Genomic DNA, 56058 nt, shown 5'->3' on the forward strand with positions numbered 1-56058 from the left:
TCGATTAGCTCCTGCTCGCGCCAGTTGTAGATCGTCTGGTCGCTGATCTGTAGATCGAAGGCCACCTGCCGCACGGTCCGGCCGGCCTGCAACAGATCCAGGACTTTCCGGCGGAACTCAGGGGGATATCTCCTTGCCATGCCGACCTCTCCTGAAGGGGGTGGAGGCATGTAAGTCAACCAAAGCGACTCCACGAAAGCCGGGGTACATCAGAGTCTCCACGAAACCCGGCGCGGTTCACGTGACCTGCCTTGGAGGTGGCGCGACCGTTCCGTATATGCTCCGGATCTTGGTCTGTCTCGGGCTGTGAGTGAAAGACCGCATCGGGTGGTTAGGCCCCTGCACCCGGTAAGCCTGCGGTTCGATGCTGCCGCTCCTATGGGGCGCATTCCCCGATCCCATGGTCGCGATGGCAGCGGGGATCCCAGTGAGGACCGTAGTGCATCAGTGAGGCGGCCAGATCGGGGTGGGCGGCGGCCCAGATGTCATCGAAGATGAACCACTGGCGGTAGCCGGAGTGGTAATCGATGTGGATGGCCATCTGAGTCATGTGCTCGCTCTGCCGGATGATCGTGCGGTGCGGATCGCGACCCCGGAAAGTCTCGACCCCCTCCAGCAGGCGTAGCGCGATCTCGTGGGCCTGCTGGTAAGCGCCGTACGTCTCCGGGATGTTCCGCTCGAAGTCGGGCCAAAGGTTGCAGCGCTCCAGGGCCGGCCCGATCTCGTCCTCATCGGGTGCGACGAGGGCGCGCAGGACGGCCAGTTCCCCGGACCACTCATCGATCGGGGCGTCTGTCTCCCGCAGGGTCGCCGCGAGCTGGGGTAACCGGATGCCGGGAAAGCAGGTCGGTGTGTTCCAGCCGATGCTGTCGAGGGTGCTGTAGAAGGTCAGCACGACCGCGTAGGTCGCCCCTTCGCTTCCGGGTTGCGCGGGCGTCGGGGCCCAGGTCGCCACCGGAGGGGTGAACGGCCGGTCGGCGGAGAAGCCGGGAGGGACGCCGGGGAGTTCCCATCCGTCATGCAGCAGGTAGGCCCAGCGCTCCGGTTCGGCGGCCACGAGAGCGTCCTCGACGAAGAAGTAGGCCAGCATGACGTCGTCGTCATCGGTGAGCACCCGCACGCTGTGCTCGTCGACCCGTAGCTCCTGCTCGACGTAGAGGTGTTCCTCCAGGAGGCGGTGCAGCTCCGCCGTGCTCTGGGGCGCGGGCAGCCCCGTCTCGAAGATGGTGGACAGGCCGTAGACGCTCGCCCCGAGTTCGCGGGTGACCCACTCATAAGCGTCATCGCTTCCCGCCTCGTCCCAGACCCTACGGAACCAGTCGAGCACCGTCGCGTCGGGGAAATGCCGCACCAGCTTGCCGGAGGGGCCCTCGTAGACGCTGCGGTAGATGAAAAAGACCATGCCGCAGACCATCTCAGACGGTACTGACAGAACATGATCCGTCAGCTTGCCATGCTTCGCGGTCTCCCGGATGAGACGCCACTGGCGGCACCGGTTTTCCAGAGGGCTGCGTTCCGGGCAGCAGCAGCGCCTTCTACCGGGGTGAAATTACCTCCATCGCACTCATGCAATGAAGATCATCTTTCATGTATCCCGCACTGGTCGGCCGTTGGCACAATGGCTTGGAGATCGAGAAGGTGACGCCGTGGGGGACCACAAACGCGCTCTCATCAACCAAATGGCTGCGCGGATTGACCTGTACGACTCGGGCGAGATTTCCTTACCCAAGCTGGCCGAAGACCTTCGCGGCCTGTTCGAGGCCGCCGATCCGCGCGAGCTGAGCATCAGGGACTCGTTCGAGGAAACCTGGGCCGAACTCGATGCCGAGAGCGAGCTCAGGACGGAGGCATGGGCACCTCCAGGCCTTGCCGATGACGCCCACCTGCGCGAGATCCTCCAGCGGTTGCGCTCCTGGATCGAGTGGTGCGGCTTCGCCTTCTGATCTGTAGGTCCCCAAACGAGGCCCGAAGGCGTTCAGACGCGTTCACCACGCAGGTCGCACACGAGCCGCCTGTCCGTATCAGGCCAGCTCGGTGCGAGGTCGTCCGGCTGGTTGGCTCCCAACTTGGCTCCCAGGACCAAACTGACCGGAGCCCACGTCCTGGCTGAGGTCGGCGACGATCGCACCCGCTTCGCTGACGCCCTCGCGCTCAAGGCGTATGCCGGATCGTGCCCATCACCCGCGCCTCTGGCAAGAGCCTGGTGGTCCACGGAACCGTTCTCCCCTCGACGGGGAGATCCCACGATCTTCAGCGACAAGCCCCGATCCGATTGGGGAAGGGTGTGGGAGTCTGGACATGTGGCGATTGAGTGGTCCCGGCAGGAGGTCCTCAGAGCGGTCAGGACGTGCTTGCTACGTGCGGGCGCTGTGACGGACGGATACTCCGCCGTCGATGTCGTGGCGGAGCCCGACAGCATGTTAGTGATCTTCCGCTGGCGACGAGATCCGAACATATACGCCATCAAGGTTAAGTTTCCGACTGCAGCAGAGAGTTCATGGACTGGCCTGCCGGTGACCTCAGCGGATGAATGGGCCGCAGAAGTCGCATCTCGCCTCGCGGAGGAACTCGGGACCGGGCTGGTTCGTCGAAGCCGCCGGATGATCCAAGGTGGGTACGTCGTGTTGGACACTCACGATGCTCCAGATGTCTGCCCCGCCGGGTTCTTCATCAGTTCGATTCCACTCGACGACGTCGTGCTCTCCCTCTCGCCGTTGCAGAGGGATGCCCGGGAGAGGGCTTATGGATCGCCTTCGGCATCGGTTTTTCCGCTTGCATCCGAGGCCGGCTACTGGTTGGCCGAGGCAGGGATGGATGTCACCATTCCCAGACAGCTGATCGTCGAGGCAAAGCTTGCCTGCTGGCTTCAGGCCTACGTCGACAACGCCCGCGGGAAACCTTATGTCGGTCATGCAGCCGCATCTTGGGAGGATAAGCAGCACACCACCGCCCGTCTCAACCTGGTGCACATCCAGCCTGACGTCCCATCAGAGGTACGCGATGCGCTGGTGCGTCTCACGATCTGCCAGGTAGCCGAGGCCGGCGCCCTGCGCGTGGTCACTGCGATCGACGATCCCGAACTCCATGAACTAGGATTCCGGCCCGCGCATGGTGGCGGCCTTACGCTTTACACCAGCAGCGCTGAACCGCCATCGGACCCCACGGCCGGAGCCTGACCCGAAGCGCCTCCCGTCCAAGGCTGGACCTCAACATCTGAAACCTCCAAGGCCGCTTCGGCGACCACCGACCGGAGAGTACCCGGTGCTCTTCCCATGACCTCGGACAACCGCTTAGGCATCCCCCGCCCACGGCGGCCAGCCCAAGCGGCGTGCGAAGCTCAAAGAGACTCGGAGAGGGAAACCTCTCCCGACCTGGTCCTTCGTACGTGGAATCGGCGACGGGAATCGAACCCGTGCTGCCAGCCTGGGAAGTCTCTAACTGGCTTGGGGGCTGAGCTGGCGGAACGCTGACCTGCGGGGTAGGGGTCCGAGTGCCCGCGGTTCCCCGTGAGTCCCCCTTGATCACCCTTCTAACGGGCACAGGCGGTTCTACGTGTAGACCCCTCTGCCGTAGTCCTCGGGACCCACGGTGAAGTCATCTGAGCGGACCTCCCGTAGGTGCAGATATCGGCCATTAAGAAGGTCGATGGCTTCTCTAAGATCGCCCCCGAACTGTTCTCGGATCAGCTTGAGAGCAGGAAGAATACGAGCTTGAATAATTCGTTCGTCGATGTCGGTCCAGTCGTCCGCCATGACAGCCATCATGCCGCCTGCGTATCAGCGACGGCCTTACTGAGCGCGTCTGCTGTACTGCTCTGCCGTCGACCCGCCCGAAGGGGAAGCGGGCCAGGGCCACGGGGACAAGGTGGAGTCCCCAGCTGGAGGAACGACCTTGGCCCCGTGGCCCTGGTCTGCTCGGCTTGTCCCGGGTCGACGATGGGCGGGATGATCAGGCTTACACCTCAGCCGCCTACGGTCCTGCGCTCAGCACGGTGATTGTCCCAGAGCCGGAGGCACTGTTTTAGTTGGGGGTGGAATGGGAGGGTTGGTGGCATGAATGTGCGGCGATCTTTTTGGTATCAGCTTGGGTCTGCGTGCACTTTCGTCTTTTGCGGGTGGACCGGGGCTGGTGCGGTGTTCGGGCTCTCTGGGTTTCACGGCCCCATGCCGGACGCATGGCTGACGGGAATGTGGGTGTTTCTCTCGCTGGGGATCCTGCTCAAACTGGTGGCCGGAGTCGTGTATTTAGTGCGGAAGCGACGTGGCCAGGATGTGAAGAATGGCGAAGTCGCTGGGTGACGGGTCGTGTGGATGCCTGGACCGGGTTAGTGGTTAAAGGCCGTGTCCCTGCGGCTCGACTGGCCAGTAGTGGCGCCAGATCGGGTCGGTCGTGGGTAGCGGCGGCGTGCCGGTGGTCGGTGCGTTGGCTGGCCGCGGCGCGGCGGTCGTGCGGCGATGCCCCGCGTGACGCCCGCGCCGTGACCGGCCCCCAGGCCGCAGCGCGGCGCGGGGACGTCGACGCGGGGCGTACGGCGGCGCGGCGCGCCGCCGCTTGATCCATACAAGGTTAATTCGGCAATGTTCCGTGGCAGCGTGTGTCCTGTCTCGCTTGATGGTTGACACCTTGATCGTCTTCTGTGCCTGCTCGTGGCGTTGTCTGCGCTTCAGGGAGGCCGGGATGGCATTGGTGGAGTTGAGTGTCGTGGAGCAGCGCTATCACGCGGTGATCGAGGTGTTGTCTGGTGTGGCGGTGGCCGATGTCGTAGGCCGGTACGGGGTGTCGCGGCAGACGGTGCATACCTGAGTGTGTCGCTGTCGAGAGGGCGGATTGAGCGCGCCGGCCGATCGCTTCCATCGGGTGAAGGTGCGTCCGATGCGGACGCCGGCCAGGTTGAGGCAGCGATCTGTGAGCTGCGCCGATCCCATCCGCGACGGGGCAACGCACGCTGGTGTGCTCCGTGGGAAGGCATTGGGAAGGATCAACCGCAATCCGCCAGTGTTAGCCGTACACCACCGGACACGGCAAGGGGGCCCATGACCGGCATCACCGCTGGTCACGGGCCCTCTTGGCTGCTCGCGCGTTGCGCACCCTGCAGGATTCGAACCTGCGACCGTCGGATTAGAAGTCCGGTGCTCTATCCAGCTGAGCTAAGGGTGCTCCCGCTCAATTGTGCATGATCCGGGGAGTGCTCATGTATCGGTTTCGGGGCTGTGTCGCGAGGATCACTCTGCGGCGTCTCGCGCCCTCGGAGGGAACGGCCGTCAGGGCGCCTCGGCCCGGGTGGGCGGTGGCCGGATTCTGGCTGTTCGGGACGGGGAAACCGGGCTGGACGGGGCGGGTACCTCCCCGGTGACCTGCCGCTCTCCTGGCGGGCGGGGCAGCGGATGTCCGATGGGCGGACGACTTCCGGATGTTCCATCCGACAGGGAGATGTCTGCCCGAATCGTCCCCGCGGGGAGGCCGAGCGGTCTACGCTCGGGTGGCATGTTCGCCGTCACGACCCAACAGGAGATCCCCCTTCTGGGCGGTGATGTCACCGACGGGGTGGTGCGGGTCGGGGACACCGTCCGCCGGCCCAGCCGGGCCTCCACCGCTTCGGTGCACGCACTCCTGCGGCACCTGGAGCGTTCCGGCTTCGAGGGGGCGCCCCGGGCGTTGGGTATGGACGAGCGGGGCCGGGAGGTGCTGAGCTACGTCGAGGGCGGTTCCGCGGCCAGGCCGTTGCCCGGCTACGCGCTCAGCGGGGAGTCGCTGGCCGCGCTGGCGCGGCTGCTGCGCCGCTTCCACGACGCGGCCGAGAGGTTCGTCCCGCCGCAGGGAGCCGTCTGGGAGGGCGGGTCCAACGACGACGCGGCCCCGAGGCTGATCGGGCACTGCGACGTCAACCTGGACAACGTGATCTTCCGCGACGGGCTGCCGGTCGCGCTGATCGACTTCGACATGGCCCGGCCGACGACCCGGCTCTTCGACGTGGTGACCACGCTGCGGCACTGGGCGCCGATCGCCGATCCCATCGATCTGGAGCCGCTCCAGCGCCGCCTTGAGGTCGGGCCCCGGCTCCGCCTGTTCTGTGACGCGTACGGCCTGGCGCCTCGCGACCGCAGACGCCTGCTGGATCTGGCCCGGCTCCGCTTCGACCGCTCGTACCAGGTGATGCGTGCCAGGGCCGAGGCCGGGGGCGGCGGATGGACCCGGATGTGGGCCGGTGGGGCGGGGGTGCGCATCCGGCGGGCCCGGGTCTGGCTGGAGACCCACCAAGATGAACTCCATGAACATCTCATTTAGTCGACTAATCACCAAAGTGGGACTAAGGGGACCTAGGGTAGCCGAAGGGGTGGGGATGCTCGCCGGGGTCGTGATCGACGCCGTGCTCGCCGATCCCCGGCGCGGGCATCCGGTCGCGCTGTTCGGCACCGCCGCCGCCGAGGTGGAGAAGCGGGTGTACGGCGACGGCCGGGCAAGGGGCGTGTTCCACGTCGCGCTGTGCGTGGTTCCGGTGGCGTTGCTCGGCCACGCCGCGACCCGGCCGCGCGATCCCATGGTGCGGGCCGCGCTGAGCGCGGCGGCGACCTGGGCCGTCCTCGGCGGCACCACGCTGGGCCGCGAGGGGGCGGCGATGGCCGGGCTCCTGGAGGACGGCGACCTGGCCGGGGCCCGGGAGAGGCTGCCTCATCTGTGTGGGCGGGATCCTTCCGGGTTGGCAGCGCCTGGGCTGGCGAGGGCCACCGTGGAGTCGATCGCGGAGAACACCTCCGACGCGGTGGTGGCGCCACTGTTCTGGGGGGCGGTCGCCGGGGTGCCCGGCCTGCTCGCCTACCGGGCGGTCAACACGCTGGACGCGATGGTCGGCCACCGCAACGAGCGCTACGAGCGCTTCGGCTGGGCCGCGGCCCGCCTCGACGACGTGGCCAACTTCGTACCCGCCAGGATCACCGGGCTGCTCGCCGTGCTCGGCGCCCCCCTGGTGGGCGGTTCGACGCGGCGGGCGGCGGCGGTGCTGCGCGGGGACGGCCACCGCCACCCCAGTCCCAACGCGGGCCGTTGCGAGGCGGCCTTCGCGGGCGCGCTGGACCGTACGCTCGGCGGGGTGAACGTGTACGGCACCCGGGTGGAGCACCGGCCGAAGATGGGCGAAGGGCCCGAGCCCTCGGTCGCCGACATCCGCAGGTCCGTACGGCTGGCGCGGGCGGTCGGCCTGGCCGCGGCGGGGCTCGCCGTCCTGGCCGCCGTACGCGGATCGCGCGGGAGGAGGGGGTGAAGGGGGCGCTGCTGGTCGCCGGGACCACCTCCGACGCGGGCAAGAGCGTCGTCACCGCCGGGATCTGCCGCTGGCTGGCCCGCCAGGGGGTGCGGGTCGCGCCGTACAAGGCGCAGAACATGTCGTTGAACTCCTTCGTCACCGCCGACGGCGCCGAGATCGGCCGGGCCCAGGCGGTGCAGGCAGCCGCGTGCGGGCTGGAGCCCGGCGCGGACATGAACCCGATCCTGCTCAAGCCGGGCAGTGACCGGCGCAGCCAGGTCGTGGTGATGGGCAGGCCGATGGCCGAGGTCGACGCGATGGAGTACTGGGACGTCAAGGAGCGGCTCCGCCAGGTCGCGGTGGACGCGCTGGAGCGGCTGCGGGCCGCCTACGACGTGGTGGTCTGCGAGGGGGCGGGCAGCCCGGCGGAGATCAACCTGCGTGCGGGCGACATCGCCAACATGGGCCTGGCCCGTGCCGCGAACCTGCCGGTCGTCGTGGTCGGCGACATCGACAGGGGCGGGGTCTTCGCCTCGCTGTACGGGACCGTGGCGCTGCTGGAGCCCGCCGACCAGGCACTGATCGCCGGGTTCGTGATCAACAAGTTCCGGGGGGCGCCCGAGCTCCTCGAACCGGGCCTGGAGATGATCAGGGAGCTGACCGGCCGCGAGGTGTACGGGGTGCTGCCCTGGCTGGACGGCCTCTGGATGGACGTCGAGGACTCCCTGGCCCTGGACAACCGGCCCGCGCTCGGGGCGCGCGCCCCGTACGGCAGGCAGAGTCTGCGGGTGGCGGTGGTACGGCTGCCGAGGATCTCCAACTTCACGGACGTGGACGCGCTGGCCTCCGAGCCCGGAGTGACGGTCCGCTACGTGACCTCGCCGGGCGAGCTGGACGATGCCGATCTGGTGGTGCTGCCCGGCTCCCGGGCCACGGTCTCCGACCTGGCCTGGCTCCGCGCCACCGGCCTGGCCGAGGCCCTTGGGGGACGGGCCGTGCTGGGCATCTGCGGCGGCTACCAGATGCTCGCCAGGACCATCCGTGACGACGTCGAGTCGGGGGCCGGCCTCGTCGAGGGGCTGGGGCTGCTGCCCGCCTCGGTGGAGTTCGCCGAGGACAAGACGCTGGGCCGCCCGGTGGGCGCCGCCTACGGCTGCCGGGTCGAGGCGTACGAGATCCACCACGGCGTCGTGACGGCCGACGGCGGCGAGCCCTTCCTGGACGGCTGCCGGTACGGCTCGGTGTGGGGCACCACCTGGCACGGTGCCCTGGAGAACGACGATTTCCGCCGGGCGTTCCTGGCCGACGTGGCCGCCGTCTCCGGCCGCGACTTCACCCCGGCCCCTGACGTGTCGTTCGCCGCCCTGCGCGAGGAGCGGCTGGACGCGCTCGGCGACCTGGTCGAGCGGAACGTCGACACCGGGGCACTGCTCCGGCTGATGGAGGGCGGGGCACCTTCGGGCCTGCCGTCGCTTCCGCCCGGCGCCACCCGGCGCGAGGCCCCGTACCTCTCCCGAGGTGGATCCTCCGCCGGCTGACCGGTGGCGGGGACGATCCGGCGAGGGGGCGTCCCCATTCTTTTCCAGCGCGACAGGGAAGAAGGTGCCATAGCCTAGTAAAATTGGTATTTCCCCTGCCAGATCCGATGGGGGAAGTCTGGGAGGTCGATGATGGTCCGCATCATCGTGTTGCTTTTCGTCATCGCCGTGATCGCCATGATGGTTCTCGGCATGGCCCGGATGATCCGCTCCTTCTCGGCTCCCAAACCCGCCGTCGACAGCCCCCGCGAGATCCTCAGACGTCGTTACGCGGCCGGTGAGATCGACGAGGACGAGTACCTCCGCCGGATGTCGGGTCTCTCCCAGGAGTGGTAGGCCCGTTTCCGCGGCCTGTCAGGCGGCGGGGGCGGAGGTGGGCTGGTTCGCGGTGATCCAGGCGTCGATCGCCTCCCACTGGTCGAAGAGCCACCGGATCTGGCTCTCGCGGTCGCGCGGCACGTCGGCGGCCTGGACCCGCCACCATTTGGCCTTGATCTCGGCGCTCATCGGCAGGCGGCGCCAGATGTCTCCGAGGGTGACCAGGTCGTCGAGGCCGGTGTGCGCAACGAAGATCACATCCGCCTCGGGGCAGGCCTCGATGGCGGTGATGGCCCCGTTGGGGCGGGGCGCCATCAGGTGTTCCAGCCCGCGGGCCCGCGCGGCCTCCTCGGACAGGCCCTTGCGCTCCAGCCGGAGGATGGCCCGCCAGCGACGCCTGGGGGTGAAGTTGCCGCCCTCCGGGAAGATCACCAGGGCGTCGTCGGCGTCCATGCCCGAGGCCAGGCGGCGGATCTCGCCGAGAACGCCGTTCTCGGAGGTCTTGCGCGGGACGAAGGCGTTGGGGAGGCGGTTGATCACCACGTCCAGTGAGGGGTCGAGTTGCAGGGCGGCCTTCATCACGATCCTCGGGCGCCTGCCGTACCGGGTGAGAAGGTGGTGGACGAGCAGGAACGAGTCGCCGGGACCCGCGTGGCGGGACAGCACGATGACGGGGCGGGTGAGGCGCCGGGAGAGTTCGTCGGAGGTGAGGGTCGGCTCGTCGATCTCGACGCTCAGCTGGAAGATCCGCACGGCCACTCCGTACACCTTGGACAGGAGCCACCGGATCAGCGCGTAGTGCCGCTCCTGGTGCTCGTCGCGGTGGAGCCATCCGCCGAACCCGCTCGCCACCCAGAGGCCCAGGCAGGCGACCAGCGCCATCGACTCCAACGCCAGCCACGCCACCGCGAACCAGACCAGCCGGGTGCCGCGCCGCTGCGGGGGCGGCAGGCGCAGCGAGGCCGCGGCCACCACCAGCAGCCAGATCGGGAGCGTGATCACCGCGACCACGGTGAGCACGATGACGAGCGGGGCCAGGATCAGACGGCGGATGATGCGAGGAGGCAGCATGAGCGGCTCCTGCCTGGGGGTGATATGCGGTGCGGGTGTCTGGCTCTGACGGGTTGATGGTCGGTATGGAGGGGAGTGCCGGTTCCCCCGGGGGAGCCGGTGTGTGCGGCCGCTGGGGGCCTCGGGGTGGGGAACTCAGGTGGATGAGTTACGGGCCAGGTAGTCGGACGAGGCCTGGTACGCCCGTTCTATGTATCCAGATATATTCGATATATCCCGATAACGCAGCTGGGCCAGATCCATTCCCGGGCGTGTTTCGCCGCCCGACGGCATGACGTGGACCTCGATGTCGCCCGGCAGGGTGGCCATCTCCTCGGCGAAGCGGTGCCGCCTGGCGATCTCGAAGGCGGTCATCCCGACCTCCCACGGGCGCCGCGGCACCAGCAGGGGACGCTCGATCCTGCCCACGTGCAGCACGTAGACCCGGCGGGCGCCCAGCGCGACCGCGCGGCCGACCGGGATGCTGTGCACCAGCCCGCCGTCGAGGAAGTGCTCGCCGCCGATGCGGACCGGGGGTAGCAGCCCGGGGACGGCGCAGGAGGCCAGCACCGCCTCGACCAGGGGGCCCTCGGTGAACCAGTGCGCGGTGGCGCGCTCGACCGAGGCGGCCACGCACTGGAACGGCACCGCGAGATCCTCGATCCGGGAGACGGAGAGCGTCCGGGTCAGCAGGTCGCGCAGCGGCTGGCCGGAGTGCAGGTGGGTGCCGGTCCTGGCGAGGGTGGACAGCCGGGTCACCCACGACCCCGCGAACGCGGTACGGACCACGTTCGAGCCCCACAGCGTGGTCAGGCGCGCGACCGCGTCACCGGGGGAGGCGGCGAGCACGACGCCGTTCAGCGCGCCCACGGACGTGCCGACGATCACATCGGGCTTGATGCCCGCCTCGTCGAGTGCCCGCAGCATGCCCACCTCGTAAGCGCCGAGGACCCCTCCGCCGCCGAGGACGAAGGCGGTGTCCACGCTCATCGCTCCTCCGTAGGTTGCCAGGCGGCCCGGTGCCGCGCGATTCGTCAACGACCTCACGATAGACCGCGCCGGGGATCGGTACGGCCCCCCGGTGTCACGACGGGGCGGTGGGGCGGGGTCCGGATTCGGGCAAGGAAAGGGCGGCCAACTGTCGGGATCCGGCCATGGCCCCCGCACCGGCGGGCGGGCACGATCGGGTGCATGACAGCGGTGGTGGAAACCGAGGGGCTCACCAAGTTCTACGGCGGGCGCCGGGGACTTGAGGATCTCGACCTGGAGATCCGGCCCGGGGAGGTGTTCGGGTACCTCGGCCCGAACGGCGCGGGAAAGACGACCACGATCCGGCTGCTCCTGGACGTGATCCGCCCCACCAGGGGCCGGATGACGGTCCTCGGCAGCGATCCCCGCGAGGCGGACGTGCGGAGCCGGATCGGCTACCTGCCCGGCGAACTGGCCCTGGAGGGCAGGGAACGGGCGGGAGACTACCTCGCCTTTCTCGGCGCGGTACGCGGCGGCGTGCCCAAGGGCCGGATCGCGGAGCTGGCCGAGCGGCTGGAGGCCGACCTGGCGGTGCCGATGGGCAAGCTCTCCAAGGGCAACAAGCAGAAGGTCGGGCTCATTCAGGCGTTCATGCACGAGCCGGAGTTCCTGATCCTCGACGAGCCGACCAGCGGCCTGGACCCGCTGGTGCAGCAGGAGTTCCTGGCGATGATCCGCGAGGTCCGCGCCTCCGGCCGTACCGTGCTGATGTCCTCGCACGTGCTGGCCGAGGTCGAGCACGTCTCCGACCGGGTCGGCATCGTACGTGCCGGCAGGCTGGTCGCGGTGGAGGACGTCGCCGCGCTCCGCGAGAAGGCGGTGCGCCAGGTGGAGTTCCACTTCGACGCGCCGGTGCCCCGCGAGGCGTTCGAGAACCTGCCCGGCGTGCGGGACCTGCGGGTGGAGGGCGCCGGGGTGCGCTGCACCATCGACGGCCGCCCGGACGCACTGGTCAAGGTGGCGGCGCGGTTCACCGTGGTGCACATGGTCAGCGCCGAGCCCGACCTCGAAGAGATCTTCCTGACCTACTACAGCGATGAGGAGGCGCGTCATGCCCGCGCTGGTGTCGAAGAGCCTGCGTGACTACCGGCGGGCGTTGCTCGGCTGGACGATCGGGATCAGCGCGTTCTTCGGGCTGTACCTGGCGTACTACCCGACCATCGTGAGCAACCCCGAGCTCTACGGGCAGGTGGCGCTGACCAAGTTCCCCGGGGCGATGCGCGACCTCATGGGCGGTCTGGAGGACGGCTTCACCAGCGGCCCCGGCTACCTGCAGACGCTGGTCTACCAGCTGTTCGGGCCGATGCTGTTCATCATGTGCGCCGCGGTGATCGGTAACCGGGCGATCGCCCAGCCCGAGGAGACGGGCACCCTGGAGCTGACCCTCACCCTCCCGATCACCCGCAGGCGGCTGGTCCTGGAGCGCTTCGCCGCCCTCGCCCTCGCCCTGCTCGGCGTGACGGCGGTCACCTTCCTCGTCGTGTTCGGCCTGACCTCGGCCGTCGGCATGGACGTTCCGGCCGACCGGATCCTGGCCGGTCACACCGGCGTCTTCCTGCTCGCCCTCTTCTTCGGCACGCTCTGTCTGACCGTCGGCGCGTTGACGGGACGCAGGGGGGTCGCCCTGGCGGTGGTCGGGGTGGTCGCGGTGGCCGGCTACGTGGTCGAGACGATGGGCAGGGACGTGGACGGGGTGTCCTGGCTGCGCTGGATCTCGCCGTTCCACTACTACCTCGACGGACGGCCGATCCAGCAGGGATTTCCCGCGTGGGAGTATCTCGTGCTGGCAGGGGCGATCGTCGCGCTGGTGCTGACCGCGATACCGGCCTTCGACAGGCGTGACGTGGGAGTCTGATGGACGAGCTGCTCGGCGGCCATCTCCGGACGTTGAGGGAGGCGGCCGCCACCGGCAGGCCGCCGGGCAGAGCCGAGCTCGACGACTGCCGCGCCGCCGGTGCGCTGGCCGCGGAGCGGGGCGTGTCCGTCCGTGCCCTGGTCGAGGCGGCACTGGCCATGGCCGAGTCGGTGAGCCCCGTCCCGCTTCCGGCCCTGCGGCGTACGGTCTCCGCGCTGATGGAGGGGTACGAGGACGCCCAGCGGTCCGCGCTGCGCCAGGAGGAGCTCGCGCGCCGGGAGTTCGTCGACGACCTGCTCCAGGGGCGCGTCCACCGGCTCGCCGAGCGGGCCGAGCACTTCGGCCTCCGCCTGGCCGAGAGCTACGCGGTCGCCGTCGCCCGCCCCGCCGCCGATGCGGACGGCGGGCTCGCCGAGGAGACGGCCCGGCGGATCGAGGACGCGCTGATCGCCCGGTTCGGCTCGCACAACGTGCTGGTCGCGGTCCGGGACGGGATGCTCGTCTGCGTGGCGCCGGGCGGCCTCGCCGCCGCGACCGGCGAGTTCACCCACCACGTCCGCCGGCTGTTCGCGCCCGGCTGGCGGGTCGGTCTCGGCAGGGCACACCGAGGCCCCGGCGGGGTGGTCGCCTCCTATCGCGAGGGTGCCAACGCCATCGAGCTCGGCGACCGGCTGGGGTTGCGCGCCCCCGTGCTGAAAGCCGCCGACCTGCTGGTCTTCCCGGTGCTGCTGCGGGACCGGGCGGCCATCGAGGACCTGGTGACGACGGTGCTCAGCCCGCTGCTCGAGGCGCGGGGCGGTCCCGAGCCGCTGCTCGCCACGCTGGAGGCGGTCTTCGCCTCCCAGGGCAACCAGACCGCCGCCGCGCGCAGACTCGGCGTCAGCACCCGGGCGGTGACCTACCGGCTGGAGCGGATCCGCCGCCTCACCGGGTTCTCACCGGACGATTCCACCCAGCGTTTCACCCTGGAGACGGCGGTCCTGGGCGCCCGGCTGCTGGACTGGCCCGCCCAGCCGCTGCGCTGACCGCCCCCGCCGTACGCGGAGCCCCGGTGGCCCGTCACCGAAGAGCAGGGCGACGGGCCCGGGGCGACGCCGGACGCGGCGCCCTTTGACGCGCCTTCGCGCGTTCCCGCACGCCCGGCATCGGGCAAAGGGCGCTCAGGGGATCAGCAGCACCTTGCCGGTCGTACGGCGGGATTCGAGATCTGAGTGGGCGCGGGCGGCCTCCGCCAGCGGGTAGCGGTTGGAGATGTGCACCCGGATCCGCCCGTCGGCCACCCAGCCGTAGATCTCGGAGGCCCGCCAGACGAGCTCGTCGCGGGTGGCGATGTAGGCGTTCAGGCTGGGGCGGGTCAGGAACAGGGAGCCGTTCCTGGCGAGGATCTGCGGGTCGACGGGTGGGACCGGGCCGCTGGCCTGGCCGTACAGCGCCATCATGCCGCGCGGGCGCAGCGAGGCGATGCTCTCGTCGAAGGTGGCCGCGCCCACGCCGTCGTAGACGACGTGCACGCCGGAGCCGGTCAGCTTGCGGACCGCGTCGGGGAAGTGCCGGTAGCGGAGCACCTCGTCGGCGCCCGCCTGGCGGGCCAGGGCCTCCTTCTCCTCGGTGGAGACCGTGCCGATCACCCGGGCGCCGCGCAGCTTGGCGATCTGGGTGAGCAACAGGCCCATGCCACCGGCGGCGGCGTGCACCAGCACGTCGTCACCGGCCTTCACCGCGTAGGTGGAGTGGGTCAGGTAGTGCGCGGTCAGTCCCTGGAGCGTGATGGCCGCCGCGGCCTCGGGCGAGACCCCCTCGGGCACCGAGAGCAGCTTGGAAGCGGGCACCGCGACCCTGGAGGCGTAACTGCGCGGCACGGACGCCCAGGCGACGGTGTCGCCGACGGCGACGTCGTGGACGTCCTCGCCGACCGCGACGACGGTGCCCGCGCCCTCCTCACCGGGGATGAAAGGCAGGGAGAGCGGGTAACGGCCCATCCGGTGGTAGATGTCGATGAAGTTCACGCCGGAGGCGGCGACGTCGACCAGGACCTCCCCGGGGTTCACCTCGGGGTCCGGATGGTCGTCGACGTAGGTGAGAACCTCGGGGCCGCCGGTGGCGGAGACGGCTATGGCGTGCATCGTGCTGAACTCCTTCGATCTGTCAGTGTCCCGATCGTCCCCGACACCGGGCGGATCACTCAGGGCTGCCCGGTGACGGCGGGGCCGTGCAGGGTGAAATTGTCGAACGCGGTCCTGAGCACGGCGTCGCTGTTCTCGCCGACCCGGGCGATCACGCCCACCAGGCCGTTGGGCAGCGGGTTGGTGTCGAGGAAGGACTGCGTCCGATCGCCGTTGACCCACATGTTGAGCTGCACGCCCCCGTCGACCCCGGTGCACTCGGCTTGAAGGCGGGCGGTCTTCCCCTTGGGCAGGTCGACCTTGACGGGTTTGGTGAGCTCGCCCCCGGCGCTCTTGACGGTCTTGCGGATGCGGGCGTTCCCCGCGGTGTCGAGCAGGAACTCGTACCGGGTCGCCTTGTTGTCGTCCTCGCCCCGGCAGAACAGTCCGTACTCGCCCATGCCGACGCTGCCGGAGCGGATCGTGATGTCGGTGCCGAGCAGGATCCGGCTCGGCGTGACCGGTGTGGGGCTCGCTGTGGGGTCGGGGGTGGCGGGGGGTGTGGGCACGAAGGGGATCGGGGCCTGTTCCCGCTTGATGGGGGAGTAGCCGCTGACGTCGATGGCGTAGTAGCCGTCAGGGGCGTAGCCGTAGCCGTAGGTGTCAGCGAGCGGATTGTAGGTGCCGCCGCTCCAGCCGGTGCCGCTCTGGGTGAAGTCGTCCTGGTAGAGCAGGGTGAGATTCTCCGGGGGGCCACCGGGGGAGAGGGCCAGACTCAGGCCGAACGCGCCGGCCACCACCAGGGCCGCCGCGGCCGCTCCGATGACCAGCTTGCGGCGCTTGGCCGACTGTTCACGCGGAAAGATCCCGAGATCGCTCTGCGGACTCAGGAGCGTGTGGCCGGGGCCCGTCTGCGGGTTGCCGGAGAACGTGTAGCCGGGCTGGGAGGACATCGAGGTGGGGGTCCACCGGAGGTCGTCGGTTCCCGGGGCGTTCGCGGGCCCGGCCGGCTGCCCCTGCCAGGAGGCCTGAACCGAGTGGGCGGTCTGCTCGGGCGCGGCGGAGCGGCCCACCAGATGGTCGAGGAGCTGCTGGGAGGTGGGCCGGTGCCGCGGGTCCTTGGCCAGGGCGTAGCCGACCAGCTCGCGCAGCGCGGGCTCCATGCCCTCCAGGGTGGGCTCGGTGTTGAGCACCTGGTAAAGCACCGCGGGCAGCGCCTCGCCGCCGAACGGAGCTCGCCCGCTCGCGGCGAAGGCCATCAGGCAGCCCCACGAGAACACGTCGCAGGCGGCCGAGACCGGCTCGCCGCGGAGCACCTCGGGCGCCATGTAGCGGGGGGTGCCGAGGATCTCACCGGTCCCGGTCATCCCGCTGAGCGTGTCCAGCGCGCGGGCGATGCCGAAGTCGATCACGCGGGGGCCGACCGGGGAGAGCAGCACGTTGGAGGGCTTGAGGTCGCGGTGCACCACCCCGGCGGCGTGGATGGCGGTCAGCGCGGTCGCCACCCCGACGGCCAGCGCGTCCAGGCTGGAGCCGTGCAGCGGCCCGCCGGACTCCACCGCCTCCTCCAGGTTGGGGCCGGTGACGTACTCGGTGACGACGTAGAGCTGGTCGCCGTCGAGCGCCGCCTCGATGACCGCGGCCGTGCAGAACCTGCGGACCCGCTGCGCGGCGTCGGCCTCCCTGCGGAACCGCATCCGGAACCGCTCGTGCTGGCTGTACTCCGAGTTGATGACCTTGATGGCGACCTGTTGCCCGTCGGGGGACTCGCCGAGATAGACCGTGCCCATCCCGCCGCGGCCCAGCCTGCTGAGCAAGCGGTATCGGCCTATCTGTAGTGGTTCGTCGGGACTGAGGTTGTTCACCTTTGTACCTAACCGCGTACGCCATCACATGAGTGGTTCAGCCTATCGATCTCTGGCCGCTCGCCAGCTGTCGCAACAGCGGAAGGTCCACTTTTTCCAGGCCGTCCACGGCCAGCACGCCCTCCCGCGCCATGCCGCCGGTGACCGACACCACCCGGCATCCGGCCGCGCGGGCCGCCGCGAGCCCGGTCGGGCTGTCCTCCACCGCCACGCACTCGCCGGGGTCGACGCCCAGCTCGGCGGCCGCCCGCAGGTAGGGGTCCGGCAGCGGTTTGCCGCGCGCGGTGTCCTCGGCGGCCACGACCAGGGTGAACCGCTCGGCCCCGACGGTCTGAAGCACCATGTCCACGATGCGCCGGGGGGAGGCGCTGACCAGCGCCGCGGGTACGCCACCCGCGCCCAGGTCGTCCAGCAGCCGGATCGCACCGGGCAGCGGCGTCACCCCGCCCGCGATCCGCTCGGCGAAGGCGTCGGTGAGCCGCGCCCCCACCCGTTCGACGGTGTCCGCTCCACCGGGGAGCGCGGACGCGCCGGAAGCGGTGGACGACGCGCGCCTTACCAGGTGGGCGGCCACGTACTCGACCGGGCGGCCGAGCACGTGGCCGGCGTCGGCCTCGGCCAGTTCCAGACCCGACTCCGCGGCGACCGCCGCGCACGCCTGCCACCACATTCCCTCGGTGTCCACGAGTGTGCCGTCCATGTCGAACAGGACGGCGCGGAGTTCACCCGACACCCGCGGGATCCTCCGACGCCTCGGACGCATCCGGCCCCGAGGGCTCCGGGAGAGCGGGAACGGTGCGCGCCGCGACGAGGACGGGCCGCTGCACGAGGGCGACGTCCACCCGCGTGCCCGGCGCCAGCCGCACCGCGTCGTGTCCCGGTACGTCGCTGAGGATCTCCAGCTCACCCAGCCGCACCCGCAGCCGTGCGACCGAACCGCGGAAGGAGGAGGCCACGATCGTGGCACTTCCCTCGGGGGAGGGCGTGACCAGCACCGCCTCGGGGCGGACCAGCACGTCGACGTCGGAGGCGGAGGGCAGCGGGCCGTCCACCGGCATGAGCCGGCCCAGGACCGTGACCTCCTGACCGGACAGGTGGCCGGGGACGTGGTTCATCGTGCCGACGAACTCCGCGACGAACGGGGTGGCGGGCCGGTCGTAGACCTCGGCCGGGGGGCCGCACTGCTCCAGCCGCCCGGCGCGCAGCACCGCGACCCGGTCGGCGACCGACAGGGCCTCCTCCTGGTCGTGGGTGACGAAGATGGTGGTGATGCCCAGTTCGAGCTGGAGCCGGCGGATCTCCTCGCGGAGCGTGACACGGACCTTGGCGTCCAGCGCGGACAGCGGCTCGTCGAGCAGCAGCACGCGCGGCTCCAGCGCCAGCGCCCTGGCCAGGGCGACGCGCTGCTGCTGGCCGCCGGAGAGCTCATGCGGGTAGCGCTGGGCGTGCGTCGGCAGGCCGACCAGCTCCAGCAACTCGGCCGCCCGCGCGTGCCGTCTGGCGGTGGGTACCTTGCGGACCCGGAGCCCGAAGGCCACGTTGTCCCTGGCGTTGAGGTTGGGGAACAGGCTGTAGGACTGGAAGACCATGCCCGCGTCCCGCCGGTTGGCGGGGACCCGGGTGATGTCCTTGCCGTCCACCAGCACCGCCCCGGCGTCGGGGTGCTCGAACCCGGCGACGCAGCGCAGCGCCGTGGTCTTCCCGCAGCCCGACGGGCCGAGCAGGGCCATCAGCTCGCCCTGCTCCACGGTGAGGTCCAGGCCGTCCAGCGCGACCGTACGGCCGAACGCGCGGCGCAGTCCTCGGAACTCGACGGTCACGAACGCTTCCTTCCCGCACCCGAGAGGGTGAGCAGCAGCAGCCAGATGAGGAGCAGGCTGATGATCGACAGTGCCACGGAGAGCTGCCCGTCGTTCCCGGAGATGGTGACGATCCAGACCGGGAAGGTCTGGTAACCGAGCAGGGCGGCGACCGTGTACTCGCCGAGCACCAGCGCGAGGGTGAGGAACGAGGCGCTGGCGATGGCGGAGCGGATGTTGGGGATGATCACCCGGAACAGCACGTACGGCCACGAGGCGCCCAGGTTGCGGGCCGCCTCCACCAGGGTCCGCACGTCGATCGCACGCAGCCCGGCGTCCAGCGACCGGTAGGCGAACGGCAGCGTCAGCACCACGTACGCCAGCACCAGGACGACCGGGAACCGCTCGTCCTGGATGGCGATCAGCGTCGCCCAGAGCGGTGTGGCGGCCAGCGCGTCGATGCCGCCGCGCAGCGCCGTGCTGATGCCGACCACGTAGGTGATCGGCGGCACGACCAGCGGGAGCGTGGCGATCAGCTCCAGCACCGGCCCCAGCCTCGACGCGCCGAGCCGTACGGCCAGCATCGCCGGAAGGGTCAGCAGCAGCACCGCGACGATGGTGGCGGCGGCCAGCCCGAGGGAGAGCAGCAGGCTGGACAGGAAGCCGGGCGCCGACAGGATCCGGCCGTAGGCGGCGAGCGAGAAGCCCTGCCCCTCGGAGTAGACGGTGAACCAGAACGACACGGCCATCGGCACGACGAAGTAGAGCGCCGCGACGACCAGCACGCCCCCCCGCCAGGCCCGTCGCTGCCCGGGGCGGGCGGCGGGGCCCGGACCGCCGGGAGTGACGTCGGGCAGGGTGGCTACCGCAACCATCGGGAACTCCTCCTCTGCAGCGGCAGGTAGACCGCCATCACCAGCAGCGCGATGACGATCATGTCGAGGCTCAGGGCGAGCGCGATGTTCTCGTAGCCGATGAGGACGTCACCGGTGAGCGCGTCGGCGATCTGCAGGGTGACCAGCGGGACCGTGCTGCCGACCATGGCGGCGGCGGTGGCGTAGGCGGCGAACGCGCCGCCGAACAGCAGGACGACGCCGCCGAGCAGCGCGGGGGTCAGCACCGGGATGCCGACGTGGCGCCAGAACTGCCAGGTGGTGGCGCCGCTGTTCTGCGCCGCCTCCCGCCACTGCGGGCGCAGGCCGTCCAGCGCCGGGGTCACCACGAGCACCATCAGCGGCACCGAGAAGTACAGGTAGACCAGGGCCAGGCCCCAGAAGTTGTACAGCGTGCCGGGGCCGATGCCCAGCGCGGTGGTGAGCACCCCCGAGTTGCCCAGGGTGGCGATCCAGATGAAGGCCAGCGGCACGCCGCCGAAGTTGGCCAGCACGCCGGAGAAGGTCAGCACCGCCTCGCGCAGCGCCGTGAAGCGAGAGGTGATCACGGCCTGGGCCAGGAACGTCCCGAGGACCGCGGCGACCACCGCCACCACCGCCGACAGTTGCACGCTGCTGAGCAGCGCGTTGAGGTAGGCGCCCTGCAGGCTCCTGGACAGGTTGGCGGTGCCGATGGACGACACCCTGGTCGCCGGGTCCCTGACGGTGAACGCCCCGACGAGCAGGGTGACCGCCGGGATGCCGAACGCCACGGTCACCACGACCAGCAGCGGCAGGGCGCCCAGCCAGTTCTTGGATCGACCGTGGCCGCCGCGCGGGGCGGCGGCCGTGACCGTGCGGGCCGTCATCCCGAGACCGCGGCGCCCCAGCCGTTCGCCAGGACCTCCTTGGCCTTGTTGACCTGTGCCTCCGACGGGAAGGTGGGCTCGCCGTCGACCGGCGGGAGGTTGGCCTCGGCGGCCTTGTCGACCGAACCGTCGGCCTGCATGGCGGGCAGCAGGACCGGGCGGGCGAAGCCCCCGAGGTAGAGGTTCTGGCCTTCAGTGCTGTAGAGGAACTCCTGCCACAGGCGCGCGGCGGCCGGGTGCGGGGCGTCCTTGTTGATGGCCTGGGCGTACAGCTGGAAGTACTTGCCGTCGCTGGGGATGACGGTCTTCCAGTCGATGCCCTTCTCGGCCATCTTGGGGGCGTAGGCGGCGTTGTTGTAGTCCCAGTCGATGCTGATCTGGGTCTCGCCCTTCTCGATGGTGGCCGGGGTGGTCTCCACCGGGTTGAAGTTCCCGCTCTCCTTGAGCTTCTTGAAGAAGTCCAGGCCGGGCTGGATGTCGTCGAAGGAGCCGCCGTTCGCGAGGGCCGCCGCGTACACGCCCGCGAACGCCGAGCCGGACTTGGTCGGGTTGCCGTTCAGGGCGATCTTGCCCTTGTACTCGGGCTTGAGCAGGTCGGCGTAGGTCTCCGGGCACTTGTCGATCTTCTTGGCGTCGCAGCCGATGGAGATGTAGCCGCCGTAGTCGTTGAACCAGAGGCCGGAGGGCTCCTTCTGGTTCTCGGGGATCTTGTCCCACGTCTGGACCTTGTACGGCGCGAACAGGCCCTCGGCGGCGCCGCTGATCGCGAAGGACTGGCCGATGTCGAGAACGTCGGGGGCGCGGTCCTGGCCCTTGCGGGTCTTCACCGCGTTGATCTCGTCGGCGCTGGCGGCGTCGGGCGTCTCGCTCTCGATCTCGATGCCGTACTTCGCCTTGAACGCCTCGATGATCTTTCCGTAGTTGGCCCAGTCCGGCGGCAGGGCGATGACGTGGAGCTTGCCCTCCTTCTTGGCGGCCTCGACGAGCTTGTCCAGCCCGCCGAAGTCGGCCGCGGAGGTGGCGGTTCTGGCGTCCACGCCGGCCGCGGAGCCTCCGTCGGAGGCGGCTCCCGACGGGGTCGACGTGCCGGGGGCGGCCCCGCACGCGGTGGCTCCCACCAGGAGGAAAGCGGCCAGACCTGCAAGGCGAACTCGGGATGCGATCACTGTGTCTCCCAAGGGGGTGTCGCGCAATATTTCACGAAAGTAGACGAACTTGTACAAACAAGCTAGACCTCGTATGCCGTGAATAAGTTGCTGTTTGGTGAACGCATGGAGTACGTGGGTGAAATGCGAAAATCGCAGCTATGTGGGTGATTCAGGGGTGTTTAGGGTGGAGGTCGGTCTCGTCGGTCGGTGCGCGCAGCCAAGCATCGCACCCACCATCGGGGACAGGCGTGGGAACAGGAGCGGGAACCGCGGTGGGAACAGAGTCGGATGTCGGGCCGAATACGAGGGCGGTTCTGAGAGGCGAGGCGGGATTGCGTGGTAACCGGACGTTCGCGGGTGTCCTGAAGGGGGCGCGGGTGTTGGAAGGCGCACGGGAAGGAATCCCGTCGTTCGGGGGCTCGGGAGAAAGGAGCCGGGTGTGACCCCCCGTTACCTGGGCATCGCGGAGAGGCTGCGCGACGCGATCATGCGAGGCGAGTACGCCGTGGGGGCACAGTTGCCCTCGGAGGCCGATCTGGCCACCCGCTTCGCGGCCTCCCGGGGCACGATCCGCCAGGCCGTCGCGGTGCTCGCCACCGAGGGCCTGGTCGGCTCCCGGCAGGGGGCCAGGCGCATCGTGCTCGGCCGCGAGCGCAGCCAGAGCTTCGCCGAGCTGCACAGCTTCGCCCAGTGGGCGCGGGCGATGGGCTACCGGGTCAGCGGGCAGGTGCTGCAACAGCGTCGCAGGGGCGCCGACGCCACCGAGGCGGCCCGGCTGGCGCTCCAGCCGGGCGAACCGGTGCTGTCGGTGCTGCGGCTTCGTTCCCTGGAAGGCGAGCCGGTGATGCTGGAGCGCACGACCTACGCCGGGTGGATCGCCCCAGCCGTCGAGCGGATCGAACCCGGCTGCGAGTCGATCACCCGGGCCCTCTACGACAGCGTCGGCCTCGTCTTCGCCTACGGCGAGCACCTCATCGACGCGGTGGCCGCCGGCGTGCAGGACTCCAGGCTGCTGGCGGTGCGCAGGGGCAGCCCGCTGCTGCGTCAGCGCCGGGTCACCACCACCCACGAGGGCCGGCCCGTCGAGTGGTCCGACGACCGCTACCGCGCGGGCAGCGTGACCTTCAGCATCCGCAACTCGGTGGACGCCAACCCGCTGGTACGGCAGATGGGGGACTTGCGCCCGACTCGATGAGAACGTATGTTCGATACGACAGGCCCGCCTTCCCCCGGGCACTCATCCGAAGCCGCGGGGAGAAGAGGCGTCTTGAACCGACTCTACGGCGACCCTGTCGAGGTGTGGACCCGTGAGGGACGGCCCGTCCAGTTCGTCTGGCGAGACCAGCTCTACACGGTCCACCGGATTCTCGACCACTGGGTTGTCGCGCGCGAGTGGTGGAAGGTCTCCGACAGTGATCCGGGCGAGCGCCGGTTCTGGCGAGCCGAGGCCGCCACCGGTGGCCAGGTCGGCACCTACGAGCTCCGGTTCGACACCGCGGGCGAGGGCTGGCTGCTGATCAGGGCCTGGGACTGACTCCCCGCCCCAGGCCGCGGCCACGCTCCAGGACCCCACCCCGCCCCGGCGTCCGGCAGGCCCCGGACGGCGCGCCGGGATCCGGCGCCGGTGCTTGGCGCCCGCGGTCTGGATCCCGGTGATCTGCCGAACCGTCGCCGCGCAGAGCAGTGCGGCGACCGTGACGGCGGTCAGCTCGGGCGGGCCGAAACCGGTCAGGCCGGTGCCCGCCTGGGACACGCCCGGCCAGAGCCGTACCAGCACCAGCGTGAGCGCGACCAGCCAGCTCAGCCACCAGGCGGCGAGCAGCACCCGCCAGCGCGGGCGGCGGTCGGCCGGCGGACGGGAGGCCCGCCACAACCGGTCGACCAGCACGACGGGGGCGACGAGGTTGACCACCGGCACGAACCAGCTCGCCAGGACGGTGGCCACCGCGGGCCGGTCGGCGCACCGCCGGGCACGGAGCAGCCAGTTCAGGTAGGCGACGACGGCGGCGATCACGGCCGTGGCGAAGAAAATGATCAGGATGGCGAAGACCGTCACCGCGCCGAAGATCGCGTCGGCACCGGGGGCGTGGGGGTCGCCGCCGAGTTTCGAGATCTCCAGGACGAGGCGCCGGCCACGGGCCTGTTCGAACACCGCCAGGGCGGCGGTCGCGACCACCAGGGTGGTAAGGGTGAAGTAGACGGCCGAAGCCGACCTTTTCTGTAGAGATGGGATAGAGCGCATGTATATCTCCCCCCGCCATGCGCTGAGGACCTGCCCTTTTTCTATCCCGTCAGCCCTTTCGCTAATCAGCCCACTCGGACCACTCTGTCCACTTGGCCAACTCGGCTCGCTCAGCTCACGGTGCCCGACTCCCAGGCCCACGCGGCGATCTCCACCCGGTTCCTGGCGCCGAGCTTCGTCTGGATGCTTCCCAGGTGCGTCTTCACCGTCGACAGCGACACGAACAGCTCGGCGGCGACCTCCTGGTTGGTCCGTCCCCTGGCCACCAGGCGTACGACGTCCAGCTCGCGCTCGGTGAGGGGCTCGCGGGGCGGCCGGCGGGCACCGGCCCGCGGGTGGGCCAGGTGTTCGAGCAGGCGTACGGTCACCGAGGGCGACACCAGCGCGTCCCCCGCCGCCGCGGCCCGGATCGCCTCGATGAGCAGGGTCGGCCCGCTGTCCTTGAGCAGGAAGCCGGTCGCTCCGGCGCGCAGCGCTCCGTAGACGTACTCGTCCAGGTCGAAGGTCGTGACGATGACCACCTTCATCGGGTTGGGCACCCCCGGTCCCGCCAGGAGGCGGGTGGCCTCCAGGCCGTCCAGCTTGGGCATCCGGATGTCCAGCAGGCAGACGTCGGGCCGCAGCCTCCGCGCCAGCTCGACGGCCTCGGCTCCGTTGGCGGCCGTCGCCAGGACCTCCATGTCCTCCTGGGCGTCCAGAATCATCTGGAACCCGGTCCGCACCAGTTCCTGGTCGTCAGCGATGAGCACTCGAATCGTCACCTGACGGATTTTGCCAGTTCCAGACCGGGGTGAAATCGGCAGTCCGGTCAATGCGTCCCGGCCGACCACGGCCGGGGTAGGGCACCGGCGGGTCCGCGCGGCACCATGGAAGCGGGCGCATCGGACAATTTTTCGGCCGGCCGGTGATCGGAGCCCCGGGAAAGGCATTACTGGGTGTGGATGATCCAGAAGCGCGATTCACCGCGCTGTACGACCGGCACTATCGCAGCGTGCTCGGCTACGCGCTGCTGCGGGCCGAACGACAGGCGGCCGAGGACATCGCGAGCGAGACGTTCCTGATCGCCTGGCAGCAGCTGGAGCGGCTGCCGGAGGCGCCGCTGCCGTGGCTGCTCGGCATCGCCCGCAACCTGCTGCGCAAGCAGTGGCGTTCCGGGCTGCGACGGCAGGCGCTGGCGGACCGGCTGGCCGACCTCTCCCCCGAGGGAGACGTGGCCGAGCAGGTCACCGAGCGCGAGGCGGCGCTCGCGGCGCTCGCCGGGCTGTCCGAGCTGGACGCCGAGGCCGTGGTCCTGGCCAGTTGGTACGGCCTCGCCCCGGCCGAGGCCGCCAAGCTCGTGGGCTGCTCGGCCCGCGCGTTCACGGTCCGTCTGCACCGCGCTCGCCGCCGCCTGTCCCAGGCATTCGATTTCACCCCCATCACCCTGCAGGAGCAGTCATGAACGACGTTGACGAGCGCATCCGCGCGCTGCGCCCCGACGCCCTCACCGACGACGCCTACCGGCGTCGCCGCGAGGCCGACCTCGCCCGCGCCTTCGCGACGGCCAAGCCTCGCCTCCGCCCCGTGTCCCGCCTGCGTCTCAGGCCGCGGCTCGTGCTGACCGGCGCCCTCATCGGGCTGGCCGCCGCAGTGGCGGTACCGGCGGTCATGACGGGCACGATCGGGCTGCGGGGACCGGGGGGCGGCCGGAGCGAGGGGGCCGCTTCCTCCGTCGCAGCCCCAGACAGGTCCCCGGCGGAGAAATCCTCCGTGACGCTTGACGCCCGGTCGTTCCTGCTGGCGAGCGCGAAGACGGTGGCGAGCGAGAGCACCCCCGAGGGCCGGTACTGGTTCGACCGCACCCGGACCTTCGAGCCCGTCGGGGCCGGCGCGGTCGTCGCCCACACCGACGAGATCTGGTCCGACGGCCGAAAGGGGCGGAGCTCGTCCAATCAGGACGTCAAGATCACCTTCGAGACCTCCTCCGACGAGGCGGCGTGGAAGGCCAAGGGATCCCCGTCCCTGTGGCCCGGCCCGAAGACCGAGGACTTCGCCATGATCCTGCAAATAGGGCTCGGTGCCAAGACACTGACCGTGGGGAAGGAGCAGAAGCTGCCCGGCGACGTCGAGGGGCTTGAGCGCTGGCTCCGCTCGGCGCACCGTGAGGGGCCGTTCGCGGACTTCGCCTTCGATGCGGCGCGTCACCTGCTCTCCATGCCGACGAGCGCGGCCACGCGCGCCTCGATGCTGCGCATCCTGGCCGCTCAGCCGGGACTCGTCCTGAAGCAGGGCGTCCTCGACCCGCTCGGCCGCACGGGCACCGCGGTCACCACGGCCAACGGCCACCACACCCTGATCATCGACGAGTCGGGGGCGCGCCTGCTGGCCTTCCGCTACGACGGTCCGGACGAGAAGTCCCGCGCCACCGACTCCCGCACCGTGTTCATCCCCGCCCGTAAGGGGTTCAAGGTCGCGTACGAGAGCTCCGGCTGGGTCAACGAACTCGGCGCCCGGAAGTGATCTCCCGCCCCGCCGCCCGGAGGGGGCGGCGGGGCACCCGGCGGGTCCGCCACCCCGGCGGGGGCGGGGTGGCTCAGCCGAGGACCAGGTCCCGGATCGTCTTCAGGGAGGTCTCGTCGCGGGGGCCCATCACCAGGAGGTTGCTCACCGGGCTCTTGCGCCACAGCTCCAGGCGTTCGCGGATGCGGCCCACCGGGCCGACCAGGGAGATGCCGTCGGCCAGCTCGTCGGGGATCGCGTTGAACGCCTCGTCCCTGCGCCCGGCCAGGTAGAGCGCCTGGATCTCCTCGGCGGCCTCGGCGTAGCCCATCCTGCCGATGATGTCGGCGTGGAAGTTGCGGCTCTTGGCGCCCATGCCGCCGATGTAGAGGGTCAGCATCATCTTCACCCCGTCCAGCGCCGCCCTGACGTCGTCGGTGATCAGTGTCATGACCATGGCGGCGATGTCGAAGTCAGGCCCGGCGCCGGCGAGCGAGGGGCCGTACATCCGCTCGATCTTCTCGGGGAACACGAAGAGCGGCAGCCAGCCGTCGGCGATCTCGGTGGCGAGCGCGACGTTTTTCGGGCCCTCCGCGCCGAGATAGAGGGGGATCTCGCCGCGGAGCGGGTGGGTGATCAGCTTCAGCGGCTTGCCGAGGTTCGCGCCGCCCGGGTAGGGCAGGGGGTAGTGCTCGCCGTCGCTGGTCACCGGCTCCTCGCGGCGCCAGACCTTGCGCATGATCTCGACGTACTCGCGGGTGCGGGCGAGCGGCTTGGGGAACGGACGACCGTACCAGCCCTCGACCACCTGGGGGCCGGACGCGCCGATACCGAGCAGCAGCCGCCCGCCGGTGAGATGATCGAGGGTCATCGCGGTCATCGCGGTCGCCACCGGGGTCCTGGCGGAGATCTGCACCACCGATGTGCCCAGTTTGATGCGGGACGTCCGCGCGCCGTACCAGGCCAGCGGGGTGAAGGCGTCGCTACCGTAGGCTTCCGCGGTCCAGACGGACTCGTACCCCAGCCGTTCCGCGGCCTGGACGAGTTCGGTGGCGTCGTCGGCGTCGCGCTGCCAGTAGCCGAGGTTCAGGCCGAGTTTCAGGTCGGTACTCACCGGGTCTCCTCGCAACGTAAGGCCGGACACGCTCCGCAATTAGAACACGTTCTACATTGGTCGGTCGAGTGTGAGGTGTCGAAATTCGGTCTCCCGGGAAGCGTTCATCTGTGCTCTATGCAGCTCGCAAGCTCCTCTCCCTGATCTTTCTCCTTGCCCTCGCCGTCGCGGGAGCGATCCCGGCGGTGGCGCACGCGGCGGGGCGGCCCAACATCGTGCTGGTTCTCGTTGACGACCTGGATGCGGGGGATCTCCAGAAATTTCCCAACATCTCAAACCTCCTTGCCAGGGGTGGCACCAGCTTTGACCGGTTCTTCGTGCCGAACTCCTGGTGCTGCCCGTCACGCGCGTCGATCATGCGCTCCCAGTACGTGCACAGCCACGGAGTGCTGACCAACACCGCTCCCGAGGGCGGCTTCACCAAGTACTACACAACCGGTCTGGAACGTTCCACGCTCGGGACCTGGATGAAGTCGGCCGGATACCGCACCGGCCTGATGGGCAAGTACCTCAACCACTACCCCGGCGGCGCCACCGCCGCCACCTACGTGCCGCCCGGCTGGGACGAGTGGGACGTGCCGGTGCGCAGGCTCTACGAGGAGTACGGCTACACGCTCAACGAGAACGGCGCACTGCGGGCCTACGGCTTCGCGCCGGAGGACTACCTGGCCGACGTGCTCAGTGCGAAGGCGGGGGCGTTCGTCTCCCAGCCGGGCGACGACCCGTTCTTCCTTTACCTCGCCCCGATCGCCCCGCACAACCCGGCCAACTACGCCCCCCGGCACGAGGCCGCCTTCGCCGGAGCGGTGGCCCCGCGCACCCCGTCCTTCAACCAGCCGGATGTCAGTGCCGAGCCACTCTGGCTCAGGTCGCTTCCGCAGTTCGACGCCAGGAAGGTCCAGAAGATCGACCGGCACTACCGCGACCGGCTCCGGGCGATGCTCGGCGTGGACGACATGGTGGGTGCCCTGATCGAGTCCCTCAGGGTCTCCGGCAAGCTGGATGAAACGTATATCTTTTTCGCCTCCGATAACGGGTTCCACCAGGGCCAGCACCGGCTCGCCCAGGGCAAGACCACCCCCTTCGACGAGTCGATCAAGGTGCCGCTCCTGGTCCGCGGCCCCGGTGTGCCGGCGGGTCACGTCATCGGCGACATGGCCTCCACGGTGGACCTGGCCCCGACGTTCGCCCAGCTGGCCGGTGTCACGCTCCCCGACTTCGTCGAGGGCCGCTCCCTGCTGCCGCTCCTGCAGGGCCGCACGCCGCCCTCGTGGCGCCAGAACGTGCTGCTGGAGTTCAACCGCCCGACGGACCCGGGCTCGGCCCGCCAGACTCCGGTCCCGGCCTACCAGGGCATGCGGACCGCCTGGCACACCTTCGTCCGCTACTCAACCGGCGAGTACCAGCTCTACGACCTCGTCGCGGATCCTTACCAGCTCCGCAACATCGCCGCCGAGACCCCGCTCTCCGTGATCGCCCAGTTCAACCAGCAGCTCGACGCCCTGGTCTCCTGCTCGGGTGCCACCTGCAGGTCAGCCGACTCGGTCAAGCCGCCCGTGCTGCCCGTCAGGCCCCTCTTCCTCGGTCCGTGGGGACCGTGAGATGCCGGGGTAGGCCCGCAGCAGGTGGGCCTCGACGGCGGCGGCGGCCCCCGCCGCGTCCCCGGCGACGATGGCCCGGTGGATCCGATGGTGATCGGCCATCAGCCCTGCCGTGTCGCCGAGGCGCTCGACCGCGCCGACCGCGTAGCGGCGGAGCGAGTCACGCAGCGAGAGCATCATGGCGGTGGTCAGCCTGTTGCCCGACGCCTCGGCGATGGCCACGTGGAAGGCCGTGTCGTGCTCGACGAACTCCTCCGCGGTCGTCGAGGCGTCCATCCGCTCCAGCGCGGCGGTCAGGGCCGACAGGTCCGCCCCGTGTGCCGCGGCGTGCGCGGCGGACCACTTTTCGATCATCAGCCGGGCGTCGACGACCTCCGCCAGCGACAGGTTCGACAGCCCGAGGTGGAGTCTGAGCAGGTCGCTCAGGGCGTCCGCGGGTCTGGAGATGAGGCAGGCCCCCGCGTCCGGCCCCCGCCCGACCTGCGACGACACCACGCCCAGCGTCTCCAGAACCCGCATCGCCTCGCGTACGGACGACCGGCTCACCCGCAGTTGCTCGGCGAGTTGCCGCTCGCCGGGCAGGCGGTCGCCGACCGTGAGCCCGTCGTCCGCGATGCGCCGCTCGATCTGGGCGATCACGTCCTCGAACGCCCGGGTGCGCCGGACCGGCTGCCAACCGCTCAAGGGGGCCTCCTCTTGTGAGGGAATATGGTCAGACCATACTATGGTCTGACCATACGAGCGTAAAGGAGTGCCGTGCGCGTCGCCCTGTTCATCACCTGCGTGAACGACACGCTCTTTCCCGGCACCGGGCGAGCGGTCGTCACTCTGCTGCGCCGCCTCGGGTGTGACGTCGAGTTCCCGCGGGCGCAGACCTGCTGTGGCCAGATGCACGTCAACACGGGGTACCCCGAGGAGGGCAGCCGGCTCGCGCGGCACTTCGTGGACGTCTTCGCCGAGTACGACGCGGTCGTCGCGCCGTCCGGGTCGTGCGCCGCGATGGTCCGCGAGCAGTACCCGCGTCTCGCCCGCATTCCGGCCGCCGCCGGAGCCCCCGCGGGGGAGAGGCCCCCGCCCGGCTCGTTCGCCGCGGAGGTGGCCGAGACGGTGCCGAAGGTCTACGAGCTCTCGGAGTTCCTCGTCGACGTCCTCGGTGTCACCGACGTCGGCGCCTACTTCCCGCACCGGGTGACCTACCACCCGACCTGCCACTCGCTGCGCGGCCTCCGCTTGGGAGACCGGCCCACCCGCCTGCTTGAGCAGGTCAGGGGCCTGGAGCTGGTCCCGCTCCCCGGAGCGGACGAGTGCTGTGGTTTCGGCGGCACCTTCGCGGTGAAGAACCCGGCGATCTCCGCCGCCATGTGCGCGGACAAGGTGCACAATGTCGCGACCACCGGTGCCGAGGTGCTGTGCGCCGCCGACAACTCCTGCCTGATGCACATCGGCGGCACCCTCAGACGCCAGCGCACCGGTGTACGGATCATGCACCTCGCCGAGATCCTCGCCGCCACGGAGAGCGGCGACGGCAGGGCGGTGCGCGGATGAGCGGGGGCGCCACGTTCCTCGGCATGCCGGCCTTCCCCGCGAACGCCGCGGTCGCCGTGCGGGACTCGCAGCTCAGGTACAACCTCCGCAAGGCCACCCACACGATCCGCGGCAAGCGGGCCGCCGTGGTCGGCGAGCTGCCCGACTGGGCCGAGCTCCGGCGGGCGGGCAAGGAGATCAAGGACCATACCCTGCGCAACCTGGAGCGCTACCTGGTGCGCATGGAGGAGGCGGTCACCGCGGCGGGCGGCCACGTTCACTGGGCGGCCGACGCCAAGGAGGCCAACCGGATCGTCGCCGACCTGGTCAAGGCCACCGGCGAGACCAGCGTGGTCAAGGTCAAGTCGATGGCGACCCAGGAGATCGGCCTCAACGAGGCTCTCGAACTGGAGGGCATCACCGCGTACGAGACCGACCTGGCCGAGCTGATCGTCCAGCTCGGCGACGACTGGCCCTCGCACATCCTGGTCCCGGCGATCCACCGCAACCGCGCGGAGATCCGCGAGATCTTCCGGGAGAAGATGGCCGACTGGGGGCGTGCCGCGCCGGCGGACCTGACGGACGACCCCCGCGCCCTCGCCGAGGCCGCCCGGCTCCACCTGCGCGAGCGCTTCCTTTCCACCAGGGTCGCGATCTCCGGCGCCAACTTCATGATCGCCGAGACCGGCACGCTGGTGGTGCTGGAGTCCGAGGGCAACGGGCGGATGTGCCTCACCCTGCCCGAGACGCTGATCAGCGTGGTCGGCATCGAGAAGCTGCTGCCCAGCTGGCAGGACCTGGAGGTCTTCCTCCAGCTGCTGCCCAGGAGCTCCACCGGCGAGCGGATGAACCCCTACACCTCCACCTGGACCGGCGCGGTCGAGGGGCAGGAGTTCCACCTGGTGCTGCTCGACAACGGCCGGACGAACGTGCTGGCGGACGAGATCGGCCGTCAGGCGCTGCGCTGCATCCGCTGCTCGGCCTGCCTGAACGTCTGCCCGGTCTACGAGCGGGCCGGAGGCCACGCGTACGGCTCGGTCTATCCGGGACCGATCGGGGCGATCCTCACCCCGCAACTGCGCGGCACCGCCTCGAAGCTGGACGCGTCGCTGCCGTACGCCTCGACCCTCTGCGGCGCCTGCTTCGACGCCTGCCCGGTCGCGATCGACATCCCCGAGGTCCTGGTCCACCTGCGTGGCAAGGTCCGCCACGCGCGCGTCGAGCGCCTGGGCATGCGTGCCGCCGGATGGGTGTTCAACCGCCCCGCGCGGCTGGCACGTGCTCAGCGGCTCGGCGGCCGCCTGCGCAGGTTCGTCCCCGGACGCCTGCCGGGCCCGCTGTCGGCCTGGACCGACACACGCGACATTCCCGATATTCCTCCCGAGTCATTCCGTGACTGGTGGGACCGTACAGACGGAGGCGTTCAATGACCGCTGCGGGCAGCAGGGAGCTGATCCTGTCGCGGATCCGCTCCGCGGTGGCCGGGGCCGGCGAGGTCGAGATCACCCGCGCCTACCGCACCTCACCGGACCCGGCCCGCGCGACGGGCCTGGTGGAACTGCTCGCCGAGCGGGTGGCCGACTACCGGGCCGTCGTGCACGTGGTGGACGAGGGGGAGGCGGCCGCGACGATCGCGGCGGCGCTGGCCCGCCGGGGCGCCACCCGGTTGGTCGTCCCCGAAGGACTGCCACCCGAGTGGGCCCCCGGAGAGCCGGTCACCGACGATCCGCCGCTGAGCGCGGCCGAGCTGGACGGGGTGGACGGGGTCGTCACCGGGTGCGCCGTGGCGATCGCGGAGACCGGCACGATCGTGCTGGACGCCGGCCCCGGGCAGGGGCGCCGGGCGCTGACCCTGGTACCGGACTACCACCTGTGCGTCGTGCGCGCCGGGCAGATCGTGGCCGGTGTTCCCGAGGCCGTCGGCAGGCTCGACCCGTCCAGGCCGCTGACCTGGATCAGCGGTCCCTCCGCGACCAGCGACATCGAGCTGAACCGGGTGGAGGGCGTGCACGGCCCGCGCGCGCTGGAGGTCGTCGTCATCCGCTGATCCGGCAGGGGGAGGCGCGTCGGGCGCGAAACACGGATGTGGCCGTGCTGGACGTCTACGGCATGCCCGGCTAGCGTGCCATGGCGTGTGATCCACAGGGCTCGGCCGGCGGACGGTTGTCGCCCGCCGAGGTCGATCCGATCCTCGCCGTCCATCAGGTCCGCAGGAGAAAAGGCGGAATTTACCGATCCGTTACCTGCCCACGTGGTGTCATTATCGGATATTGTCGCGAGTCGTTACTGCGTAACCCCAGGTCAAGGTCATTGGAGTCCTGTTTCCATGAAACCGCCGCTGCTGCTCATCGGGCAGGGCTCGCACGACGACAACGGATCCGCTGAATTCGGTAGGTTCATCCACCGGCTCCGCTGTCGCCTGGACCAGACGGCGGCCGACGTCTCCGGCGGCTACATCGCCAAGGCCAGGCCACGCCTCAGTGACTCCGTCGCATCGCTGGTCGCGCGCGGGCACCACCGGATGGTGGCCCAGCCCATGAGTCTCACCGGCGGTACGTGGCTCGGCACGGACATCCCCTCCGCGATAGCCCGCGAGCGGGAGAGACATCCCATGCTCACCTGCGACTACGGCCGTTCTCTGGGCTCCGACCCCCGTATCCTCGCGCTGCTCGCCGAGCGGCTGGCCGACGCCGCCGCCGAGGTCGCCAGTCTCCGGCTGGTCCCCGCCGCTGCCGGGCCGCTCGACGAGGAACCCGAGCACATCGAGATCGGCGAGACCGCCGTCGTCCTGGTCGGTGACGGCTCCACCAGCCCCGAGACCAACGCCGACGTGCACCGGGTCTCCCGGCTCTTCTGGGAGACCCACGCCCACGAGTACATGACCGTGGAGACGGCGTTCGTCTCCCTCACCCCGCCCGGCGTCCCCGGCGGCATCGAGCGCTGCCGCCGCCTCGGCGCCAAGCGCGTGATCGTCGTGCCCTACCTGCTCTTCGCCGGCGGCCTGCTCGACCGCGTCTGGGCTCAGGCCATGGCCTACGCCGCAGGCCACTCGAACCTGGACGTCCGCTGCGCCGACGTCATCGGTGACTGCGAGGGCCTGGCCGACGTGGTCATCGAGCGCTACGAGGAGGCGCTCAGCGGCATCGCCTGGTGATCCCGTGATGGTTTTGGTGTTTTTCCGGCTGGTTTCTGGAGGAGACTGAAGCGCATGACCATCCTCGAGGAGACCATCGCGGCGATCCGTCCCGCCGACCCGGCGGCCGTCGCCGAGGCCCGAGCCCACCAGGACCGCCTGACCAAGCCCAGGGGCGCGCTGGGCGCGCTGGAGGACGTGGCGATACGGCTGGCCGGGGCCGCGGCGGTCAGCCCGCCGCCACTCCCGGTTCCCGCGGCTCTGGCGATCTTCGCCGCCGACCACGGTGTCCACGCCAGGGGCGTGACCCCGTGGCCGCAGGAGGTCACCCTGCAGATGGTCGGCAACTTCCTCGCGGGCGGCGCCGTGGCCAACGCCTTCGCCGCCCAGGTAGGCGCCTCGGTGACGGTCGTCGACGTCGGTGTGGCCGCCGACCTCGACCCCGCGCCAGGACTGACGATCAGTAAGGTCGCGTACGGTACGGCCGACCTGTCCCGCGGACCGGCGATGACCCCCGAGCAGGCGGTCGCGGCCCTGGAGGCCGGGATCGCCCATGCCCGCGATCTCGTCGACGGAGGCGCCCGCTGCCTGATCACCGGAGACATGGGCATCGCCAACACCACCGCCTCGGCCGCGTTGATCTGCGCGTTCACCGGGCACGAAGCGGCGGCCGTGACCGGCAGGGGCACCGGTATCGACGGCGAGACCCTGGAACGCAAGGTCGAGGTGGTCCGCGAGGCACTCCGGGTGAACGGCCTGGAGCGCGAGCCGGGTGCCGCCTCCTCGGTGTCCGCCCTGGAGACGCTGGCCGCGGTCGGCGGCCTGGAACACGCGGCGATCGCCGGATTCGTCCTCGCCGGGGCCGCTCTGCGGGTGCCGGTCATCCTGGACGGTGTCATCGCGGGGGCGGCGGTACTGGCGGCGGCGGCGATGGCGCCCGACGTCGTCGACCACTGCGTGGCCGGGCACCGCTCGGCCGAACCCGGTCACGCCGCGGCCCTGGATCACCTGGGCCTGCGCCCCCTGGTGGAGTTGGAACTCCGGCTCGGCGAGGGCACCGGCGGCCTGCTCGCCCACCCGCTCGTCTGCGCCGCGGCCAGGGTGATGCACGAGGTCGCGACCTTCGATTCCGCCGGTGTGACGGACAAGGAAGCCTGACCTGCGGAAGTCTTGAAGCCGACCGGTTGACAACAGTCAGCCGTCTCTTGACACCTGTTAACACAGGTGCAGCAAAGAGAGCGTCGTTAGCCGGTAGGTTTACCTCTTAAGCACGTCATGATTCACAATTCCTCGTGAACGGGAGATCGGTCGCCATGTCGCCCTACCTGCTCGGCTTGCGCCTCTCCGGGCGGCGGGTACTCGTCGTGGGCGGTGGACGCGTCGCCCAGCGGCGTGTGCCGGCGCTGCTCGACGCGGGCGCACTGGTCACCATCGTCTCGACGAGCGTCACGCACGCTCTCGACGATCTCATCGCGACAGGCCGCGTGACCTGGGAGGCCAGGCGCTACCAGGCCGGCGACGTCGACGGGGCCTGGCTGGTGCAGGCCTGCACGGACAACCCCGAGGTGAACGCCGCCGTGGCCGAGGAGGCCGAGGCGAAGCGGATCTGGTGCGTGCGCGCCGACGACAAGGACGCCTCCGCGGCCTGGACCCCCGCCAGCGGCAAGGTGGACGAGATCAGTGTGGCGATCACCGCCGGAGGCGATCCCCGGCGCGCCGCCGGGATCAGGGACGCCGTCGTGGGCGCTCTCAGGGACGGTACGGTCGACGCCCGGCGCAACCGTACCAAGCTCGTGGGCGTCGCCCTGGTCGGTGGCGGTCCCGGCGACCCCGGCCTGATCACGGTCCGTGGACGGCAGTTGCTGGCCCAGGCCGACGTGGTCGTCGCCGACCGTCTCGCCCCGCAGGCCCTGCTCGACGAGCTCTCCCCGGACGTCGAGCTGATCGACGCCGCGAAGATCCCCTACGGTCGCTACATGGCCCAGGAGAGGATCAACGAGCTGCTGATCGAGCACGCCAGGCAGGGCAAGTTCGTGGTCCGGCTCAAGGGAGGCGACCCGTTCGTCTTCGGCCGCGGTGGCGAGGAGTTGCTCGCCTGCGCCCGCGCGGGCATCCCGGTGGTCGTGGTCCCCGGCATCACCAGCCCGGTCGCGGTGCCGGCCGCCGCCAACGTGCCCGTGACGCATCGCGGCGTCAGCCAGGAATTCCATGTGATCTCCGTACACGTCCCGCCGGGCGACGAGAGGTCCACGGTCGACTGGCCCAATCTGGCCAGATCCGGCGGCACGCTGGTGCTTATGATGGCGGTCGAACGGATCGGGGTGATCGCCGAAACGCTGCTCCATAACGGACGTTCGCCGGAAACTCCCGTAATGGTGGTACAGGACGGTACCCTTCCGACCCAGCGCGCTCTTTACGCCACGCTCTCCACCGTGGCGGAGCGCGTAAGCGCGGCTGAGATTCGGCCCCCTGCGATCGTGATCGTCGGTGATGTCGTGAAGGTCGGCCAGGAGGTCGAGATGGTTCGAGCGGAGCGAGTACCGTGAAATCGGCTTCCAACAGGCCTCCCCATTCGGGTGGTGGCCGTGACCCTCGCCTCGCCGGCACCCCCCAGGAGCCATCTGGCGGCCCCCCGCCGGATGACCAGGAATCCCCCGGCGAGCAGACGGTGACCTTCGGCGCCATCCGTCCAGACGATGACGCCGCCTCCATCCGCGCCCGCCCCCAGCCCGCCGCCGGGGCGGCCGGTCCTGCCACGCCTCCGGGCAGGAGGGCCGGTCCGGCCGCCCCGGGCGGGGCGGCCGATCCAGCCGCCCCGCCCGCTTCGGCGGAGGCGATGGCGGCCTTCCACGCCGCCGCGGCCGCCGCCCAGGCCACGATCGCCGCCATCACCACCTCCCGGGAGGTGGTCAAGCCCGCCTCCGCCGACGCCCCGGGCAGCCGTCCTCCGGGTGCCGCCCGCAGCGGTCCCGCCACGGCCTCGCCCGGTGCGGTCTCCGGTCCGAACGCCTCCCCGGCCGCTTCCCGCGGCGGTGCCCCCGCCCCGCAGCGGGCTCCCCGTGCTGGTGGCCCCGCCTCGCCGGGTGCCCCCCGTGGTGGCGTTCCCGCCCCGCCGGGGGCGGCCCCGGGTCAGGGTGTCCCTCCTTCCCCCGGCGCTTCGCGTGGTGGTGGCCCTGCCACCACTCCTCCCGGTGTCCCTCCGAGGCCGGGTGCTCCCGCCTCCCAGGGGGGTTTTGCGGGAGCTGCTCGCGGGGACGGCCCCGCCGAGGGCTCTCGTGGTGCGACTTTCCGTCCGGGGCCCGCTTTCCCGAGTGCTCCCCGTGCCGGTGGTGGCCCCGTCACACCTTCTCCCCAGGCCGGTCCCGGTGCGCTCTTTCGCCCAGGTGCCCCTGTTCCCCCGAGCGCTCCCCGCGCCGGTGCCCCCGCCACTCCCGCACCCGGCGCTTTCGGGGGTTCCGCTCCTGGAGAAGGTGCCGCAGACTCCTCACGTACGGCCGATGAGGGCTTCTCCCCCCGGGCCGAGGGGGGCGGGCTCGCCCCCGGAGTCCCCGGCACCGAGGCCGCCGCTCCGCCCCTTCGGGTGAGCAGACCCCAGGAGAAGCAGGAGGAGCCCGGGAAGGGCGCCGAGTCCGACGAGGTCGTCGTCCTCCTCGCGGATGACGGTGAGATCGGGGACGCGCGGCGGGAGGGGCGCCGCGAGGGGCCGGAAAACGAAGCGGAGAGCGACGCCGGGATGCCTGGCGCCGGCGGAGCCGAGGATGGCGGCGAGGCCGGAGAGCGGGCCCTGGCCGGCGACGGGGCTCAGCGCGACGCCGAGCCCGCCGAGATCGATGAGCAGGCTCCGCGGGAGGACGAGACCGATGAGACCGGCGAAGAGACCCAGCGCGACGGCGAGGCCGGCGCCGAGGTCCTGGACGGGGCCGGCGACGCGGACGGGAACGACGGGAACGAGAAGGCCGGAGGCGAGGAGGACGCGGGGTCGCCGGGCGACCGGATGCGGGAGACGCCGCTTCCCGAGGCCGTCTCCGAGGCCCTGAGCAGCGCGCTCACCGCCGTACGCACCGGTGTCACCGACCTCGGTTTCGGCCTGGACATCCCCGGGGCCGAGGAGGCCAGGCGGGTCCGGAGTGAGATCCTGGCCCAGCTCGACGACTACGTGATCCCCCGCGTCCACACGAGCACCGCGCCCGCCCTCGTCGTGGTCGCGGGCTCCACCGGCGCGGGCAAGTCCACCCTCCTCAACACGCTGGCCAACGCCAGGGTCAGCGCGACCGGCGTGCGCCGTCCGACGACCGGAACGCCTGTCCTGGCCTGCCACCCCGACGATCACGAGTGGTTCGCCAAGGGCGACCTGCTCGGTAGCCTCCGGCGGCTCAGCGAGCCCGACCCCGAGGCGGCCTCCGACGGCCTAGTGCTCGTCTCCACCGAGCGCCTACCTCCCGGTGTGGCACTGCTCGACACCCCCGACATCGACTCGGTGGTCGAGGAGCACCACGAGATCGCGCACCGCATGCTCGACGCGGCCGATCTGTGGATCTTCGTCACCACCGCCGCCCGCTACGCCGACGCCCCGGCCTGGCGGCTGCTCCGCCTGGCCAAGGAGCGCGGAGCCAAGCTGGCCATCGTGCTCTCCAGGGTGCCGCCCAAGTCCAGAGAGGTGATCACCAAGCACTTCGTCAGGATGCTCACCGAGTACGGTCTCGGCGAGGTCGACCGGTTCGTCGTCAACGAGGGCAAGGTCACCGACGGCATGCTCCCCGACCACGAGGTGAGCGAGCTGCGCCTCTGGCTGACCGAGCTGTCGGTTGACGAGCGGCGTCGCGAGCAGGCCGTGCGGGCCACCCTGGACGGGGTGCTGAACAGCTTCCGCACTCGTGTCCCCGCCCTGGCCAAGCAGCTGGAGATCCAGGTCGCCTTCCGCAGAGACCTCCGCGCCGACGTGGAGAGCGCCTATGCCCAGGCACTGGTCGAGATCGACGAGAGCACCGGCGACGGCTCGCTGCTCCGGGGTGAGGTCCTCGCCCGCTGGCAGGACTTCGCCGGTTCCGGCGATCTCATGCGTACCCTCCAGTTGCGCAAGCCCGGTCGTCTCGCGGGCAAGGCGAGCCATCAGGCACCCGAGCGGCTCAGCGCGCTGAGATCCGCGCTGCGGACGGGGTTGGAGTCGGTGGTCGTCTCGGCGGCGCAACGGGCCGCGGAGGAGGCCGCCTCGCGCTGGTCGAACCGTCCGGGCGCGCAGGAGGTCCTGGCGACGGCCGCCGAGCTCGGGCACGCGTCCGACGATCTCCCGCGCAGGGCCGGCCGGACCATCGCGGCCTGGCAGGAGCACATCACCGAGCTGATCCGCACCGAGGGGGTGACCAAGCGATCGGTGGCCAGGGTGATCTCGTTCGACGTCGAGTCCCTGTCGCTGATCCTGACCATCGGGCTGCTCGGTTACGGCGCCTCGGAGGCGCGGAACGGCACCGGTGCGCTGCCGCAACGGCTGGTACACGCGCTGCTCGGCGCGGAGTCGCTGCGCAACATCGGGGTGAAGGCCCGAAGCGATCTCCGCGCCCGGATCGGCATGCTCTTCGACGACGAGACGGCGCGTTACATCCAGGCTCTCGATGGCGCCGGCATACCGGATGAATCCGCCGCCACCCGCCTTTACCAGGCAACGTACAACCTTGAGGTCGCCCGATGAGTGTTGGCACCACCCAGTCACGCCAAGGGCTCGGCAGCCGGCTCGCCGCGCTGGCTCGGATCGTGGAGCTGGGGCCGGGCAGGGTCGAGCCCAAGCTCCTCACCGAGTCGGGGCAGCTGCTGCTGCGTGCCGGTGACAGGCTCAAGCTCTCCTCCGACCACACGGTGGTCGCGCTCGCGGGGGGCACGGGCAGCGGCAAGTCGACGCTGTTCAACTCGATCTCCGGCCTGGAGCTGTCGCCGACGGGAGTACGCCGCCCGACCACGGCCCGCACCCACGCCTGCGTCTGGGGCCTGGACGGCGCGGGCCCGCTGCTCGACTGGCTGCAGATCCAGTGGCGCCACCGCTTCGCGCGGGCCAGTGCCCTGGACCGCGGGGAGAGCCAGCTGCACGGACTGATCCTGCTCGACCTGCCCGACCACGACTCCATCCGGGCGCTGACCGACACCGAGGCCGACCGGCTGATCCAGGTCGCGGACCTCGTCGTGTGGGTGCTCGACCCGCAGAAGTACGCCGACGCCTCCACGCACCGGCGCTACGTGACCGACCTGGCCGGGCATGAGGCGGTGACGGTCTTCGTGCTCAACCAGTCCGACCGGCTCGACGAGGAGGAGCTGACCGAGTGCGTCGCGGACCTGGAGGACCTGCTCCACCGCGAGGGGGTCGAGCACCCCGTGGTCGTCACCACCTCGGCGATCACAGGTACGGGCGTGGACGACCTCAAGGCGGTCCTCGCCGAGACCGTGTCCAGGCGCAGGGCCGCCACCCAGCGCCTGGAGGCCGACCTCGACCGGCTGACGCTCCGCCTGGCGAAGGTCATGCCCGCCGACGGCACCCCGGCGTCGCCCTCCTCCATTGACGACGCCCGCCGGATCGGCCTCACCGACGCCCTCTGCGACGCGGCCGGAGTCCCCGCCGTCGGCGAGGCGATGGAGAACGTCTACGCCGCGAGGTCCGGTGAGTGGGTCGGCTGGCCCTACACCCGCTGGGCGGCCAAGCTTCGTCCTGATCCGCTGAACAGCCTGCGCCTGGGCGATCTGCGAGACGAGATCCGCGGCCTGACCGGTGGCTCGGTCAGCGCGCAGCCGGCCGAGGTGGACACCGCCGTCCACGCCCTGGCCGACGGCCTGACCTCCGGCATGCACGAGGCGTGGCAGAGCGGGATCAGGGACGCCGCGCGCTCCCGCTCGGCGCAGCTGCCCCAGGTGCTGTCGGAGGAGCTCTCAGAGGTCGCACCGCGCCTGGACAGGGTGCCCGGCTGGTGGCGGCTGCTTCTCGCCTGGCAGTACCTGCTGGTCCTGCTCTTCGTCGCGGGCCTCGCCTGGGTCGGTACGGCTCTGGTCTACGGCGTGTTCGGCACCGGGAAGCCGCCGGCGGGGCTGGAGGTGTTCGGCGACGCCGCCTCGCTGCCGTGGGTGGGGCTGATGATGCTCTCGGTACTCGGGCTCGGGTTGCTCACCGCGGTGGCCAGCCGCAACTTCATCGTGCTCGGCGCGGGCAACGAGCGTGACGCGCTGGAGCGCGAGATGCGCCGCAGGGTCGCCGGGCTCGCGGAGAGCATGGTGATCGAGCCGGTGGAGCGTGAGCTGACCCGCTACAACGAGTTCTACTCGGCCATGCGGAGCCTGCGAGGCTGATTCCCGGGGTTGTCCACAGCCTGGTCGAGTGTCCGGCGGTTGTCCCCAGAGCGCGATTCGGTGACTCGCGAGGGGTACGGCTCGGACCATCGTGTCTTTCACGCCGCCGGCACTCGGCCGGCTCTCATGGGAGGCACGATGAACGACATCTACGTCACGCTGACCGGTAACGTCGCGGCCACGCCGCGCCAGCACACCTTCCCCGACGGCTCCCGGGTCACCTCGCTCAAGATCGCCTCGACGAGTCGCTACTTCGATCGGGAGAACCAGCAGTGGCGCAACGGTGAGACGACCTACTTCGGAGTCCGCTGCTTCCGCGGGCTCGCCGACAACGTCGCCCAGTCGGTCCAGCTGGGCCAGCCCGTCGTCGTTCAGGGACGGTTGCGGATCCGCGAGTTCACCCACGAGGGTGAGCGCCGATTCATGCCCGAGGTGGAGGCCAACTCGCTCGGACACGACCTGCGCTGGGGGCTCGGGAGTTTCAGCAAGCCACAGCGCGGCGGCCCGGTCGCGGCCCTGGGCAGCGCGGAGCGGATCGAGCTCGATCGCGAGACGTCCGACTGGGCCATGAGCGGCGGTGCCCCCGTCGAGGCGGGGGCTCCCGGCGCCCTGCCCCCGCTGCGGGCCGGTCTCGATGAGGAGCGGGTCGCGCCGGGCGGCGGGCCGGCCGAGGGGGGTGCGATTCACGGAGAGGCCGCAGAGGCCGCCTCGCGTGCGGTGGATCACGGCTCCGCCGGGGAGGAGCCGGCGATGGGAGAGGTCGTGACCAGGAGAAGGAAGGCGGCGAAGGGCACGACGAGGCGGGTGCAGGCGGTGGGTGCCGACGACCCGGCCGCGGGGGTCACCGGGGAGGAAACGGCCGGGGCCGTGCCGGGCGCGGTGAAGATCCACCCAGATGTGAGCGATGAGGCGCCCTGGCCGACACGGGAGCGCGTGGCGGCCTGAGCCGCCTCCCGTTGGGAGGCCCGGGCCGCGGGCCTCCCAACCCGATCGGCTGTTCGGAACCGGAGGGGTGGGTGGAGGAATCGTTCGAGGTGGACAGGGAGTCGAATTCGGGCAGGGGGATAGGCGCGGGTCCGCGCAGGGGAAGAACGCGGACAGCGGGATGGGGCGGATTCGAACACAAGACTTGGAACGGAAGATTCAGCGGAGAAGATTTCGGACGGGAGATGAGGACGGGCAGGCGTCCGGTGAAGTGCGGACTTCGCAGGGGCGGGATGTCTGACGGAAGTGCAAGGCCTCGCACGGTGATAGGGCCTGGTTCGGGCGGAGTGAGGGGGCATCGGCCGGACGCGGTCGGTGTCTCGCCGCGGAAGCGCGGGGACGCCGAGATAACCAGCCGATGGTCTTGCCCGTGTCAGATGCCCAGGACACCTGTTTAGGTCCAGGTCACGCCCCGCAGCATGGCTTGCTCCTTTCCCACACGGCCCGCTCTTGAGGGAGCGGTTTCCAAAACGTAGGTCAACCGGTGGGCTGGCCCACTCCGCCAAAGGTAGCGGTTCCCATCGCGCGTCGCACACTCCGCAACTATTGTGTTACACATCGTTAGTCGGAGAGGGGGACGACATGGCGGCTCCCAGCCACACCTCGGTCAAACCGCGCGACGGCATGACACCCTTGGCCGATCGCTGGCCCCTGCTTGGACAGCGTCGCCCGCTGGTCGGCTACCTCTGCGGGGTAGTAGCGCTGGATCTCGCCGCGATCGTGTTCTTCCTGGCATCCGGGGTCTTCCGCTGGTCCGATGTGCTGACCTTCACCGCGCTGATGGCGTGTGGAGCCGTGTGCATCGAGGCGACCCGGAGGCTCGGCATGCCGGCCGGCGTCCACCGGGACCTGCTCTCCGCCTGGTGGCTGCCCGCCGCGCTGCTGCTCCCGCCGCTCTACGCGCTTCTGGCGCCCATTCCGCTCCAGTTCCTGCTGCAGAGGCGGGTGCGTGCGACGGTCGTCTACCGGCGGGTCTTCAGCTCGGCGGCGATCGGCCTGGCCGGATGTGCGGCCTCCCTGCTCTTCCATGCCGCGGTCGGTGACCTGAACGCGCTGACCAGGGGCGAGGGCGGGCCGATCCTGGTGGCCGTCGGCTGCGCGGTCCTGTTCACGGTGATCAACACCGCGCTGATCGCCATCGCGGCGCACACCGCCGATCCCGACAGCCGCTGGCGGGAGGTCCTGTGGAACCGGGAGAACCTGCTCCTCGACGTCGTCGAGCTCTGCCTCGGTGTCATCATCTCCATCACCTGCGGGCTCAATCCGGCTCTGCTGGTCCTGGCGCTGCCCCCGGTGGTGCTGCTCCAGCGCAGCCTGCTTCACGCCCAGCTTCAGGCCGCGGCCCGCACCGACCTCAAGACCGGCCTGCTGAACGCCGCGGCCTGGCAGCGAGAGGCCGACACCGAGATCGTCAGAGCGCGTCGCACAGGGGAGACACTCGCGCTTCTGATCGTCGACATCGACCACTTCAAGCGGGTCAACGACACCTACGGTCACCTGATCGGCGACCAGGTCCTCGTCGGGGTGGCCGACACCATCCGCAGCCAGCTGCGCGACTACGACGTGGTGGGCCGGTTCGGCGGTGAGGAGTTCGTCGTCCTGCTGCCCAGGGCCGACGTGACAGAGGCCCGCAGGGTTGCCGAGCGGCTGCGCTCCCGGGTGGGACGGATGGCGCTCCCGGCCGACGACAACATGATCACCGTGACCATCTCGGTCGGTGTCGCGATCATGAGTGTGCACGGGGACGACCTGATCGAACTGCTCGCCGCGGCCGACCTCGCCCTCTACCGTGCCAAGGAGCTCGGCCGCGACCGGATCTGCCTGTCGGCCACCATCGTGCCTCCGGCCCGCAGGCCCGGATCCGAGGCCGCCCCTAGATCAGCTTCTCAGCCCTGAAGGCCCGAGATTCCTCGGAAGCACTGTTGAACTTTCCAGGCCCTAAACTAAAGGCATGCCGGAGTACATCTACACACTGCAGCGCGTGCGCAAGGCGCACGGCGACAAGGTCGTCCTCGACGACGTGACGCTGTCGTTCCTGCCGGGCGCCAAGATCGGTGTCCTGGGTCCCAACGGCACCGGAAAGTCGACGCTGCTGAAGATGATGGCGGGCCTGGAGCAGCCGTCCAACGGCGACGCCCGGCTCATGCCCGGCTTCACCGTCGGCATGCTCCAGCAGGAGCCCCCCCTCAACGAATCCAAGACCGTCCTCGGTAACGTCGAAGAGGGCGTCGCCGAGACCAAGGCGATGCTCGACCGCTTCAACGAGATCGCCGAGCTGATGGCCACCGACTACAGCGACGAGCTGCTCGACGAGATGGGCAAGCTCCAGGACGCCCTCGACCACCGCAACGGCTGGGATCTCGACAGCCAGCTGGAGCAGGCGATGGACGCCCTCCGCTGCCCCCCGCCGGACGCCGAGGTGACTCAGCTCTCCGGTGGAGAGCGCCGCCGGGTCGCCCTCTGCAAGCTGCTCCTGGAGCAGCCCGACCTGCTCCTGCTCGACGAGCCCACCAACCATCTCGACGCCGAGAGTGTCCAGTGGCTCGAGTCCCACCTGGAGAAGTACCCGGGCACCGTCCTGGCCGTCACCCACGACCGTTACTTCCTGGACAACGTGGCCAACTGGATCCTGGAGCTCGACCGCGGCCGTTGCCACGCGTACGAGGGGAACTACTCCACCTACCTGGAGGCCAAGACCGCGCGGCTCAGGCTCGAAGGTCAGAAGGACGCCAAGCGCAAGAAGCGCCTGGAGGAGGAGCTGGAGTGGGTCCGCTCCAACGCCAGGGCCCGCCAGACCAAGAGCCGGGCGCGCCTGCAGCGCTACGAGGAGATGGCCACCGAGGCCGACAAGTACCGCAAGCTCGACTTCGAGGAGATCCAGATCCCGCCGGGCCCGCGTCTGGGCACCACGGTCATCCGGGCCGAGAAGCTCACCAAGGGCTTCGAGGAGCGCGTCCTGATGGAGAGCCTCTCCTTCGACCTGCCGCGCAACGGCCTCGTCGGCATCATCGGTCCGAACGGTGTCGGCAAGACCACCCTGTTCCGGATGATCACCGGTAGCGAGACGCCGGACAGCGGTGAGATCGTCGTCGGTGACACCGTCAAGATCTCTTATGCCGACCAGAGCCGGGGCGGGATCGACCCGGCGAAGAACGTCTGGGAGGTCGTCTCCGACGGGCTCGACTACATCAAGGTCGGCCAGGTCGAGATGCCGTCGCGCGCCTACATCGCCGCGTTCGGGTTCAAGGGCCCGGACCAGCAGAAGAAGGCGGGCATCCTGTCCGGTGGAGAGCGCAACCGGCTCAACCTGGCGCTCACCCTCAAGCAGGGCGGCAACGTGCTCCTGCTCGACGAGCCCACCAACGACCTCGACACCGAGACACTCTCCAGCCTGGAGAACGCGCTGCTGGAGTTCCCCGGCTGCGCGGTCATCACCTCGCACGACCGGTGGTTCCTGGACCGCATCGCGACCCACATCCTGGCCTGGGAAGAGGGCTCGAACTGGTTCTGGTTCGAGGGCAACTACGCCGACTACGAGAAGAACAAGATCGAGCGTCTGGGTGCCGACGCGGCCCGGCCGCACCGCGTCACCTATCGCAAGCTCACCCGCGACTGACCCCGGTTTCCGGGACTGGCAGGGGGCACCTGGCGCGGGCCGTGTCAGGTGCCCTCCCGGTCGCGACCGAACGAGCCTCCGGTGCCCCGCCGTACGACGGGCAGCGGGGGCTCGCTACGGTTCTGGGTGTGTTTGGACAGAGCGTCGCGGACGAGGTCGGCCATGGCCACCGACATGTGTTCCCCAGGACTGTCAGGTTCGCCGACATCGACTCGCTGGGTCACGTCAACAACGTGCGGTTCCTCGACTATCTGGAGGACGCGCGGATGGGGATGTTCCACATCGACCCCCATCACGAGGGGAACGCCCCTTTCGCCGGGCTGGTGATCGCCCGGCATGAGATCGACTACCGGCGTCCCCTCACCTTCCGTCCCGACCCGGTCCGGGTGGAGTCGTGGGTGACGGAGATCCGTCCGGTACGGTTCACCCTCGCGTACGAGATCCGCGACGATGACGAAATCTTCGTCAAGGCCCGCTCGGTGATCGTGGCCTATGACGTGGAGAGTGCCTCCCCCCGGCGGCTGAGCCAGGACGAGACCGCCTACCTGCGCAGGTTCGCGGCGGACTGAGGCCTTGTCCGGCCTCGGCAACCCGTACCCGGATCGACGGGCGGTGGACGCCCGTCCACCGCCCGCCGAAAGCCGTCAGACCTCGGGGGCGTACAGCCAGACCGCGCTGTCCGGCAGGAGCAGGTGGCCCTCCACCGGGGCGCTGCCGATCAGGACGCGGTCGTGCGGCGGCAGTCGTACCGGTTGGGAACCGCAGTTGACGGCGCAGATCAGGGAACCCCGGTTGAAGATGAGGGCGTCCTCGGCGCCCTCCTGCCAGCTGATCTCTTCGGGCAACGTGCCGCGGAGGTCGCGGCGGACCCGCAGGACCTCCTGGTAGAAGCTCAGCGTTGAGCCGGGGTCGTTCGACTGGCGCTCGGCGGAGAGCACGGCCCACTCGACGGGCTGGGGCAGCCAGGACCGTGTTCCATCGGGCGAGAAGCCGTACGGTTCGGTCATGCCGGACCAGGGGATGGGAACCCGGCAGCCGTCGCGGCCGGGCAGCTCTCCATTGGAACGGGCGAAGATGGGGTCCTGACGGGCCTGTGGGGGAAGATTCTTCACCTCGGGGAGGCCCAGTTCCTCCCCCTGGTAGAGATATGCGGAGCCCGGTAGGGCGAGCATGGCGAGCAGCGCCGCGCGGGCGCGTGCCAGGCCCGTGGTGGAGTTGGTCAGGCCGTCGCCGTACCGGGTCACATGGCGGACCACGTCGTGGTTGGAGAGCACCCAGGTGGGAGCGGTCACCGCGGCCAGTGTGTCATCGATGATCTTCTTGAACGCGGGCCCGGACCAGGGGGCCTCCAGCCAGGCGAAGTTGAAGCTCTGATGGAGCTCGTCGGGGCGGAGGTAGAGCGCGAGATCCTCGACGGAGTCGGTCCAGACCTCGCCGACCGCCACCCGCTCGCCGTCGTAGGAGTCGAGCACCTTGCGCCAGGCGCGGTAGACCTCGTGCACCTCGGGTCGTCCCCAGATCGGCGACTCGGCCTTGAACGCCTGATCCTGCGGCGGGGTGTCCGGCAGATCCTCGGCCTTGTACAGGCCCATCGCCACGTCGATCCTGAACCCGTCCACCCCCCGGTCGAGCCAGAACCGCAGCACGTCGAGGAACTCGGCGTGCACCTCGGGGTTGCGCCAGTTGAAGTCAGGTTGTTCCGCGGCGAAAAGGTGCAGGTACCACTGTCCGTCGGGCGCCTTGGTCCAGGCCGGGCCGCTGAAGGTCGACCGCCAGTTGTTGGGAGGCAGATCGCCGCCGTCACGGAAGATGTAGCGATCGCGTCCCTCACCGCGCAGCGCGGCCTGGAACCACTCGTGAGCCGAGGAGCTGTGATTCGGGACGATGTCCACGATCACCCGGAGACCGAGCCGATGCGCCTCGGCGACGAGCTCGTCGAAGTCGGCGAGCGTGCCGAAGAGGGGGTCGACGTCACGATAGTCGGCCACGTCGTAGCCGCCGTCGGCCATGGGGGAGCGGTAGAAGGGAGTCAGCCAGATCGCGTCCACACCGAGTTCTGCGAGGTACGGCAGGCGCTGCCGGATGCCGGGCAGATCGCCGACGCCGTCTCCGGAGGCGTCGGCGAAGCTGCGAACGTAGATCTCGTAGACGACGGCATCACGCCACCAGGGGGATTCCATATGCTTTGGACTGCCCCCGCTTGACGATGTTTATGCGTCAGGGGCGTTGATCATGCTGCTCGCCGCGTACACGAGATAGTCCCAGAGACGTTTCTCCAGGTCCTCGGGGAGCTTCAGGGAGAGCACCGCGTCGTGCATGTGCCTGAGCCAGGCGTCGTGCTCGACCGAGCGGATGACGAACGGGTTGTGCCGCATCCGCAGGCGCGGGTGGCCCCGCTGCGCGCTGTAGGTGTTGGGGCCGCCCCAGTACTGGATGAGGAACAGGCGCAGCCGCTCTTCGGCCCCGTCGAGGTCGTCTTCGGGATACAGCGGCCGTAGCACCGGATCGGCCGCCACTCCCTGGTAGAAGTGGTGCACGAGACGCCTGAAGGTCTCTTCGCCGCCGACGGCGTCGTAGAAGGACTGGGATTCCCCGGGGGTAACGGACACGGCTCCAGCCTAGTTGACGTCAGCCGGCGATCGGGATTTCGGCACGGTCGAGGGCGGCCTTGACCCGGACGCGGAGCTCGCGGGCGACCTCCGTCTGCCGGGAGGGGATGGTCTTGACGCTGATCCTGAACACGACGGCGGTGTCGGAGATCTGCTCGATACCCCAGACCTGTGGCTCCTCGACGATGACGGAGTCGCGGAAGGCGAGGTCGTTCCATATCTCGTCGGTGACCTGCTTGAGCAGGTCGCGGACCGCGGGGATGTCGGAGGCGTAGGCCACGGGCACGTCGACGGTGGCGCGAGACCAACCCTGGGACTCGTTGCCGACGCGGGTGATGGTGCCGTTACGGATGTACCAGACCCGGCCGTCGCCGTCACGCAGGCGGGTGATGCGCAGGGTGACGGCCTCCACGGTGCCGATCGCGGTGCCCGTGTCGATCACGTCGCCCACGCCGTACTGGTCCTCCAGGAGCATGAACATGCCCGCGATGAAGTCCTTGACGAGTTCCTGGGCGCCGAAGCCGACCGCCACGCCCAGAATGCCCACGCTGGTCAGCAGAGGGGCGATGGGGACGCCGATCCGCTCCAGGATGGTCAGTGCGGCGGTGCCCAGGATGATGATCGAGGCGACCGGCTTGAGCACGGAACCGATGGTCTCGGCCCGTTGTCTTCGCCGCTCGGCCACGATCGCGTCGAGGCCCTCCGGGGCCACCACCTCCCTGCCGCGCAGCCGCCCCGCCAGGGAGGCGCGCTCGGAGGATGCCTTCCGCACCACCCGGTTGATCAGCCGGTGTGCCACGTTGCGCAGAACCAGCGCGATGACCACGACCAGCGCGAGGGCGACCATGCCTGCGATCGCGGGAGCCGCCCAGCTCACGGGGACGACCATCTGCACGAAGTCGCAGATCACCCCTCCGCCGTTCCCGCATCCCTTTGTCAGACCCGCGCTCATGTCGAGAAGCTCCTCAACCACGAGTCCGGGGTCGGGGGTCGGGGTGACGCTGGGGGTCACGCTGGGAGTCAAGCTGGGGGTGGGGCTGGGGACGGGCGTGGGGGAAAGCAGGAACACGGAGTGGATCCCTCTCGGATCGGATCGACGAGTCAGATGGGCGAGTCATGCGACTTACCCATATTGCCGATCGAACCGGCCTCCGTCACATCACGCCGGGGAAGACGGGGACATCCGGATCTGGGGCCGCGGAGGCGGACCCGGATGCCCCGGTGACGGGTGGCCCGGACGGGACACGCACCCGGAAGCGTGTCCCGTGCCGTTCCCGAGGGGGATCCCTCCGGTCACCGCCCGGACGAGAGACCAGGCGGCAGCCTTTGCCTTACGGCAGTTCGTGGGCTTCGGCTCGCGAGAGCCTCCGCGGTTTCACCGTTGGGAGTCCGCGCCTGTCCGGCCGGCGGTCCCTCATGGAGCGCGGCGCGGCCGGGCGGTCCGCTGATCCGGTTCGTGCGGACCGGTCCGGCCGGTCCGACGATTCGGAGCCGACGGGGTGACCAGCGTCCGAGGACGCTCCGCACCGGTCATCCCGTCGGCTCCGCCGGGCCGTGGTAGGTACGGCGCATCGGGCGGGTGAAGCCCTCCGCACCGCTCACCTCATTCCCCTACCGCGGCGAGTACGCGTGCGACCTTGGTCGCGGCACCGGCTGGGTCTTCCACCGTGTGCATCCGTTCACCCCAGGACCACCAGTAGTACCAATCCCGGTGGCTGGGGGTGGCGTGTGCTCGGCAGGTGACGTTCTCCGCGAGGCTGGTCGCCTTCGGGTTGATCACACGCACGAACGCACGACCGGAGTGGGTCCGCACCACACGGGCGTGCAGCCCGCGGCAGTCAAGCTCCGTCACCAGTCGTTCCAGGTGCCGGAAATCGTCTTCACCCACCTCGCCCCTCCTCGTGGTTTCGGTTTGCCGGCACCGAATCGTGTTCGCTCGATCACGCCTTCGGTGCTGCCCGCCAAAGATGACTCACGGCGGCCCTGTGGGTCAATTCAGGGAAAACCCAGTTCAGGGTGGGCGTTGTGCCAAGTAGGTTGAAAGAAACAGTCCGCCGGAGGACGATTCTTAGCCGATGGCTTTATTAGCGCGTTCCGGATGAGTCAAACGTGGTCCATCATTCTCGGTAGGCACAGTGCGACGAAGAGATCACAGTGTGTCAAGGGAGAGAGGACCGGTCGGGACTAAGTGTGCCAGCCAGCCCAGCTGGCCACGAGAGAGGGGCCGGTATGTCCGGCAGGCAGCACAGGGAGACAGAACTAGCACGGCAGGTCCGGGCCCGTGGCCTGGCCGCCGGGAAGTCCTCGGCGCAGATAGCCGAGGAAATCTACGAGAAATGCAATTCACAATTCGGGACTACACGGGTTAAAGGTCACCGCCTGGCACATGGTGTCGCCCTCGCGGACGTCATCGAACAGATACGGGCGCTGTTCGAACGCGACGGCAAGTCGGCCCCCGGCATCGGTGAGACGCTCCTGTCCGCGTACGAGAGCGGGCTGAAGCGGCCCGGTCCCGAGTATCTGCACTACCTGTGCTCCGCCTACCGAGTCGAGCCGGCCTCCCTCGGGTACGACGGCCCGTGCATCTGCGGTCACGGCCACAGGATGCCCAGTGTCGTCCGAGGCGATCTCCAGGACGGAAGACCCGACACATCCCCTGATCCGCGCGAGCTGCTGATCCAGCCGATCGGTTTGGACCTTTCCGCGGACGGGGGCGAGGAGGACGAGAACGTGTTACGGAGGACACTCTTACAACTCCTGGCCGGCAGCGGCATCGTGCTGGACGGACAGGTGCTTGGATCGGTGGAGAGCATCCGCAGAAGGATGGACGACACGCTGGTTTCGGCCACCGTCTCGCCCGCGATGCTCGACCAGTGGGAGGAAGCCACCATCGGCTTCGGCCGCCAGTACATGAACACTCCCCCGCTCAGGCTGCTGTGCGACGTGATGCTGGAGTTCAGCGCGGTGCGCAAGGCCATGGAACGGCGCCAGCCGGTCGACCTGCAGGAACGGTTGTGCCGCATGGCGGCCCAGCTGGCCGGCCTGAGCGGCATGATCATGGTCAATCTCGGCGACCACAGGCTCGCCCGATCCTTCTTCAGGACCGGCAGGACCGCCGCGGACGAGACCGGCGACCGCGCGCTGCGGGCGTGGGTCACGGCCAGGGAGGCTCTGGTCCCGCTCTACTACGGTGACCCGCGTGAGGCGCTCAACCTCGCGAAGAAGAGCCGGGACCTGGCAGGGCAGACGCCCTGCGCGGCCCAGGCCATGGCCCCGGTGGTCGAGGCCCGTGCACTGGCGATGATGTCGGGCGCGGGCAAGAAGGACGTGGTCGACCAGGCGAAGCGGGCGCTGTCCCGGGCCAGGGCGGCCTTCTCCCAGATGACCGCCGCGGACCAGGACGACGCGACCTTCGGTTACACCGAGCGCCAGCTCTACTTTCACCAGGGAGACGCGCTGGTCAAGCTCGGGCAGGCGATGGAGGCCGACCTCATCCTGGAACAGGCGCTCACCAAGTACGGCCCGACCGACTGGCTCGACCCGACCTTCATCAAGTTCGACCGTGCCCAGTGCAAGATCCTTGAGGGCGATGTGGACGAGGCGCTGGAGATCGCCCAGAGTACGATCTCGGGTCTCGACGAGGCGTGCAGGCCCGACATCCTCATGCAGCGCGCCCACGAGGTGGGCAGGCAGGCCGAGGTGAAGGCTCCCGGGCATCCCAAGCTCAAGGTCTACCTGGAATCGCTGCGCGGTCGCAGCGCGTGGACGGATGACGCGGTGGCCGACGGGGGTGGCAGTTGAGGCCGAGGCTTCGGCGTTATCGCTGGTCCGACATCGAATCCGTCTGGGCGCTCCACCAGATATGCCTCGCCCAGGTCGGTCTCGCGCCGGGAGACGGCGTCTACTACGAGGACGACTTCCCCAGGATCCACGAGATCTACCTCGCCGATCGGGGAGAGTTCCTCGTGGGTGAGACGCCTGACGGGCGTATTGTCACGATGGGTGGGCTCCGTCGTGTTGACGATCAGACCGCCGAGATGTGCCGCATGCGGGTTCATCCGGAGTTTCAGCGTCGCGGGTTCGGTGCCCAGATGGTCGTCGCGCTGGAGACGCGGGCGATTGAACTCGGCTACGTAAGGCTCCGTGGGGATACCACCCTGAGCCAGCCCGCGGCGATGGAGCTCTATCGCAAGTTCGGGTGGCGCGAGATCCGCAGGGAAGAGCGAGGGGGATCTGTGGTGGTTTATGGAGAAAAAGAGCTAATAGTCGCTATGTCCACACTAATGCAGTGACTCGAATTTAGACCGCTTTGCTATTTGGCATTGCCAATTTCGGAAATATCCGAATACTTGTTCTTCGTGGCTATCGCCGTCCTCGGGTGAGTGCGATGAAAAAGATCATTGTTCACAAATTTGGCGTGTCCAGGCTCGGTGGCATTGCCGGCGCCATCCACAAGGGGTGAGATTCTCCCCGCTCGGAAGAATCGTTCCCTGACGACCGCGGCCCTCGATCTTCGAGATCGAGGGCCGTGCCGCACGGGATTCCCGGGCGTGCTCGATGGCCGGCTCACCCCAGCCGGGTGACGCGGGAGACGACTTCCGGCAGGTCCGGGGGCTCCAGGTGGTCGGGGAGGTCGGCCATCTCCTCCGTTGAGAACCAGCCGGAGCCCAGGTGGGTGGTGTTCTCTTCGGCGCTGAACGACCCCGGGCCCACCTCGGGAGTGCTCTCGAACCTGGCCAGGTAGAACCGTTCGGTCTTGGCGTAGTGGACGCCGAGCCAGTGGAAATCGCGACGTACCGGCACCCAGTGGTCCATGACCGCCTCGCCGGGCAGGCCCGTCTCCTCCGTCAGCTCCCGCCGTGCCGCGTCAAGGGGGGTCTCGCCCGGGTCAATGCCGCCGCCCGGCGGCTCCCACAGGCTCTGGCCGCTGACGGTGTCACGCCAGTGCATGAGAAGCACCCGGCCCAAGGAGTCCACACAGATCACCCGGGCGGCGGGCCGGTCGTTCGGCTGAGGGGCGTTCATAGATCAGGGACGCTATCACCGCCGGATTCGGGGCCGGGTGGCTCTCCGTACCTCCTGGCTCGCCGCGTGCCGGGCGACTGGGTGTGGCGCCGGGATTCGCTGTACTCTGCCCAGGTCAGGTGGAAGTACCTTACGATCCGACCTCTCCAGCTCAAGGGTGAAGGCATGAGTTCCAGGGCCGAGTTTGTGTTGACGCTGTCCTGCCCGGACCGTCCTGGCGTGGTGGCGGCGGTCTCCGGTCTCCTGGCCGGACGGGGCTGCAACATCATCGAGAGCCAGCAGTTCGGTGATGCCGTGACCGAGCGGTTCTTCATGCGGGTGCAGTTCGCCTCCCCGCTGCCCGACGGGGAGCTGCGCGAGGCCTTCGCGGCGCTCGCCCCCGAGTTCGGCATGGATTTCAAGCTGCGGGAGACGTCCGTCAAGCCGCGCGTGCTGGTGATGGTCAGCAAGTTCGGCCACTGCCTGAACGACCTGCTCTACCGGACGCGTTCGGGTCTGCTCGACATCGAGATCGTCGCGGTCGTCTCCAACCACCCGGATCTGCGGCCGCTGACCCAGTCGTACGGCATCGACTACCACCACCTGCCGGTCACTCCCGAGACCAAGGCCAGGCAGGAGGCGGAGGTGCTGACCCTCGTCGATCACTACCGGGCCGACCTGGTGGTGCTCGCCCGCTACATGCAGGTGCTCTCCGAGGACCTCTGCGTCAAGCTCGCGGGCAACGTGATCAATATCCACCACTCGTTCCTGCCGTCGTTCAAGGGCGCCAAGCCCTATCACCAGGCGCACTCCCGCGGCGTGAAGCTGATCGGCGCGACCGCGCACTACGTGACCGCCGACCTCGACGAGGGGCCGATCATCGAGCAGGAGGTCGCCCGGGTCAACCACACCCACTCCGCGGACGACCTCGCCGCCATCGGCCGTGACGTCGAGTGCCAGGCTCTGGCCCGCGCCGTCCGCTGGCACACCGAGCAGCGCGTCCTGCTCGACGGCCACAAGACGATCGTCTTCCCCCGCTAGCGCGGTGACCGCGAGCCCTCGCCGGGTCGACGGCCGACCCGGCCAGAGCACGCGCGAGCGAGGGGACTGCCGGGTTTACCCGGCAGGCGAATCGCCTCCTGCCATGGTTTCCGGGTTCGAAACGGTCAGGGCTTGGCCGTCGCCCCCTCGGCCGAGGGAGGCGGGAAACCGCTCCCATCGGGGAGTGGAGGAGTCACTGCTCGGGTTTCCGGGGGTTGACCCCGGTGGCGTCCTCGGGATGGGAGACGCCGTAGGGGCGTCCCTTCTTGTCGGTGCCGACCTTCTCGCGGCCCTTCTCGCCTTTGCGGGCGGCGATCTCCTCGGCGCCGCGCTGCTCGCTGGCGCCGACACCGCGGGCGGACCGGGCCTCGGTGTCGGTGGCGGGGACGCCCTCGCGTTCCTCGTCGGAGACCACGCGCCCGGGTCCCCTGTCGTCCGGCGGGTGTCCGAAGGCCAGGTTGCCGGATCGTACCACCTCCTCGCTCGCGTGGCTCACGCCGGGGGAGCGGCCGCGCTCCCTCGAGGTGTCCTTGTCCTGCCCGCCCGGGTGTTCGGGTTTGTTTTTCTTGCTCATGTCGTGAAACCTCATGGATTCGCTGGTGCTCAGCAGATTCTCGGTAGCGGGTCGCCGACCAGCAGGTCGACGATCCGGGTGCCCCCGAAGGAGGTCCTCAGCAGGACCAGCCCCGGCGGGTCGTCGTTGATCCGTCCGATGATCGCCGCCTCGGAGCCGAGCGGATGGGAGCGGAGAGCGGCCAGTGCCGTGTCGGCGAACTCCCCGGCCACCACCGCGACCATCCGGCCCTCGCAGGCGACGTAGAGCGGGTCGATCCCCAGCAACTCGCACGCCCCTCGCACCGCCGGGCGGACCGGTACGGCCTCCTCGTCGAGCACGACGGCGACCTGCGAGGCACCGGCTATCTCGTTGACGATCGTCGCCACCCCGCCGCGGGTCGCGTCGCGCAGGCACCGCACCGCGCCGTCCTCGCAGGCGTCCAGCAGCAGGTCGGTGAGGGCGTTGAGCGGTGCGGTGTCGGAGCGCAGGTCGGCTTCGATGTCGAGCCCTCCCCGGGCCAGCATGACGGTGATCCCGTGCTCGCCGATCGGCCCGGACACGATGACCGCGTCACCCGGCCGCGCGGCGGCGGCGCTCAGCCGGATGGGCCGCTCCAGCGTCCCGATGCCGGAGGTGGTCACGTAGCAGCCGTCGGCCTTGCCCCGCTGCACGACCTTGGTGTCGCCGGTGACGATCCACACACCCGCCGCCCGCGCCGCCTGGGCCATCGAGGCGGTGATGCGCCGCAGGTCGGCGACGGGGAAACCCTCTTCCAGGATGAATCCGGCCGACAGGTAGCGGGGGCGGGCCCCGCACATGGCCAGGTCGTTGACCGTGCCGTTCACCGCGAGGTCGCCGATGTCGCCCCCGGGGAAGAACAGCGGCGTCACTACGAACGAGTCGGTGGTGAAGGCGAGCCCGTCGGTGACCGCACCGTCCTCCAGGGGCTCCAGCATCGGGTTGCGGAACGATTCCAGGAACACCGCCTCGATCAGCGTGTGTGTGGCCTTGCCGCCCGCGCCGTGCGCCAGGGTGATGCGGTCCTCCCGGACGCGCGCCTTGCGGCGCCGCACCCGCTCGATCCGGTCCAGGACCTGCCGCTCCCGGTCGGATGTGTCCGGGCCGCCCGCCTCTCCCGTCCGTTCCAG

General features: G+C 69.9%; 52 protein-coding genes, 1 tRNA gene and 2 pseudogenes (1 of these 55 only partly in view). 31 read left to right on the forward strand and 24 right to left on the reverse strand.

Annotated features, from left to right (window positions below; genetic code table 11):
• The coding region (locus ABT130_RS19575; protein ID WP_350957159.1) for a transposase at positions 1 to 170 on the reverse strand (170 nt) is incomplete at its 3' end.
• Between the two features lie 206 nt (positions 171 to 376).
• Complete coding sequence (locus ABT130_RS19580; protein WP_350957068.1) at positions 377 to 1402, reverse strand: hypothetical protein; 1026 nt, start codon at positions 1400 to 1402, stop codon at positions 377 to 379.
• Positions 1403 to 1679: 277 nt separating this feature from the next.
• Here ABT130_RS19580 and ABT130_RS19585 point away from each other — a divergent pair, with 277 nt between their 5' ends.
• From ABT130_RS19585 to ABT130_RS19595, 3 genes and pseudogenes are all read left to right on the forward strand, one after another.
• Entirely contained in the window at positions 1680 to 1943 is a 264-nt protein-coding gene (locus ABT130_RS19585; protein ID WP_350957070.1) for a hypothetical protein, read from the forward strand.
• Between the two features lie 141 nt (positions 1944 to 2084).
• Positions 2085 to 2197: pseudogene (locus ABT130_RS19590) on the forward strand (transposase); the annotation flags it as partial.
• Between the two features lie 220 nt (positions 2198 to 2417).
• On the forward strand, positions 2418 to 3176 hold the full coding sequence (locus tag ABT130_RS19595) for a hypothetical protein (protein WP_350957071.1): 759 nt from the start codon (positions 2418 to 2420) through the stop codon (positions 3174 to 3176).
• 372 nt (positions 3177 to 3548) lie between these two features.
• Here the strand turns inward: ABT130_RS19595 and ABT130_RS19600 are convergent, their stop codons facing one another.
• A complete protein-coding gene (locus ABT130_RS19600; RefSeq protein WP_350957073.1) occupies positions 3549 to 3752 on the reverse strand; it encodes a hypothetical protein in 204 nt (67 codons plus the stop codon).
• A 925-nt stretch (positions 3753 to 4677) separates the two neighbouring features.
• On the opposite strand from ABT130_RS19600, the gene ABT130_RS19605 reads away from it, so the two are divergent.
• Positions 4678 to 4803: a hypothetical protein gene (locus ABT130_RS19605; protein ID WP_350957074.1), complete on the forward strand. Its 126-nt coding sequence runs from the start codon at positions 4678 to 4680 to the stop codon at positions 4801 to 4803.
• A 280-nt stretch (positions 4804 to 5083) separates the two neighbouring features.
• Here ABT130_RS19605 and ABT130_RS19610 read toward each other — a convergent pair.
• Positions 5084 to 5157: transfer RNA gene (locus tag ABT130_RS19610), tRNA-Arg, on the reverse strand.
• A 327-nt stretch (positions 5158 to 5484) separates the two neighbouring features.
• Here ABT130_RS19610 and ABT130_RS19615 point away from each other — a divergent pair.
• The 4 genes from ABT130_RS19615 to ABT130_RS19630 all read left to right on the forward strand — a co-directional run bounded on the left by ABT130_RS19615 (position 5485) and on the right by ABT130_RS19630 (position 9114).
• On the forward strand, positions 5485 to 6285 hold the full coding sequence (locus tag ABT130_RS19615) for a phosphotransferase (protein ID WP_350957076.1): 801 nt from the start codon (positions 5485 to 5487) through the stop codon (positions 6283 to 6285).
• 55 nt (positions 6286 to 6340) lie between these two features.
• Positions 6341 to 7258, forward strand: coding sequence for a cobalamin biosynthesis protein (locus ABT130_RS19620; RefSeq protein WP_451934884.1), 918 nt, complete (start codon positions 6341 to 6343; stop codon positions 7256 to 7258).
• Complete coding sequence (locus ABT130_RS19625; RefSeq protein ID WP_350957080.1) at positions 7255 to 8778, forward strand: cobyric acid synthase; 1524 nt, start codon at positions 7255 to 7257, stop codon at positions 8776 to 8778. The genes ABT130_RS19620 and ABT130_RS19625 overlap by 4 nt, the downstream gene beginning before the upstream one ends.
• A 129-nt stretch (positions 8779 to 8907) precedes the next feature.
• Positions 8908 to 9114: an SHOCT domain-containing protein gene (locus ABT130_RS19630; protein WP_350957082.1), complete on the forward strand. Its 207-nt coding sequence runs from the start codon at positions 8908 to 8910 to the stop codon at positions 9112 to 9114.
• Between the two features lie 18 nt (positions 9115 to 9132).
• Here ABT130_RS19630 and ABT130_RS19635 read toward each other — a convergent pair whose 3' ends face one another.
• Both ABT130_RS19635 and ABT130_RS19640 read right to left on the reverse strand, forming a co-directional pair.
• Positions 9133 to 10167: a 1-acyl-sn-glycerol-3-phosphate acyltransferase gene (locus tag ABT130_RS19635; RefSeq protein WP_350957084.1), complete on the reverse strand. Its 1035-nt coding sequence runs from the start codon at positions 10165 to 10167 to the stop codon at positions 9133 to 9135.
• A 135-nt stretch (positions 10168 to 10302) separates the two neighbouring features.
• Complete coding sequence (locus ABT130_RS19640) at positions 10303 to 11136, reverse strand: patatin-like phospholipase family protein (protein WP_350957086.1); 834 nt, start codon at positions 11134 to 11136, stop codon at positions 10303 to 10305.
• A 201-nt stretch (positions 11137 to 11337) separates the two neighbouring features.
• On the opposite strand from ABT130_RS19640, the gene ABT130_RS19645 reads away from it, so the two are divergent.
• Genes ABT130_RS19645 through ABT130_RS19655 form a run of 3 tightly spaced genes read left to right on the forward strand, consistent with a single transcriptional unit; the run spans position 11338 to position 14055 of the window.
• A complete protein-coding gene (locus tag ABT130_RS19645) occupies positions 11338 to 12258 on the forward strand; it encodes an ABC transporter ATP-binding protein (protein WP_350957088.1) in 921 nt (306 codons plus the stop codon).
• Complete coding sequence (locus ABT130_RS19650; protein ID WP_350957090.1) at positions 12227 to 13030, forward strand: DUF2705 family protein; 804 nt, start codon at positions 12227 to 12229, stop codon at positions 13028 to 13030. Before ABT130_RS19645 ends, ABT130_RS19650 begins: the two co-directional genes overlap by 32 nt.
• On the forward strand, positions 13030 to 14055 hold the full coding sequence (locus tag ABT130_RS19655) for a PucR family transcriptional regulator (RefSeq protein WP_350957091.1): 1026 nt from the start codon (positions 13030 to 13032) through the stop codon (positions 14053 to 14055). Before ABT130_RS19650 ends, ABT130_RS19655 begins: the two co-directional genes overlap by 1 nt.
• Positions 14056 to 14190: 135 nt before the next feature.
• On the opposite strand, the gene ABT130_RS19660 is transcribed toward ABT130_RS19655, so the two are convergent.
• From ABT130_RS19660 to ABT130_RS19690, 7 genes are read right to left on the reverse strand one after another with little or no spacing between them, the layout of a single operon-like run.
• Positions 14191 to 15153 carry a quinone oxidoreductase family protein gene (locus tag ABT130_RS19660; protein ID WP_350957093.1) on the reverse strand — a complete coding sequence of 321 codons (963 nt, stop codon included), beginning with the start codon at positions 15151 to 15153 and terminating at the stop codon, positions 14191 to 14193.
• Positions 15154 to 15212: 59 nt separating this feature from the next.
• A complete protein-coding gene (locus ABT130_RS19665; RefSeq protein WP_350921498.1) occupies positions 15213 to 16997 on the reverse strand; it encodes a serine/threonine-protein kinase in 1785 nt (594 codons plus the stop codon).
• A gap of 37 nt (positions 16998 to 17034) precedes the next feature.
• Positions 17035 to 17730, reverse strand: coding sequence for an HAD family hydrolase (locus ABT130_RS19670; protein WP_350921501.1), 696 nt, complete (start codon positions 17728 to 17730; stop codon positions 17035 to 17037).
• Positions 17720 to 18817 (reverse strand): ABC transporter ATP-binding protein, encoded by a 1098-nt coding sequence (locus ABT130_RS19675; protein ID WP_350921503.1) that lies wholly within the window; start codon positions 18815 to 18817, stop codon positions 17720 to 17722. Before ABT130_RS19675 ends, ABT130_RS19670 begins: the two co-directional genes overlap by 11 nt.
• A complete protein-coding gene (locus tag ABT130_RS19680; RefSeq protein WP_350957095.1) occupies positions 18814 to 19671 on the reverse strand; it encodes an ABC transporter permease in 858 nt (285 codons plus the stop codon). Before ABT130_RS19680 ends, ABT130_RS19675 begins: the two co-directional genes overlap by 4 nt.
• Entirely contained in the window at positions 19659 to 20537 is an 879-nt protein-coding gene (locus ABT130_RS19685) for an ABC transporter permease (RefSeq protein WP_350957097.1), read from the reverse strand. Before ABT130_RS19685 ends, ABT130_RS19680 begins: the two co-directional genes overlap by 13 nt.
• The gene (locus ABT130_RS19690; RefSeq protein WP_350957099.1) at positions 20534 to 21703 is read right to left on the reverse strand and encodes an ABC transporter substrate-binding protein; all 1170 of its coding nucleotides are present in this window, start codon (positions 21701 to 21703) and stop codon (positions 20534 to 20536) included. The genes ABT130_RS19685 and ABT130_RS19690 overlap by 4 nt, the downstream gene beginning before the upstream one ends.
• Positions 21704 to 22124: 421 nt before the next feature.
• Here ABT130_RS19690 and ABT130_RS19695 point away from each other — a divergent pair, with 421 nt between their 5' ends.
• Positions 22125 to 22880: a GntR family transcriptional regulator gene (locus ABT130_RS19695; RefSeq protein ID WP_350957101.1), complete on the forward strand. Its 756-nt coding sequence runs from the start codon at positions 22125 to 22127 to the stop codon at positions 22878 to 22880.
• Between the two features lie 6 nt (positions 22881 to 22886).
• Positions 22887 to 23219, forward strand: coding sequence for a DUF6504 family protein (locus ABT130_RS19700; protein WP_350921628.1), 333 nt, complete (start codon positions 22887 to 22889; stop codon positions 23217 to 23219).
• Between the two features lie 129 nt (positions 23220 to 23348).
• Here the strand turns inward: ABT130_RS19700 and ABT130_RS19705 are convergent.
• Both ABT130_RS19705 and ABT130_RS19710 read right to left on the reverse strand, forming a co-directional pair.
• A pseudogene (locus tag ABT130_RS19705) lies at positions 23349 to 23927 on the reverse strand (DUF4328 domain-containing protein); the annotation flags it as partial.
• Between the two features lie 110 nt (positions 23928 to 24037).
• Positions 24038 to 24688 carry a response regulator transcription factor gene (locus tag ABT130_RS19710; RefSeq protein ID WP_350921515.1) on the reverse strand — a complete coding sequence of 217 codons (651 nt, stop codon included), beginning with the start codon at positions 24686 to 24688 and terminating at the stop codon, positions 24038 to 24040.
• Between the two features lie 176 nt (positions 24689 to 24864).
• On the opposite strand from ABT130_RS19710, the gene ABT130_RS19715 reads away from it, so the two are divergent.
• Together ABT130_RS19715 and ABT130_RS19720 are read left to right on the forward strand one after the other, a co-directional pair.
• Entirely contained in the window at positions 24865 to 25368 is a 504-nt protein-coding gene (locus tag ABT130_RS19715) for an RNA polymerase sigma factor (RefSeq protein ID WP_350921517.1), read from the forward strand.
• Complete coding sequence (locus ABT130_RS19720; RefSeq protein ID WP_350957103.1) at positions 25365 to 26426, forward strand: hypothetical protein; 1062 nt, start codon at positions 25365 to 25367, stop codon at positions 26424 to 26426. Before ABT130_RS19715 ends, ABT130_RS19720 begins: the two co-directional genes overlap by 4 nt.
• A gap of 73 nt (positions 26427 to 26499) precedes the next feature.
• Here ABT130_RS19720 and ABT130_RS19725 read toward each other — a convergent pair whose 3' ends face one another.
• Positions 26500 to 27519, reverse strand: a complete 1020-nt coding sequence (locus tag ABT130_RS19725) for an LLM class F420-dependent oxidoreductase (RefSeq protein ID WP_350957105.1) — start codon at positions 27517 to 27519, stop codon at positions 26500 to 26502.
• Positions 27520 to 27629: 110 nt separating this feature from the next.
• On the opposite strand from ABT130_RS19725, the gene ABT130_RS19730 reads away from it, so the two are divergent.
• A complete protein-coding gene (locus ABT130_RS19730; RefSeq protein ID WP_350957107.1) occupies positions 27630 to 29120 on the forward strand; it encodes a sulfatase family protein in 1491 nt (496 codons plus the stop codon).
• Here ABT130_RS19730 and ABT130_RS19735 read toward each other — a convergent pair.
• Positions 29052 to 29804 (reverse strand): FadR/GntR family transcriptional regulator, encoded by a 753-nt coding sequence (locus tag ABT130_RS19735; protein ID WP_350957109.1) that lies wholly within the window; start codon positions 29802 to 29804, stop codon positions 29052 to 29054. The genes ABT130_RS19730 and ABT130_RS19735 overlap by 69 nt on opposite strands.
• A gap of 72 nt (positions 29805 to 29876) precedes the next feature.
• Here ABT130_RS19735 and ABT130_RS19740 point away from each other — a divergent pair, with 72 nt between their 5' ends.
• The 12 genes from ABT130_RS19740 to ABT130_RS19795 all read left to right on the forward strand — a co-directional run bounded on the left by ABT130_RS19740 (position 29877) and on the right by ABT130_RS19795 (position 46269).
• The gene (locus tag ABT130_RS19740) at positions 29877 to 30665 is read left to right on the forward strand and encodes a (Fe-S)-binding protein (protein ID WP_350957111.1); all 789 of its coding nucleotides are present in this window, start codon (positions 29877 to 29879) and stop codon (positions 30663 to 30665) included.
• Entirely contained in the window at positions 30662 to 32074 is a 1413-nt protein-coding gene (locus tag ABT130_RS19745; RefSeq protein ID WP_350957113.1) for a lactate utilization protein B, read from the forward strand. Before ABT130_RS19740 ends, ABT130_RS19745 begins: the two co-directional genes overlap by 4 nt.
• Positions 32071 to 32691 (forward strand): LutC/YkgG family protein, encoded by a 621-nt coding sequence (locus ABT130_RS19750; protein WP_350921534.1) that lies wholly within the window; start codon positions 32071 to 32073, stop codon positions 32689 to 32691. Before ABT130_RS19745 ends, ABT130_RS19750 begins: the two co-directional genes overlap by 4 nt.
• A 279-nt stretch (positions 32692 to 32970) precedes the next feature.
• Positions 32971 to 33798, forward strand: coding sequence for a sirohydrochlorin chelatase (locus tag ABT130_RS19755; RefSeq protein WP_350921536.1), 828 nt, complete (start codon positions 32971 to 32973; stop codon positions 33796 to 33798).
• Positions 33799 to 33852: 54 nt separating this feature from the next.
• Entirely contained in the window at positions 33853 to 34935 is a 1083-nt protein-coding gene (gene cobT, locus ABT130_RS19760) for a nicotinate-nucleotide--dimethylbenzimidazole phosphoribosyltransferase (RefSeq protein ID WP_350921539.1), read from the forward strand.
• A gap of 155 nt (positions 34936 to 35090) precedes the next feature.
• On the forward strand, positions 35091 to 36323 hold the full coding sequence (cobA, locus tag ABT130_RS19765) for a uroporphyrinogen-III C-methyltransferase (RefSeq protein ID WP_350921630.1): 1233 nt from the start codon (positions 35091 to 35093) through the stop codon (positions 36321 to 36323).
• A gap of 1034 nt (positions 36324 to 37357) precedes the next feature.
• Entirely contained in the window at positions 37358 to 39463 is a 2106-nt protein-coding gene (locus ABT130_RS19770; RefSeq protein WP_350957115.1) for a dynamin family protein, read from the forward strand.
• Positions 39460 to 41100 (forward strand): GTP-binding protein, encoded by a 1641-nt coding sequence (locus tag ABT130_RS19775; RefSeq protein WP_350957117.1) that lies wholly within the window; start codon positions 39460 to 39462, stop codon positions 41098 to 41100. The genes ABT130_RS19770 and ABT130_RS19775 overlap by 4 nt, the downstream gene beginning before the upstream one ends.
• Before the next feature lie 138 nt (positions 41101 to 41238).
• Positions 41239 to 42045 (forward strand): single-stranded DNA-binding protein, encoded by an 807-nt coding sequence (locus ABT130_RS19780; RefSeq protein ID WP_350957119.1) that lies wholly within the window; start codon positions 41239 to 41241, stop codon positions 42043 to 42045.
• 621 nt (positions 42046 to 42666) lie between these two features.
• The gene (locus tag ABT130_RS19785; protein WP_350957121.1) at positions 42667 to 43980 is read left to right on the forward strand and encodes a GGDEF domain-containing protein; all 1314 of its coding nucleotides are present in this window, start codon (positions 42667 to 42669) and stop codon (positions 43978 to 43980) included.
• 55 nt (positions 43981 to 44035) lie between these two features.
• Complete coding sequence (gene ettA / locus ABT130_RS19790; RefSeq protein ID WP_350957123.1) at positions 44036 to 45700, forward strand: energy-dependent translational throttle protein EttA; 1665 nt, start codon at positions 44036 to 44038, stop codon at positions 45698 to 45700.
• A gap of 128 nt (positions 45701 to 45828) precedes the next feature.
• The gene (locus tag ABT130_RS19795; RefSeq protein ID WP_350921553.1) at positions 45829 to 46269 is read left to right on the forward strand and encodes an acyl-CoA thioesterase; all 441 of its coding nucleotides are present in this window, start codon (positions 45829 to 45831) and stop codon (positions 46267 to 46269) included.
• Between the two features lie 75 nt (positions 46270 to 46344).
• Here ABT130_RS19795 and ABT130_RS19800 read toward each other — a convergent pair whose 3' ends face one another.
• The 4 genes from ABT130_RS19800 to ABT130_RS19815 form a co-directional block, all read right to left on the reverse strand.
• Positions 46345 to 47880 (reverse strand): glycoside hydrolase family 13 protein, encoded by a 1536-nt coding sequence (locus ABT130_RS19800; protein WP_350957125.1) that lies wholly within the window; start codon positions 47878 to 47880, stop codon positions 46345 to 46347.
• Positions 47881 to 47910: 30 nt separating this feature from the next.
• Positions 47911 to 48309, reverse strand: coding sequence for a globin (locus ABT130_RS19805; RefSeq protein ID WP_350921557.1), 399 nt, complete (start codon positions 48307 to 48309; stop codon positions 47911 to 47913).
• Between the two features lie 19 nt (positions 48310 to 48328).
• A complete protein-coding gene (locus tag ABT130_RS19810) occupies positions 48329 to 49321 on the reverse strand; it encodes a mechanosensitive ion channel family protein (protein WP_350957127.1) in 993 nt (330 codons plus the stop codon).
• A gap of 591 nt (positions 49322 to 49912) precedes the next feature.
• Positions 49913 to 50197 (reverse strand): hypothetical protein, encoded by a 285-nt coding sequence (locus tag ABT130_RS19815; protein ID WP_350921562.1) that lies wholly within the window; start codon positions 50195 to 50197, stop codon positions 49913 to 49915.
• Positions 50198 to 50538: 341 nt separating this feature from the next.
• On the opposite strand from ABT130_RS19815, the gene ABT130_RS19820 reads away from it, so the two are divergent.
• Together ABT130_RS19820 and ABT130_RS19825 are read left to right on the forward strand one after the other, a co-directional pair.
• Positions 50539 to 52110, forward strand: coding sequence for an NsdA family TPR-like regulatory protein (locus ABT130_RS19820; RefSeq protein WP_350921564.1), 1572 nt, complete (start codon positions 50539 to 50541; stop codon positions 52108 to 52110).
• The gene (locus ABT130_RS19825; protein WP_350921566.1) at positions 52107 to 52601 is read left to right on the forward strand and encodes a GNAT family N-acetyltransferase; all 495 of its coding nucleotides are present in this window, start codon (positions 52107 to 52109) and stop codon (positions 52599 to 52601) included. Before ABT130_RS19820 ends, ABT130_RS19825 begins: the two co-directional genes overlap by 4 nt.
• 274 nt (positions 52602 to 52875) lie before the next feature.
• On the opposite strand, the gene ABT130_RS19830 is transcribed toward ABT130_RS19825, so the two are convergent.
• On the reverse strand, positions 52876 to 53334 hold the full coding sequence (locus ABT130_RS19830) for an NUDIX hydrolase (RefSeq protein WP_350957129.1): 459 nt from the start codon (positions 53332 to 53334) through the stop codon (positions 52876 to 52878).
• A gap of 165 nt (positions 53335 to 53499) precedes the next feature.
• Here ABT130_RS19830 and purU point away from each other — a divergent pair, with 165 nt between their 5' ends.
• Positions 53500 to 54354 (forward strand): formyltetrahydrofolate deformylase, encoded by an 855-nt coding sequence (gene purU, locus ABT130_RS19835; RefSeq protein ID WP_350957131.1) that lies wholly within the window; start codon positions 53500 to 53502, stop codon positions 54352 to 54354.
• Between the two features lie 193 nt (positions 54355 to 54547).
• On the opposite strand, the gene ABT130_RS19840 is transcribed toward purU, so the two are convergent.
• Positions 54548 to 54928, reverse strand: coding sequence for a hypothetical protein (locus ABT130_RS19840; protein ID WP_350957133.1), 381 nt, complete (start codon positions 54926 to 54928; stop codon positions 54548 to 54550).
• A gap of 29 nt (positions 54929 to 54957) precedes the next feature.
• Positions 54958 to 56058, reverse strand: the 3' portion of a protein-coding gene (hypE, locus tag ABT130_RS19845) for a hydrogenase expression/formation protein HypE (RefSeq protein ID WP_350957135.1). It continues 39 nt past the right edge of the window; 1101 of the gene's 1140 nt are visible here — the last part of the coding sequence; its start codon lies off the right edge, out of view — the gene reads right to left on this strand; it ends in the stop codon at positions 54958 to 54960.

Origin of the sequence: Streptosporangium sp. NPDC001681 (assembly GCF_040298085.1) — a bacterium.
Classification (GTDB): domain Bacteria; phylum Actinomycetota; class Actinomycetes; order Streptosporangiales; family Streptosporangiaceae; genus Streptosporangium.

Excerpts from the sequence above, each read along its gene's own strand:
- ABT130_RS19580 (WP_350957068.1), bottom strand. The coding sequence starts at position 1,402 with ATGGTCTTTTTCATCTACCGCAGCGTCTACGAGGGCCCCTCCGGCAAG.
- ABT130_RS19585 (WP_350957070.1), top strand. The coding sequence starts at position 1,680 with ATGGCTGCGCGGATTGACCTGTACGACTCGGGCGAGATTTCCTTACCC.
- ABT130_RS19595 (WP_350957071.1), top strand. The coding sequence starts at position 2,418 with ATGTTAGTGATCTTCCGCTGGCGACGAGATCCGAACATATACGCCATC.
- ABT130_RS19600 (WP_350957073.1), bottom strand. The coding sequence starts at position 3,752 with ATGGCGGACGACTGGACCGACATCGACGAACGAATTATTCAAGCTCGT.
- ABT130_RS19605 (WP_350957074.1), top strand. The coding sequence starts at position 4,678 with ATGGCATTGGTGGAGTTGAGTGTCGTGGAGCAGCGCTATCACGCGGTG.
- ABT130_RS19615 (WP_350957076.1), top strand. The coding sequence starts at position 5,485 with ATGTTCGCCGTCACGACCCAACAGGAGATCCCCCTTCTGGGCGGTGAT.
- ABT130_RS19620 (WP_451934884.1), top strand. The coding sequence starts at position 6,341 with ATGCTCGCCGGGGTCGTGATCGACGCCGTGCTCGCCGATCCCCGGCGC.
- ABT130_RS19630 (WP_350957082.1), top strand. The coding sequence starts at position 8,908 with ATGATGGTCCGCATCATCGTGTTGCTTTTCGTCATCGCCGTGATCGCC.
- ABT130_RS19635 (WP_350957084.1), bottom strand. The coding sequence starts at position 10,167 with ATGCTGCCTCCTCGCATCATCCGCCGTCTGATCCTGGCCCCGCTCGTC.
- ABT130_RS19640 (WP_350957086.1), bottom strand. The coding sequence starts at position 11,136 with ATGAGCGTGGACACCGCCTTCGTCCTCGGCGGCGGAGGGGTCCTCGGC.
- ABT130_RS19645 (WP_350957088.1), top strand. The coding sequence starts at position 11,338 with ATGACAGCGGTGGTGGAAACCGAGGGGCTCACCAAGTTCTACGGCGGG.
- ABT130_RS19650 (WP_350957090.1), top strand. The coding sequence starts at position 12,227 with ATGCCCGCGCTGGTGTCGAAGAGCCTGCGTGACTACCGGCGGGCGTTG.
- ABT130_RS19655 (WP_350957091.1), top strand. The coding sequence starts at position 13,030 with ATGGACGAGCTGCTCGGCGGCCATCTCCGGACGTTGAGGGAGGCGGCC.
- ABT130_RS19660 (WP_350957093.1), bottom strand. The coding sequence starts at position 15,153 with ATGCACGCCATAGCCGTCTCCGCCACCGGCGGCCCCGAGGTTCTCACC.
- ABT130_RS19680 (WP_350957095.1), bottom strand. The coding sequence starts at position 19,671 with ATGGTTGCGGTAGCCACCCTGCCCGACGTCACTCCCGGCGGTCCGGGC.
- ABT130_RS19685 (WP_350957097.1), bottom strand. The coding sequence starts at position 20,537 with ATGACGGCCCGCACGGTCACGGCCGCCGCCCCGCGCGGCGGCCACGGT.
- ABT130_RS19700 (WP_350921628.1), top strand. The coding sequence starts at position 22,887 with ATGTTCGATACGACAGGCCCGCCTTCCCCCGGGCACTCATCCGAAGCC.
- ABT130_RS19720 (WP_350957103.1), top strand. The coding sequence starts at position 25,365 with ATGAACGACGTTGACGAGCGCATCCGCGCGCTGCGCCCCGACGCCCTC.
- ABT130_RS19745 (WP_350957113.1), top strand. The coding sequence starts at position 30,662 with ATGAGCGGGGGCGCCACGTTCCTCGGCATGCCGGCCTTCCCCGCGAAC.
- ABT130_RS19750 (WP_350921534.1), top strand. The coding sequence starts at position 32,071 with ATGACCGCTGCGGGCAGCAGGGAGCTGATCCTGTCGCGGATCCGCTCC.
- ABT130_RS19755 (WP_350921536.1), top strand. The coding sequence starts at position 32,971 with ATGAAACCGCCGCTGCTGCTCATCGGGCAGGGCTCGCACGACGACAAC.
- cobT (WP_350921539.1), top strand. The coding sequence starts at position 33,853 with ATGACCATCCTCGAGGAGACCATCGCGGCGATCCGTCCCGCCGACCCG.
- cobA (WP_350921630.1), top strand. The coding sequence starts at position 35,091 with ATGTCGCCCTACCTGCTCGGCTTGCGCCTCTCCGGGCGGCGGGTACTC.
- ABT130_RS19775 (WP_350957117.1), top strand. The coding sequence starts at position 39,460 with ATGAGTGTTGGCACCACCCAGTCACGCCAAGGGCTCGGCAGCCGGCTC.
- ABT130_RS19780 (WP_350957119.1), top strand. The coding sequence starts at position 41,239 with ATGAACGACATCTACGTCACGCTGACCGGTAACGTCGCGGCCACGCCG.
- ABT130_RS19785 (WP_350957121.1), top strand. The coding sequence starts at position 42,667 with ATGGCGGCTCCCAGCCACACCTCGGTCAAACCGCGCGACGGCATGACA.
- ettA (WP_350957123.1), top strand. The coding sequence starts at position 44,036 with ATGCCGGAGTACATCTACACACTGCAGCGCGTGCGCAAGGCGCACGGC.
- ABT130_RS19800 (WP_350957125.1), bottom strand. The coding sequence starts at position 47,880 with ATGGAATCCCCCTGGTGGCGTGATGCCGTCGTCTACGAGATCTACGTT.
- ABT130_RS19820 (WP_350921564.1), top strand. The coding sequence starts at position 50,539 with ATGTCCGGCAGGCAGCACAGGGAGACAGAACTAGCACGGCAGGTCCGG.
- ABT130_RS19830 (WP_350957129.1), bottom strand. The coding sequence starts at position 53,334 with ATGAACGCCCCTCAGCCGAACGACCGGCCCGCCGCCCGGGTGATCTGT.
- purU (WP_350957131.1), top strand. The coding sequence starts at position 53,500 with ATGAGTTCCAGGGCCGAGTTTGTGTTGACGCTGTCCTGCCCGGACCGT.
- ABT130_RS19840 (WP_350957133.1), bottom strand. The coding sequence starts at position 54,928 with ATGAGCAAGAAAAACAAACCCGAACACCCGGGCGGGCAGGACAAGGAC.